This window comes from Bacillus sp. XF8 (assembly GCF_017498755.1).
In the GTDB taxonomy this organism is placed as follows: domain Bacteria; phylum Bacillota; class Bacilli; order Bacillales; family Bacillaceae_G; genus Bacillus_A; species Bacillus_A bingmayongensis.
In genome coordinates this window covers 1-55,823 of the sequence record NZ_JAGDQK010000042.1, presented here as the reverse complement: position 1 = coordinate 55,823, position 55,823 = coordinate 1, and the positions used below count along the sequence as shown (strand labels likewise).

The 55,823-nt window shown below is 39.1% G+C and carries 71 protein-coding genes and 2 other annotated features (1 of these 73 running past the window's edge); of the genes, 69 read left to right on the top strand and 2 right to left on the bottom strand.

Translation table 11 applies throughout. The features are described from left to right. From clpC to J4P91_RS23115, 67 genes are all read left to right on the top strand, one after another. On the top strand, positions 1–1,868 hold the 3' portion of the coding sequence (gene clpC / locus J4P91_RS23445; protein ID WP_017150105.1) for an ATP-dependent protease ATP-binding subunit ClpC. It extends 568 nt beyond the left edge of the window; the window shows 1,868 of its 2,436 coding nt (coding positions 569–2,436); its start codon lies off the left edge, out of view; it ends in the stop codon at positions 1,866–1,868. Positions 1,869–1,963: 95 nt separating this feature from the next. Next, positions 1,964–3,340: a DNA repair protein RadA gene (radA, locus tag J4P91_RS23440; RefSeq protein WP_017150106.1), complete on the top strand. Its 1,377-nt coding sequence runs from the start codon at positions 1,964–1,966 to the stop codon at positions 3,338–3,340. A 3-nt stretch (positions 3,341–3,343) separates the two neighbouring features. After that, positions 3,344–4,417, top strand: coding sequence for a DNA integrity scanning diadenylate cyclase DisA (gene disA / locus J4P91_RS23435; RefSeq protein ID WP_017150107.1), 1,074 nt, complete (start codon positions 3,344–3,346; stop codon positions 4,415–4,417). A gap of 160 nt (positions 4,418–4,577) precedes the next feature. Next, positions 4,578–5,696, top strand: coding sequence for a PIN/TRAM domain-containing protein (locus tag J4P91_RS23430; RefSeq protein WP_207995991.1), 1,119 nt, complete (start codon positions 4,578–4,580; stop codon positions 5,694–5,696). 16 nt (positions 5,697–5,712) lie between these two features. Next, positions 5,713–6,396: a 2-C-methyl-D-erythritol 4-phosphate cytidylyltransferase gene (gene ispD / locus J4P91_RS23425; RefSeq protein ID WP_017150109.1), complete on the top strand. Its 684-nt coding sequence runs from the start codon at positions 5,713–5,715 to the stop codon at positions 6,394–6,396. 106 nt (positions 6,397–6,502) lie between these two features. Beyond that, positions 6,503–6,979: a 2-C-methyl-D-erythritol 2,4-cyclodiphosphate synthase gene (gene ispF / locus J4P91_RS23420; RefSeq protein WP_017150110.1), complete on the top strand. Its 477-nt coding sequence runs from the start codon at positions 6,503–6,505 to the stop codon at positions 6,977–6,979. An 89-nt stretch (positions 6,980–7,068) separates the two neighbouring features. Further along, positions 7,069–8,526, top strand: a complete 1,458-nt coding sequence (gltX, locus tag J4P91_RS23415) for a glutamate--tRNA ligase (protein WP_207995990.1) — start codon at positions 7,069–7,071, stop codon at positions 8,524–8,526. Positions 8,527–8,575: 49 nt separating this feature from the next. After that, positions 8,576–8,823, top strand: a binding site (T-box leader). Between the two features lie 303 nt (positions 8,824–9,126). Further along, complete coding sequence (gene cysE, locus J4P91_RS23410) at positions 9,127–9,792, top strand: serine O-acetyltransferase (RefSeq protein WP_207995989.1); 666 nt, start codon at positions 9,127–9,129, stop codon at positions 9,790–9,792. Then, a complete protein-coding gene (gene cysS / locus J4P91_RS23405; RefSeq protein WP_207995988.1) occupies positions 9,773–11,170 on the top strand; it encodes a cysteine--tRNA ligase in 1,398 nt (465 codons plus the stop codon). The genes cysE and cysS overlap by 20 nt, the downstream gene beginning before the upstream one ends. A 2-nt stretch (positions 11,171–11,172) precedes the next feature. Then, positions 11,173–11,580, top strand: a complete 408-nt coding sequence (locus J4P91_RS23400) for a Mini-ribonuclease 3 (protein WP_207995987.1) — start codon at positions 11,173–11,175, stop codon at positions 11,578–11,580. Beyond that, positions 11,577–12,320: a 23S rRNA (guanosine(2251)-2'-O)-methyltransferase RlmB gene (gene rlmB / locus J4P91_RS23395; protein ID WP_017150115.1), complete on the top strand. Its 744-nt coding sequence runs from the start codon at positions 11,577–11,579 to the stop codon at positions 12,318–12,320. Before J4P91_RS23400 ends, rlmB begins: the two co-directional genes overlap by 4 nt. Positions 12,321–12,322: 2 nt before the next feature. Continuing rightward, positions 12,323–12,835 (top strand): NYN domain-containing protein, encoded by a 513-nt coding sequence (locus J4P91_RS23390; RefSeq protein WP_017150116.1) that lies wholly within the window; start codon positions 12,323–12,325, stop codon positions 12,833–12,835. 67 nt (positions 12,836–12,902) lie between these two features. Continuing rightward, positions 12,903–13,562 carry an RNA polymerase factor sigma-70 gene (locus J4P91_RS23385; RefSeq protein ID WP_003194323.1) on the top strand — a complete coding sequence of 220 codons (660 nt, stop codon included), beginning with the start codon at positions 12,903–12,905 and terminating at the stop codon, positions 13,560–13,562. A gap of 131 nt (positions 13,563–13,693) precedes the next feature. Further along, positions 13,694–13,840 carry a 50S ribosomal protein L33 gene (rpmG, locus tag J4P91_RS23380; protein ID WP_002055487.1) on the top strand — a complete coding sequence of 49 codons (147 nt, stop codon included), beginning with the start codon at positions 13,694–13,696 and terminating at the stop codon, positions 13,838–13,840. 32 nt (positions 13,841–13,872) lie between these two features. After that, on the top strand, positions 13,873–14,052 hold the full coding sequence (gene secE, locus J4P91_RS23375) for a preprotein translocase subunit SecE (RefSeq protein ID WP_003194325.1): 180 nt from the start codon (positions 13,873–13,875) through the stop codon (positions 14,050–14,052). Between the two features lie 131 nt (positions 14,053–14,183). Further along, positions 14,184–14,717 (top strand): transcription termination/antitermination protein NusG, encoded by a 534-nt coding sequence (nusG, locus tag J4P91_RS23370; RefSeq protein ID WP_000415795.1) that lies wholly within the window; start codon positions 14,184–14,186, stop codon positions 14,715–14,717. Positions 14,718–14,886: 169 nt separating this feature from the next. Further along, entirely contained in the window at positions 14,887–15,312 is a 426-nt protein-coding gene (gene rplK, locus J4P91_RS23365; protein ID WP_001085872.1) for a 50S ribosomal protein L11, read from the top strand. A gap of 180 nt (positions 15,313–15,492) precedes the next feature. Next, positions 15,493–16,185, top strand: coding sequence for a 50S ribosomal protein L1 (gene rplA / locus J4P91_RS23360; protein ID WP_003205496.1), 693 nt, complete (start codon positions 15,493–15,495; stop codon positions 16,183–16,185). 49 nt (positions 16,186–16,234) lie between these two features. Then, positions 16,235–16,378 (top strand) — a sequence feature (ribosomal protein L10 leader region). A 40-nt stretch (positions 16,379–16,418) separates the two neighbouring features. Continuing rightward, positions 16,419–16,919, top strand: a complete 501-nt coding sequence (gene rplJ / locus J4P91_RS23355) for a 50S ribosomal protein L10 (protein WP_017150118.1) — start codon at positions 16,419–16,421, stop codon at positions 16,917–16,919. 67 nt (positions 16,920–16,986) lie between these two features. Further along, a complete protein-coding gene (rplL, locus tag J4P91_RS23350) occupies positions 16,987–17,346 on the top strand; it encodes a 50S ribosomal protein L7/L12 (protein WP_017150119.1) in 360 nt (119 codons plus the stop codon). A gap of 75 nt (positions 17,347–17,421) precedes the next feature. Beyond that, positions 17,422–18,021, top strand: a complete 600-nt coding sequence (locus tag J4P91_RS23345) for a class I SAM-dependent methyltransferase (RefSeq protein WP_207995986.1) — start codon at positions 17,422–17,424, stop codon at positions 18,019–18,021. 290 nt (positions 18,022–18,311) lie between these two features. Further along, on the top strand, positions 18,312–21,845 hold the full coding sequence (gene rpoB, locus J4P91_RS23340) for a DNA-directed RNA polymerase subunit beta (RefSeq protein ID WP_017150121.1): 3,534 nt from the start codon (positions 18,312–18,314) through the stop codon (positions 21,843–21,845). Positions 21,846–21,882: 37 nt separating this feature from the next. Then, entirely contained in the window at positions 21,883–25,497 is a 3,615-nt protein-coding gene (rpoC, locus tag J4P91_RS23335) for a DNA-directed RNA polymerase subunit beta' (RefSeq protein WP_017150122.1), read from the top strand. 113 nt (positions 25,498–25,610) lie between these two features. After that, complete coding sequence (locus J4P91_RS23330; protein WP_207995995.1) at positions 25,611–25,859, top strand: ribosomal L7Ae/L30e/S12e/Gadd45 family protein; 249 nt, start codon at positions 25,611–25,613, stop codon at positions 25,857–25,859. A 115-nt stretch (positions 25,860–25,974) separates the two neighbouring features. Next, a complete protein-coding gene (rpsL, locus tag J4P91_RS23325) occupies positions 25,975–26,397 on the top strand; it encodes a 30S ribosomal protein S12 (RefSeq protein ID WP_011983241.1) in 423 nt (140 codons plus the stop codon). Between the two features lie 29 nt (positions 26,398–26,426). Further along, on the top strand, positions 26,427–26,897 hold the full coding sequence (gene rpsG, locus J4P91_RS23320; RefSeq protein ID WP_001137493.1) for a 30S ribosomal protein S7: 471 nt from the start codon (positions 26,427–26,429) through the stop codon (positions 26,895–26,897). 208 nt (positions 26,898–27,105) lie between these two features. After that, complete coding sequence (fusA, locus tag J4P91_RS23315) at positions 27,106–29,184, top strand: elongation factor G (protein WP_017150124.1); 2,079 nt, start codon at positions 27,106–27,108, stop codon at positions 29,182–29,184. Between the two features lie 115 nt (positions 29,185–29,299). Next, positions 29,300–30,487, top strand: coding sequence for an elongation factor Tu (gene tuf / locus J4P91_RS23310; protein WP_207995985.1), 1,188 nt, complete (start codon positions 29,300–29,302; stop codon positions 30,485–30,487). Between the two features lie 398 nt (positions 30,488–30,885). Continuing rightward, entirely contained in the window at positions 30,886–31,194 is a 309-nt protein-coding gene (gene rpsJ / locus J4P91_RS23305) for a 30S ribosomal protein S10 (RefSeq protein WP_001040596.1), read from the top strand. A gap of 34 nt (positions 31,195–31,228) precedes the next feature. Then, the gene (gene rplC / locus J4P91_RS23300; RefSeq protein WP_017150126.1) at positions 31,229–31,861 is read left to right on the top strand and encodes a 50S ribosomal protein L3; all 633 of its coding nucleotides are present in this window, start codon (positions 31,229–31,231) and stop codon (positions 31,859–31,861) included. A 25-nt stretch (positions 31,862–31,886) separates the two neighbouring features. Next, positions 31,887–32,510: a 50S ribosomal protein L4 gene (gene rplD, locus J4P91_RS23295; protein ID WP_017150127.1), complete on the top strand. Its 624-nt coding sequence runs from the start codon at positions 31,887–31,889 to the stop codon at positions 32,508–32,510. Continuing rightward, a complete protein-coding gene (rplW, locus tag J4P91_RS23290; protein ID WP_017150128.1) occupies positions 32,510–32,800 on the top strand; it encodes a 50S ribosomal protein L23 in 291 nt (96 codons plus the stop codon). The genes rplD and rplW overlap by 1 nt, the downstream gene beginning before the upstream one ends. A gap of 28 nt (positions 32,801–32,828) precedes the next feature. Then, the gene (rplB, locus tag J4P91_RS23285) at positions 32,829–33,659 is read left to right on the top strand and encodes a 50S ribosomal protein L2 (RefSeq protein ID WP_017150129.1); all 831 of its coding nucleotides are present in this window, start codon (positions 32,829–32,831) and stop codon (positions 33,657–33,659) included. Positions 33,660–33,719: 60 nt separating this feature from the next. Further along, entirely contained in the window at positions 33,720–33,998 is a 279-nt protein-coding gene (rpsS, locus tag J4P91_RS23280; protein WP_017150130.1) for a 30S ribosomal protein S19, read from the top strand. A 17-nt stretch (positions 33,999–34,015) separates the two neighbouring features. Further along, entirely contained in the window at positions 34,016–34,357 is a 342-nt protein-coding gene (gene rplV / locus J4P91_RS23275; protein ID WP_011983250.1) for a 50S ribosomal protein L22, read from the top strand. 3 nt (positions 34,358–34,360) lie between these two features. Beyond that, positions 34,361–35,020, top strand: coding sequence for a 30S ribosomal protein S3 (gene rpsC, locus J4P91_RS23270; protein ID WP_017150132.1), 660 nt, complete (start codon positions 34,361–34,363; stop codon positions 35,018–35,020). Position 35,021: 1 nt separating this feature from the next. Further along, on the top strand, positions 35,022–35,456 hold the full coding sequence (rplP, locus tag J4P91_RS23265; protein ID WP_000928968.1) for a 50S ribosomal protein L16: 435 nt from the start codon (positions 35,022–35,024) through the stop codon (positions 35,454–35,456). After that, positions 35,446–35,646 carry a 50S ribosomal protein L29 gene (gene rpmC, locus J4P91_RS23260; protein ID WP_000855718.1) on the top strand — a complete coding sequence of 67 codons (201 nt, stop codon included), beginning with the start codon at positions 35,446–35,448 and terminating at the stop codon, positions 35,644–35,646. The genes rplP and rpmC overlap by 11 nt, the downstream gene beginning before the upstream one ends. A gap of 20 nt (positions 35,647–35,666) precedes the next feature. Beyond that, complete coding sequence (gene rpsQ, locus J4P91_RS23255; RefSeq protein ID WP_011983253.1) at positions 35,667–35,930, top strand: 30S ribosomal protein S17; 264 nt, start codon at positions 35,667–35,669, stop codon at positions 35,928–35,930. 43 nt (positions 35,931–35,973) lie between these two features. Then, positions 35,974–36,342, top strand: coding sequence for a 50S ribosomal protein L14 (rplN, locus tag J4P91_RS23250; protein WP_011983254.1), 369 nt, complete (start codon positions 35,974–35,976; stop codon positions 36,340–36,342). A 38-nt stretch (positions 36,343–36,380) separates the two neighbouring features. Further along, positions 36,381–36,692: a 50S ribosomal protein L24 gene (gene rplX / locus J4P91_RS23245; protein WP_017150133.1), complete on the top strand. Its 312-nt coding sequence runs from the start codon at positions 36,381–36,383 to the stop codon at positions 36,690–36,692. A 26-nt stretch (positions 36,693–36,718) separates the two neighbouring features. Next, complete coding sequence (gene rplE / locus J4P91_RS23240) at positions 36,719–37,258, top strand: 50S ribosomal protein L5 (protein WP_017150134.1); 540 nt, start codon at positions 36,719–36,721, stop codon at positions 37,256–37,258. Positions 37,259–37,291: 33 nt separating this feature from the next. Next, positions 37,292–37,477: a 30S ribosomal protein S14 gene (gene rpsN / locus J4P91_RS23235; RefSeq protein WP_001085700.1), complete on the top strand. Its 186-nt coding sequence runs from the start codon at positions 37,292–37,294 to the stop codon at positions 37,475–37,477. 29 nt (positions 37,478–37,506) lie between these two features. Then, a complete protein-coding gene (rpsH, locus tag J4P91_RS23230) occupies positions 37,507–37,905 on the top strand; it encodes a 30S ribosomal protein S8 (protein WP_000245511.1) in 399 nt (132 codons plus the stop codon). 31 nt (positions 37,906–37,936) lie between these two features. Further along, positions 37,937–38,476, top strand: coding sequence for a 50S ribosomal protein L6 (rplF, locus tag J4P91_RS23225; protein ID WP_017150135.1), 540 nt, complete (start codon positions 37,937–37,939; stop codon positions 38,474–38,476). Between the two features lie 31 nt (positions 38,477–38,507). Further along, positions 38,508–38,870, top strand: a complete 363-nt coding sequence (gene rplR / locus J4P91_RS23220; RefSeq protein WP_017150136.1) for a 50S ribosomal protein L18 — start codon at positions 38,508–38,510, stop codon at positions 38,868–38,870. A gap of 21 nt (positions 38,871–38,891) precedes the next feature. Next, positions 38,892–39,392, top strand: coding sequence for a 30S ribosomal protein S5 (gene rpsE, locus J4P91_RS23215; protein WP_017150137.1), 501 nt, complete (start codon positions 38,892–38,894; stop codon positions 39,390–39,392). 16 nt (positions 39,393–39,408) lie between these two features. Continuing rightward, a complete protein-coding gene (gene rpmD / locus J4P91_RS23210) occupies positions 39,409–39,591 on the top strand; it encodes a 50S ribosomal protein L30 (protein WP_001085234.1) in 183 nt (60 codons plus the stop codon). Positions 39,592–39,624: 33 nt separating this feature from the next. Next, positions 39,625–40,065 carry a 50S ribosomal protein L15 gene (gene rplO / locus J4P91_RS23205; protein ID WP_017150138.1) on the top strand — a complete coding sequence of 147 codons (441 nt, stop codon included), beginning with the start codon at positions 39,625–39,627 and terminating at the stop codon, positions 40,063–40,065. Then, positions 40,065–41,366, top strand: a complete 1,302-nt coding sequence (gene secY, locus J4P91_RS23200) for a preprotein translocase subunit SecY (RefSeq protein ID WP_207995984.1) — start codon at positions 40,065–40,067, stop codon at positions 41,364–41,366. Before rplO ends, secY begins: the two co-directional genes overlap by 1 nt. Positions 41,367–41,418: 52 nt before the next feature. After that, the gene (locus J4P91_RS23195) at positions 41,419–42,069 is read left to right on the top strand and encodes an adenylate kinase (RefSeq protein WP_017150140.1); all 651 of its coding nucleotides are present in this window, start codon (positions 41,419–41,421) and stop codon (positions 42,067–42,069) included. Next, positions 42,069–42,815 (top strand): type I methionyl aminopeptidase, encoded by a 747-nt coding sequence (gene map / locus J4P91_RS23190; RefSeq protein WP_017150141.1) that lies wholly within the window; start codon positions 42,069–42,071, stop codon positions 42,813–42,815. The genes J4P91_RS23195 and map overlap by 1 nt, the downstream gene beginning before the upstream one ends. Before the next feature lie 68 nt (positions 42,816–42,883). Further along, positions 42,884–43,102 (top strand): translation initiation factor IF-1, encoded by a 219-nt coding sequence (gene infA / locus J4P91_RS23185; RefSeq protein WP_001029884.1) that lies wholly within the window; start codon positions 42,884–42,886, stop codon positions 43,100–43,102. 35 nt (positions 43,103–43,137) lie between these two features. Then, complete coding sequence (rpmJ, locus tag J4P91_RS23180) at positions 43,138–43,251, top strand: 50S ribosomal protein L36 (RefSeq protein ID WP_000868344.1); 114 nt, start codon at positions 43,138–43,140, stop codon at positions 43,249–43,251. Between the two features lie 21 nt (positions 43,252–43,272). After that, the gene (gene rpsM / locus J4P91_RS23175) at positions 43,273–43,638 is read left to right on the top strand and encodes a 30S ribosomal protein S13 (protein ID WP_000090789.1); all 366 of its coding nucleotides are present in this window, start codon (positions 43,273–43,275) and stop codon (positions 43,636–43,638) included. 24 nt (positions 43,639–43,662) lie between these two features. Then, positions 43,663–44,052, top strand: coding sequence for a 30S ribosomal protein S11 (rpsK, locus tag J4P91_RS23170; protein ID WP_000101801.1), 390 nt, complete (start codon positions 43,663–43,665; stop codon positions 44,050–44,052). Positions 44,053–44,232: 180 nt separating this feature from the next. Beyond that, positions 44,233–45,177 carry a DNA-directed RNA polymerase subunit alpha gene (locus J4P91_RS23165; protein ID WP_000569645.1) on the top strand — a complete coding sequence of 315 codons (945 nt, stop codon included), beginning with the start codon at positions 44,233–44,235 and terminating at the stop codon, positions 45,175–45,177. Positions 45,178–45,212: 35 nt separating this feature from the next. Then, positions 45,213–45,575 (top strand): 50S ribosomal protein L17, encoded by a 363-nt coding sequence (gene rplQ, locus J4P91_RS23160; protein WP_000331491.1) that lies wholly within the window; start codon positions 45,213–45,215, stop codon positions 45,573–45,575. A 111-nt stretch (positions 45,576–45,686) separates the two neighbouring features. Beyond that, complete coding sequence (locus J4P91_RS23155) at positions 45,687–46,529, top strand: energy-coupling factor ABC transporter ATP-binding protein (RefSeq protein ID WP_207995983.1); 843 nt, start codon at positions 45,687–45,689, stop codon at positions 46,527–46,529. After that, a complete protein-coding gene (locus J4P91_RS23150; protein ID WP_207995982.1) occupies positions 46,505–47,386 on the top strand; it encodes an energy-coupling factor ABC transporter ATP-binding protein in 882 nt (293 codons plus the stop codon). The genes J4P91_RS23155 and J4P91_RS23150 overlap by 25 nt, the downstream gene beginning before the upstream one ends. Further along, a complete protein-coding gene (locus J4P91_RS23145) occupies positions 47,374–48,168 on the top strand; it encodes an energy-coupling factor transporter transmembrane component T family protein (RefSeq protein WP_098338773.1) in 795 nt (264 codons plus the stop codon). Before J4P91_RS23150 ends, J4P91_RS23145 begins: the two co-directional genes overlap by 13 nt. A gap of 14 nt (positions 48,169–48,182) precedes the next feature. Then, positions 48,183–48,926 carry a tRNA pseudouridine(38-40) synthase TruA gene (gene truA, locus J4P91_RS23140; RefSeq protein ID WP_207995981.1) on the top strand — a complete coding sequence of 248 codons (744 nt, stop codon included), beginning with the start codon at positions 48,183–48,185 and terminating at the stop codon, positions 48,924–48,926. Positions 48,927–49,078: 152 nt separating this feature from the next. Then, positions 49,079–49,516 (top strand): 50S ribosomal protein L13, encoded by a 438-nt coding sequence (gene rplM, locus J4P91_RS23135; protein WP_001260793.1) that lies wholly within the window; start codon positions 49,079–49,081, stop codon positions 49,514–49,516. Positions 49,517–49,537: 21 nt separating this feature from the next. Further along, entirely contained in the window at positions 49,538–49,930 is a 393-nt protein-coding gene (rpsI, locus tag J4P91_RS23130) for a 30S ribosomal protein S9 (protein ID WP_000079986.1), read from the top strand. Positions 49,931–50,331: 401 nt separating this feature from the next. Next, complete coding sequence (locus J4P91_RS23125; RefSeq protein ID WP_017150146.1) at positions 50,332–50,760, top strand: DUF2521 family protein; 429 nt, start codon at positions 50,332–50,334, stop codon at positions 50,758–50,760. Positions 50,761–50,826: 66 nt separating this feature from the next. Next, positions 50,827–51,540, top strand: coding sequence for an N-acetylmuramoyl-L-alanine amidase CwlD (gene cwlD, locus J4P91_RS23120; protein ID WP_017150147.1), 714 nt, complete (start codon positions 50,827–50,829; stop codon positions 51,538–51,540). 147 nt (positions 51,541–51,687) lie between these two features. After that, positions 51,688–52,755, top strand: a complete 1,068-nt coding sequence (locus J4P91_RS23115) for an Mrp/NBP35 family ATP-binding protein (RefSeq protein ID WP_207995980.1) — start codon at positions 51,688–51,690, stop codon at positions 52,753–52,755. 72 nt (positions 52,756–52,827) lie between these two features. Here J4P91_RS23115 and gerD read toward each other — a convergent pair whose 3' ends face one another. Further along, positions 52,828–53,436, bottom strand: a complete 609-nt coding sequence (gerD, locus tag J4P91_RS23110) for a spore germination lipoprotein GerD (RefSeq protein ID WP_207995979.1) — start codon at positions 53,434–53,436, stop codon at positions 52,828–52,830. Between the two features lie 138 nt (positions 53,437–53,574). Between gerD and J4P91_RS23105 the strand changes: the two genes are divergently transcribed. Then, a complete protein-coding gene (locus tag J4P91_RS23105; RefSeq protein ID WP_207995978.1) occupies positions 53,575–54,192 on the top strand; it encodes a KinB-signaling pathway activation protein in 618 nt (205 codons plus the stop codon). Between the two features lie 247 nt (positions 54,193–54,439). Here the strand turns inward: J4P91_RS23105 and pdaB are convergent, their stop codons facing one another. After that, positions 54,440–55,204, bottom strand: a complete 765-nt coding sequence (gene pdaB, locus J4P91_RS23100; protein ID WP_207995977.1) for a polysaccharide deacetylase family sporulation protein PdaB — start codon at positions 55,202–55,204, stop codon at positions 54,440–54,442. A 221-nt stretch (positions 55,205–55,425) separates the two neighbouring features. Here pdaB and J4P91_RS23095 point away from each other — a divergent pair, with 221 nt between their 5' ends. Further along, positions 55,426–55,644 carry a hypothetical protein gene (locus J4P91_RS23095; RefSeq protein ID WP_017150152.1) on the top strand — a complete coding sequence of 73 codons (219 nt, stop codon included), beginning with the start codon at positions 55,426–55,428 and terminating at the stop codon, positions 55,642–55,644. Positions 55,645–55,823 lie beyond the last annotated feature (179 nt).

Here is a 55,823-nt window from a genome sequence, read left to right as displayed (position 1 = left end):
TTCAACGTGTTATTGAAGTATTGAGTCGCAGAACTAAGAATAACCCAGTATTAATTGGAGAACCTGGGGTAGGTAAAACAGCAATTGCTGAGGGCTTAGCACAGCAAATTGTAAATAATGAAGTTCCAGAAACATTACGTGATAAGCGTGTTATGACGTTAGATATGGGTACAGTTGTTGCTGGTACAAAGTATCGTGGTGAATTTGAAGATCGCTTAAAGAAAGTGATGGATGAAATTCGACAAGCGGGTAATATTATCTTGTTTATCGATGAACTTCATACATTAATTGGTGCAGGTGGTGCAGAAGGTGCGATTGACGCATCCAATATTTTAAAACCATCGTTAGCACGTGGTGAATTGCAATGTATTGGGGCGACAACATTAGATGAGTATCGTAAATACATTGAAAAAGATGCAGCGTTAGAAAGACGTTTCCAACCAATTCATGTTGACGAACCAAGCTTAGAAGAATCGATTCAAATTTTAAAAGGATTACGCGATCGTTACGAGGCACATCACCGCGTTTCCATTACAGATGATGCAATTGATGCATCTGTAAAACTTTCGGATCGTTATATTACAGATCGTTTCTTACCTGATAAAGCGATTGACCTAATCGATGAAGCAGCTTCAAAAGTACGCTTACGTTCTTATACAACACCGCCAAATTTAAAAGAACTTGAAGTGAAGCTTGAAGAAATTCGAAAAGAAAAGGATGCAGCTGTACAGAGCCAAGAGTTTGAAAAGGCAGCTTCTTTACGAGATATGGAACAACGCTTACGTGAAAAGTTAGAAGATACGAAACGTCAGTGGAAAGAGCAGCAAGGAAAAGAAAACTCAGAAGTAACAGTAGAAGATATTGCAAATGTTGTTTCTACGTGGACACGTATTCCAGTTTCTAAACTGGCACAAACAGAAACAAATAAATTATTGAATCTAGAATCTATTTTACATGACCGTGTAATTGGCCAAGATGAAGCTGTTGTCGCGGTAGCGAAAGCGGTGCGCCGTGCACGAGCGGGTTTAAAAGATCCAAAACGTCCAATTGGTTCATTTATTTTCTTAGGACCGACTGGTGTAGGTAAAACTGAGCTTGCACGCGCATTAGCAGAATCTATGTTCGGTGATGAAGATGCGATGATTCGTATTGATATGTCTGAGTACATGGAGAAACATTCTACGTCTCGCTTAGTGGGATCTCCTCCAGGATATGTTGGATATGAAGAAGGCGGTCAATTGACTGAAAAGGTTCGCCGTAAACCATATTCTGTCGTTCTATTAGATGAAGTAGAGAAGGCTCATCCAGATGTATTTAACATTTTACTGCAAGTGCTAGAAGATGGACGTTTAACAGATTCTAAAGGGCGTACAGTTGATTTCCGTAATACAATTGTTATTATGACATCTAACGTTGGTGCGGAAGCGTTAAAACGCAATAAACATCTTGGTTTTAACGTACAAGATGAGGGACGTGATTATTCAGATATGAAGGGTAAAGTAATGGATGAATTGAAAAAAGCGTTTCGTCCAGAATTCTTAAACCGCATTGATGAAATTATTGTGTTCCATATGCTTGAGAAAAAGCATATTCAAGAGATTGTAACGCTTATGGTTAATCAACTAGTGAATCGATTAAAAGAACAAGAGATTGAATTAGAGTTAACAAGCAAAGCGATTGAAGCGATTGCTGATAAAGGATTTGATCGTGAGTATGGTGCTCGTCCACTCCGTCGAGCAATTCAAAAACATGTAGAAGATCGATTATCAGAAGAGCTTCTAAAAGGAGCAATTGAGAAAGGTCAAAAAGTTGTCTTTGATGCTGAAGGAGAATCATTTGTCATTCGCAGTGCAGAAAAGGTAAAATAAGTATAGACAAACAAAGAGGGCTAAATAATAGCCCTCTTTCTTGTACAAGAAGGATACATGTTTACATATGAAAGTGAAGTGAAGTAAAAAACAAAATGGCTAAAAAGAAAACGAAATTTATATGTCAAGAATGTGGTTATCAGTCACCGAAATATATGGGGAAGTGCCCTGGATGCGGGCAATGGAATACGCTTGTTGAAGAGATGGAACAAGTTGTATCATCAAGGCGTATCAACTATGCAAATGCGATTCAAACGGAAGTAACGAAGCCAAGGCGTCTTACAGAAGTAGAAACAAAATCAGAGGCACGGATTGAAACAAAATTTCAAGAATTTAATCGTGTACTTGGTGGAGGAATTGTTGATGGTTCCCTCGTACTTATTGGAGGAGACCCTGGAATTGGAAAGTCAACTTTATTGCTACAAATATCATCGCAATTAGCGGATTCTTCGTATGATGTATTGTATATATCTGGTGAAGAATCAGCAAAACAAATTAAACTTCGTGCAGATCGTCTACATGTAAATGGAGATAACTTATTTGTTGTTTCGGAAACAGATTTACAGAGAATTGCGGCACATATCGATGAAATGAATCCTTCCTTTGTTGTTATTGATTCCATTCAAACTATTTATTTACCAGAAGTAACCTCAGCGCCAGGAAGTGTTTCACAAGTACGTGAATGTACAGCCGAACTGATGAAGCTTGCAAAAACGAAAGGAATTCCAATTTTTATCGTAGGACATGTAACGAAAGAAGGCGCAATTGCAGGGCCGCGTATGTTAGAGCATATGGTGGATGCAGTTCTTTATTTTGAAGGAGACCGTCATCATACATATCGTATTTTACGAGCAGTTAAAAATCGCTTTGGTTCTACAAATGAAATGGGTATATTTGAAATGAAGGAATTAGGTCTTGCGGAAGTATTAAATCCTTCTGAGATTTTTCTAGAAGAAAGACCCGTTGGAGTTGCTGGCTCTACAGTTGTAGCTTCTATGGAAGGGACAAGGCCGGTTTTAGTAGAAATACAAGCATTAATCTCTCCTACTAGTTTTGGAAATCCACGAAGAATGGCTACAGGGATTGATCATAATCGTGTATCGCTTATTATGGCAGTGCTAGAAAAAAGAGCAGGTTTATTATTGCAAAACCAAGATGCTTATTTAAAGGTTGCTGGAGGATTACGATTGGATGAACCAGCAATTGATTTGGCGGTTGCTTTAAGTATTGCATCGAGTTTTCGAGATAAGTCAACTGCACCAACTGATGCGGTAATAGGAGAAGTTGGGTTAACTGGAGAAGTAAGAAGGGTATCGAGAATTGAACAACGAGTACAAGAAGCGGCTAAATTAGGATTTCAGCGCGCCATCATCCCGCGAAAAAATTTAGGGGGTTGGACAATTCCTGACGGGATTGAAGTAGTTGGTGTATCTAATTTAGGAGAGGCGCTTCGTTTGACATTAGGAGGCTAGGCTATGGAAGAAAACAAGCAACGTGTCAAAAGTATGATTAATATTTTACAGCTTGTTGCACCAGGGACACCTCTGCGGGAAGGAATAGATAATGTACTTCGCGCGCAAACAGGTGGCTTAATTGTCCTTGGATATAACGATCAGATTAAAAGCATTGTTGATGGAGGGTTTCATATTAATTGTGCATTCTCTCCTGCCAGTTTATACGAACTAGCAAAAATGGATGGAGCTCTTATTTTAAATGAGACGGGAAGTAAAATTTTAATTGCAAATGCACAATTGGTTCCCGAGTCATCTATTGATTCCATTGAAACAGGAATGCGTCATCGTACAGCAGAACGTGTAGCGAAGCAAACGGGAAGTCTTGTTGTTGCTATTTCACAAAGGCGTAACGTAATTACGCTATATCAGGGAAGTCTACGTTATACACTAAAAGATATAGGTGTTATTTTAACAAAGGCAAATCAGGCGATTCAAACTTTAGAAAAATACAAGGCAGTATGGAATGATGGTATTACGAATTTGGGTATTCTAGAATTTGAGGAAGTTGTTACGATGTCTGAAGTGGTCCATGTCTTGCATAGTGTTGAGATGGTACTTCGTATTAAGAATGAAATCCTAAGTTATATTCATGAATTAGGAACAGAAGGTAGACTTATTCGTTTACAGCTTACTGAGCTATTGGCAGATTTGGAAGCAGAGGCGGCATTATTAATTAAAGACTACTATCAGGAAAAGACACAGGATCACTACCAAATTTTAAAAAAATTACAGGAGCTTGCAAATGCACAGCTTTTAGAAGATAGTGATTTAGTGAAATTGCTTGGTTACCCAGGGCAAATGAGTTTAGAGGAAAGTGTTACACCGAGAGGGTATAGGATTACAAGTAAAATTTCTAGGGTACCACCTCTTATTATTGAAAACTTAATTAATCGATTTAGAACATTGCAAGGTGTTTGTCGCGCAAGTATTAACGAATTAGATGATGTAGAAGGAATTGGAGAAGTCCGAGCGAAAAAAATACGTGAAGGTTTAAAACGAATCCAAGAGCATTTATATATGAGTAGACACAATTAAGAATATTACATTGATTTCATAATATAACGACACTAGCACATTTTTGGTATATGATATGGTATATTGGTAAATAAAACAATTTATGAAAAGACACGTCCGCTTTTGCATTCGGCGTTTTGATTAGCAAAACAATGGTTAATAATGAGTAGGAGGTGGTTGGATGTTAAAACGGATCGTACAGCTCTTCTTTTTAGTAATCGGGGGAGCATTAGGGATTTATTTAATCCCGAAAGTTATTAATGTATTGGACATTGGTGCAGTTCCTTTACTTGAAGGTTCATATGTTCGTGCAATTATTGGTGCAATTATTTTATTTTTAACAACATTTTGGCTCGTAGATTATATTGTTCAGCTTATTAAACATATTGAAGAAGCGCTTGTAAAGGCTCCTGTAACAGATGTTTTATTTGGTACGCTAGGATTAATTTCGGGCCTTATTGTTGCATATTTAATTTTGATACCAATTCGTGAATTTACAATTCCGGTCATTAGCACTGTATTACAAATCTTCTTTACACTTTTACTTGGTTACTTAGGGTTCCAAGTAGGATTTAAAAAGAGAAATGAATTGTTAGGATTATTTACACTACCACAACGCGGTGGTAAGAAGAAAAATAATAATAACGAGAATGAAGAAGTTGGAACAGAAGCAGGAGTAGAAGAATCCTCTTCTCATTGGAAAATTCTTGATACAAGTGTAATCATTGACGGACGTATTGCTGATATTTGTCAAACAAAGTTTCTAGAAGGAACAATTGTGATTCCTCAGTTTGTATTAGAAGAGTTGCAACATATTGCAGATTCTTCTGATGCATTAAAGCGTAATCGCGGGCGTAGAGGATTAGATATTTTAAACCGTATTCAAAAAGAGATGCCAATTCCAGTAGAGATTTATGAAGGCGATTTCGAAGACATTCAAGAAGTGGACAGCAAGCTTGTGAAATTAGCGAAGGTAACTGGTGGTACTGTTGTCACGAATGATTTTAATTTAAATAAAGTTTCTGAACTACAAGGAGTAACGGTTCTGAACATTAATGATTTAGCAAATGCGATTAAACCAGTTGTACTTCCTGGTGAAGAATTAAGTGTTTATGTTGTCAAAGATGGAAAAGAACAAAATCAAGGTGTTGCTTATTTAGATGATGGTACGATGATTGTAGTAGAAGACGGTAGGGAATATGTTGGTTCACAACTGGATGTACTCGTTACGAGTGTACTACAAACATCTGCTGGTCGCATGATTTTTGCGAAGCGTAAATTACTAGAAAAAGCATTATAAGTAGAGGGTTATTAGCATGTATACATTAATTATTCCGGCTGCGGGCCAAGGGAAGCGAATGGGTGCTGGTAAAAATAAATTATTTTTGCTTATTAATGAAGTGCCTATTATTGTGCATACATTACGCGCCTTTGAAAAAGATAAAGCATGTAAAAATATTATTATGGCAATTAATGAAGAGGAACGCCCTTATTTTGAAGAGTTAATGCAGAAGTATCATATTCAAAAGGATGTGCAGTTTATTCAGGGCGGAGCTGAAAGACAAGATAGCGTGTATAACGCTGTTCAACATGTGAAGCATGTTGATTACGTTCTTGTACACGATGGAGCACGTCCGTTTGTAACGAATAAAATGATTCATGCTGTATTAACTACAGCGAAGCAGAAGGGTGCTTCTATTTGTGCAGTACCTGTTAAAGATACTGTGAAAAAAGTAGAACAGAATACGGTTGTTGAAACAGTTGAACGTTCTCAGTTAAGAGCGGTACAAACACCACAAGGGTTTTCTGTTCCTCTTTTATTAGAGGCGCATAGGAGTGCGAAACAAGGATGCTTCCTTGGTACAGATGATGCAAGTCTTGTAGAACGCATAGGAAAAGAAGTAGGCGTAGTAGAGGGTAGTTATTATAATATTAAAGTAACAACACCAGAAGATTTATTAATTGCCGAAAGTTTCCTGCGTGTTCAGAAGGAACGATAGTGATGGTATAATATTAAGAAAAGCTCGGTAACTACCGGGCTTTTCTTAATAGATTCATCGACATAAGATTATGAGTTTCAGTAGTTTAGCTTAAGGAGGATGTAAAATGTTTCGAATTGGACAAGGTTTTGATGTACACGAATTTGCAGAAGGTAGACCATTAATTATCGGTGGAATTACGATTCCGCATGAAAAAGGTTTATTAGGTCACTCAGATGCAGATGTACTTTTACATACAATTGCTGATGCATGTTTAGGAGCAATTGCTGCAGGTGACATCGGAAAACATTTTCCAGATACAGATCCTGCCTTTAAGGATGCAGATTCAGCGGTGTTATTACAAAAAGTTTGGGAATTTGTGCGTGAGCAAGGGTATGAGTTAGGTAATCTAGATTGTACAATTATTGCACAAAAGCCAAAAATGGCCCCACATATTGAAAGTATGCGTAAGCGTATTAGTGAGTTGTTAGAAACCTCTATAGATAATATTAATGTAAAGGCGACAACGACTGAAAAATTAGGATTTACAGGGAGAGAAGAAGGAATTGCTTCTCAAGCAGTTGTATTATTACAGAAAAAATAGTTGTTTTTGATTCGTAAGATGGATAATCATATTTTTTTGGTGTACAATTATAGAATGTGTTGACATTAAGAATGGAAGGTGTACCAATTATGGAAAAGCAAGTGAGAGTGCGCTATGCGCCAAGTCCAACAGGACACTTACATATCGGAAATGCGCGTACGGCATTATTTAATTATTTATTTGCTCGTCATCAAGATGGTAAGTTTATTATTCGTATTGAAGATACTGATGTAAAACGTAACGTTGCTGGTGGTGAAGAAAGCCAATTAAAATACTTGAAATGGCTCGGTATGGACTGGGATGAAGGTGTTGATGTTGGTGGTGAATATGGACCATATCGCCAAACAGAACGTTTAGATATTTATAAAAAGTTATATGAAGATTTACTAGAGCGTGGTTTAGCTTATAAATGTTACATGACAGAAGAAGAATTAGAAGCAGAGCGCGAAGGACAAATCGCTCGTGGTGAAACACCTCGTTATGCAGGGAAACACCGTGATTTAACAGAAGAACAAATCAAACAATTTGAAGCAGAAGGCCGCATTCCAAGTATTCGTTTCCGTGTACCAGCTGACCGCGACTACACATTTAAGGATATCGTAAAAGATGAAGTTGCTTTCCACTCAAATGACTTTGGTGATTTCGTTATTGTGAAAAAAGATGGTATTCCAACTTATAATTTTGCGGTAGCAGTAGATGATCATTTAATGGAAATCACACACGTTCTTCGTGGGGATGATCACATTTCTAACACGCCGAAACAAATGATGATCTATGAAGCTTTCGGTTGGGATATCCCTCAGTTTGGTCATATGACTTTAATCGTAAATGAGAGTCGTAAAAAATTAAGTAAACGTGATGAATCTATTATTCAATTTATTGAGCAATATAAAGAGCTTGGATATCTTCCAGAAGCGATCTTTAACTTTATCGCATTACTAGGTTGGTCACCAGTAGGAGAAGAAGAGATTTTCTCTAAAGAAGAGTTTATCGAAATGTTTGATGCAGCTCGTTTATCAAAATCACCTGCATTATTTGATTCTCAAAAACTTAAATGGATGAACAACCAATATATGAAAAAGCAAGATCTAGATGCTGTTGTTGCATTAAGTTTACCGCATTTAGTGAAAGCTGGTCGTGTAAGTGAAAACTTAAGTGAACAAGAACAAGCTTGGGTTCGTGATGTAATTGCTTTATACCATGAACAAATGAGTTTTGGAGCTGAAATTGTAGAGCTTTCTGAAATGTTCTTTAAAGATCATGTAGATTATGAAGAAGAAGGACAAGAAGTATTGAAAGGTGAGCAAGTACCTGAAGTGCTTCGCGCATTTGCAGCAGGATTAGAGGCTTTAGAGGAAGTAGAACCGGCGGCAATTAAGAAAGCAATTAAAGCTGTTCAAAAAGAAACAGGCCATAAAGGTAAAAATTTATTTATGCCAATTCGTGTTGCAACTACTGGCCAAACACATGGTCCAGAGCTTCCAAACGCAATCGCACTTCTTGGAAAAGAAAAAGTTTTAAATCGTATTCGTAAAGTAATTGGTTAACATTTAACGAATTTAGAAATATAATAAAAATACGTTAAAAACCTAATAAAGGAAAGCGACGAGAAGGAGAAGTAGAGAATCAGGCTTTTTACAGAGAGAACCACCTTTTGGCTGGAAGTGGTTTATAAGCGGATTTTTGAAATGCCCCTTCGAGTCTTCTGCTGAACAACGAAGAGTTTCGGGAAACGTCATAAGTACGCAAAGTAAGCAGAAGCGGTATAAACCGTTATCATGATGAGTTTGAGGCTTTATTTAAGCCTAAACAGAGTGGAACCGCGCTTATAAGGCGTCTCTGTCAATTTGACAGGGGCGTCTTTTTTTATACCATGTAAATAGGCAGGGGTATAAATTTTTGTACAGATGGATAAAGACTAGGTAACAAGTAAGGGAGTTAGCGATAAAGTGAAACTGTAATCAGTGGGTGTTTTTCTTCATTTCTCACTAATTATTAGTCTTCACTAATCGGGCCTTTACGGATAGTCTATTTCCAACCTAACTTTTTGCTTTTGTTGAATGTTGAGGTGGAAGTATGATTGTCCGCCAATAGCGGGGTAAATCGGTTCACTCAGAAAAGTAGCCCATAAAGGGGAGGGGACATCGATGTTTAGGAGACTTCGAGAGGATATTGAAGTCGTTTTTGAACAAGATCCAGCGGCGCGAAGTTATTTCGAGGTCATTTTAACTTACTCTGGATTACATGCAGTTTGGGCACACCGAATTGCACATGCCTTTTATAAACGGAATTTTTTCTTTATTGCACGTTGGATTTCACAAGTTAGTCGTTTTTTTACCGGTATTGAGATTCATCCAGGAGCCACAATTGGTCGCCGTTTTTTTATTGACCATGGTATGGGAGTTGTTATTGGGGAGACATGTGAAATTGGAGACAATGTAACAATTTATCAAGGAGTTACATTAGGTGGTACAGGGAAAGAAAAAGGAAAAAGGCATCCAACAATCCAAGATAACGTACTTATTGCAACTGGTGCAAAAGTACTCGGATCCATTACAGTTGGAGAAAATTCCAAAATTGGTGCAGGATCCGTTGTATTAAAAGAAGTTCCTGCGCATTCGACAGTTGTAGGTATACCTGGTCGTGTCGTAATTCAAAATGGAGTAAAGATAGGCCAGGAATTGAATCATTCAGATCTTCCGGATCCAATTTTCGATAAATTAAAAGTGATGGAAGCTGAACTTGAAAAATTAAAAAAGCAACTTGAAGTAAAAGTGGAAAGGAAGGATGAAAATGACTATTCACATTTATAATACGTTAACGCGTCAGAAAGAGGAGTTTGTTCCTTTAGAAGAAAATAAAGTGAAGATGTATGTATGCGGACCGACGGTATACAACTATATTCATATTGGGAATGCAAGACCACCTATGGTATTTGATACAGTACGTCGCTATCTAGAGTATAAAGGGTATGAAGTGCAGTATGTTTCTAATTTTACGGATGTAGATGATAAGTTAATTAAAGCGGCAAATGAATTAGGAGAAGATGTTCCAACAATTGCGAATCGCTTTGTTGAAGCGTACTTTGAAGATGTAACTGCATTAGGTTGCAAGCATGCTACAGTTCATCCTCGTGTAACAGAAAATATGGATATCATTATTGAGTTTATTGAGGAACTTGTGAAAAAAGGATATGCATATGAATCTGAAGGTGATGTTTATTACAAAACGAAAGAATTTGAAGGCTATGGCAAATTGTCTCATCAACCAATTGCAGATCTGCGCCATGGTGCACGTATTGAAGTTGGGGAAAAGAAACAAGATCCACTTGATTTTGCCTTATGGAAGTCGGCAAAGGAAGGCGAAATTTTCTGGGAGAGCCCGTGGGGAAAAGGCCGTCCAGGATGGCACATTGAATGCTCTGCAATGGCGCGCAAATATTTAGGTGATACAATTGATATTCATGCTGGTGGGCAAGATTTAGCATTCCCTCACCATGAAAATGAAATCGCTCAATCAGAAGCATTGACTGGAAAAACATTTGCACGTTACTGGATGCATAATGGATATATTAATATTAACAATGAAAAAATGTCTAAATCATTAGGGAACTTCATTTTAGTTCATGACATTATTAAACAATATAATCCGCAGTTAATTCGTTTCTTTATGTTATCTGTACATTATCGTCATCCAATCAACTTTAGTGAAGAGTTATTACAGAGTACGAATAATGGATTAGAACGCATTAAAACAGCTTACGGTAACTTAAAGCACCGTATGGAAAGTAGCACAGATTTAACAGACCATAATGAAAAATGGTTAGCTGAAGTAGAAAAATTCCAGTTGGCATTTGAAGAAGCGATGAACGATGATTTTAATACAGCAAATGCGATAACAGAGTTATATAATTTAGCAAACCATGCAAATCAATACCTATTGGAAGAGCATACATCAAAAGCTGTAATTGGAGCGTATGTAAAACAATTTGAAACGTTATTCGGTATCTTAGGATTAGAATTAACAAAAGAAGAATTGCTTGATGAAGAGATTGAGGCATTAATTCAAAAACGTATTGAGGCTCGTAAAAATCGCGACTTTGCATTGTCTGATCAAATTCGTGATGATTTAAAAGAGCGTAATATTATTTTAGAAGATACCGCTCAAGGTACAAGATGGAAAAGAGGATAAGCATGATTGATGCAAAGCAATTAAACAGCTTAGCGTTAGCATATATGGGTGATGCGGTATACGAACAATATATCCGCTATCACCTTCTTCAAAAAGGAACGGTTCGTCCTAACCAATTACATCGTTTAGGGACAAGCTTTGTTTCGGCGAAAGCGCAAGCGAAAGTTGTTTATCATTTACTAGAAACAGCATTTTTGACAGAGGAAGAAGAAGCGGTTTTAAGAAGAGGACGTAATGCAAATTCGGGTTCTGTCCCTAAAAATACGGATGTGCAAACATATCGCTACAGTACTGCCTTCGAGGCACTACTTGGTTATCATTATTTATTGAACAATAGCGAAAGATTGGAAGAACTTGTATATAAAGCGATTAATGTTTTAGAAACGAAGGAAGGGGGCACATCAATATGAGTAGTGAATATATTATCGGACGTAACCCTGTAATTGAAGCGTTACGATCAGGACGAGATATTAATAAAATTTGGATCGCAGAAGGTGCTGCCAAAGGGCAAGTACAAATCGTATTAGCATTAGCAAAAGAGAATAAAATTATTTTGCAACATGCACCAAAGAAAAAATTAGACCAACTTGTCGAAGGAAATCATCAAGGTGTAATCGCGCAAGTAGCAGCCTATCAATATGCAGAATTAGAGGATTTATTTGAAGTGGCTGCTAAGCGTAATGAGGATCCTTTCTTCTTAATTCTTGATGAAATTGAAGACCCTCATAACTTAGGGTCTATTATGCGTACAGCAGATGCAACTGGGGCTCATGGGATTATTATTCCGAAGCGAAGAGCTGTAGGGTTAACGGCATCGGTTGCAAAAGCTTCGACAGGAGCAATTGAATATATTCCTGTTGCTCGCGTGACAAACTTATCTCGAACAATTGATGATTTAAAAGAGCGCGGTCTTTGGATTGCGGGTACAGATGCAAGAGGAAAAACAGATTACCGTAATTTAGATGGTAATATGCCAATCGGATTAGTAATTGGTAGTGAAGGAAAAGGTATGAGCCGTATTATTGGTGAAAAGTGTGATTTCTTAATCAACTTGCCGATGGTTGGTAAAGTTACATCCTTAAATGCTTCAGTAGCTGCAAGTCTGTTAATGTATGAGGTATATCGCAAACGTCACCAAATTGGTGAGTGAAAATGAACGATATCTTAATCGTTGATGGTTACAACATTATTGGGGCTTGGAGAGACTTGAAAAAATTGAGGGATGTAGATTTACAGGCATCAAGGGATGCGCTAATTGATAAGATGGCGGATTATCAAGGTTACACGGGAACAAGAGTAATGATTGTATTTGATGCTTATACAGTTCAAGGAATTGAAAAAAAGATGAAGCAATCGCGTGTTGAAGTTATTTTCACAAGGAAAAATCAAACCGCTGATGAAAAAATTGAACAACTCGCGATTGAACTTCGCAACATTAATACACAAATTTATGTTGCGACTTCTGATTATACGGAGCAGTGGGTTATTTTTGCACAAGGAGCGCTTAGGAAGTCAGCCCGTGAACTAGAAATAGAGGTACAGGCAATGGAACAACAAGTGCGCCATCAAACGCAAGAGGTAAAAGAGAAACAACCAGCTATGCGAACGATATTTAGTAAGGATATTACAGAAAAATTAGAAAAATTAAGGCGGGGAGAGCGTTGAAGCATTGACGCTCTTCAAGCGCTTACTGTATAATATTTCTAAATAAATAGCGGTCGGAGGGATCAGAGTGGAAACAGGCTTCGTAAGTACCAACAACGTTACGTTTCGCGATTTAGAGGATGAGGCGATAGTTGAGTTAGTTCGAAAAGGTAATATTGATGCTCTTGAATATTTAATTCACAAGTACAAGAACTTTGTTCGTGCAAAATCAAGATCGTATTTTTTAGTAGGTGCCGATCGAGAGGATATTGTTCAAGAAGGTATGATTGGATTATTTAAAGCCATTCGTGATTATAAAGAGGACAAGCTATCTTCTTTTAAAGCATTTGCTGAACTATGTATTACTCGTCAAATTATTACTGCTATTAAGACAGCAACGAGACAAAAACATATTCCTTTAAATTCGTATGTTTCTTTAGACAAACCGATTTACGATGAGGAATCTGATCGTACGCTATTAGATGTTATTTCAGAAGCAAAGGTGACTGATCCTGAAGAGATGATTATTAGTCAGGAAGAATATACCGACATAGAACTAAAAATATCTGAATTATTAAGCGATTTAGAAAGGAAAGTGCTTTCTTTATACTTAGATGGTCGTTCTTATCAAGAAATCTCAGAGCAGTTAAATAGGCATGTAAAGTCCATTGATAATGCTCTGCAGCGTGTGAAAAGAAAGCTTGAACGATATATGGAGATGAGAGAAAATACAACTTTAAACTCATAGTGTGTATGTCGCAGGGGGAAAATAATTCTCCTGCTTCCTTTTTGTAAGGTAGTAAGCGGCATGTCATTGACATTGTCTTTTATTGTATGATACATTTTTAGGGACATAATGTTACAAGGTTGGTGTAACAAATGAGGAAAAAAGTTGTACTCTCATGTGAAGAGTGTAAGAACCGAAACTACTCCACAATGAAAGATACGAGCTCAGTAGAGCGACTTGAGATAAAGAAATTTTGTAAAACATGCAATATGCATACAGTTCATAAGGAAACAAAATAAATAATCGAAACAATACACTGGAGGTCCCGTAAATGCGTTTGACGAACTTTTTCGGCGATGTAGGTCGCGAAATGAAAAAAGTAAGTTGGCCTAAGAAAGATGAATTACTTCGTTCGACAGCTACTGTTATTGCGACAGTTGTGTTTTTTGCAGTTTTCTTTGCAGTAGTTGACATGGGTATTTCTTCTTTAATTCGGTTAATTCTTGGTTAATTCTTGAATAAGAAGCACTTATCCATGATATAATGTTATTTATACGAACTGTGTAAAAGCCCGATGAACGGGTTTTTTCATTTGCACAAAAAAATGTACGTCAGGGAGGGAAGGACGCTCGTCCTAAATGAATGGAAAAAAGTTGGTATGTTGTCCATACTTATTCTGGATATGAAAATAAAGTAAAAGCAAACCTAGAGAAACGTGTAGAATCAATGGGAATGCAAGATAAAATTTTCCGTGTTGTTGTTCCAGAAGAAGTAGAAGTAGAAATGAAAAACGGAAAAGAAAAATTAACAAAAAGAAAAGTATTCCCAGGTTATGTATTAGTTGAACTAATTATGACTGATGATTCTTGGTATGTTGTTCGTAATACACCGGGCGTAACAGGTTTTGTTGGATCTTCTGGATCAGGTTCAAAACCATCTCCTTTATTAGAGGAGGAAGTTGTTACCATTATGAAGCATATGGGAATGGACAATGAAGTGGTTGATTTCGACTTTGAACTTCATGAAACAGTACGTGTAAATGAAGGGCCATTCGCGAACTATACAGGCGCAATCGAAGAGATTGACATGGAAAAACAAAAGGTAAGAGTGCTTGTAGATATGTTTGGTCGTGAAACACCGGTCGAGCTTGATTTCCATCAAATTGAAAAATTATAAAATGAAACTTGAAATGAATTGTAAAAAGTGATAATATCTTTTAAGTCAGTACGTCTTCGGTAACGGAGACGTTTTTTGAAAAAGATTTTATCGTTACAGATAAAATATGAAGTGGGAGGGCAAATCACTGCCCAATTGACCACATCACGGACTTAAGGAGGTGTGTCTCGTGGCTAAAAAGGTAATTAAAATGGTAAAACTTCAAATTCCTGCAGGTAAAGCTAACCCAGCTCCACCAGTTGGTCCAGCATTAGGACAAGCGGGTGTTAACATCATGGGCTTCTGTAAAGAGTTCAACGCTCGTACAGCAGATCAAGCTGGTCTTATCATTCCTGTTGAAATTACGGTATTCGAAGACCGTTCATTCACTTTCATTACTAAAACTCCTCCTGCTGCTGTTCTTCTTAAGAAAGTAGCTGGTATCGAGTCTGGTTCTGGTGAACCAAACCGTAATAAAGTGGCAACTGTTAAGCGTGATAAAGTACGCGAAATCGCTGAAACTAAAATGCCTGACCTAAACGCTGCTAGCGTAGAAGCTGCAATGCGTATGGTTGAAGGTACTGCGCGCAGTATGGGTATCGTTATCGAAGACTAATTCGATTTGTTTTTTGTAAAAAAGGTTGCGGGTCTGGAATTCCAATTCGCAACCTTTATTATCGTAAATGAGTATCGTTTTTAAATAAATGGATGGGCGCACATCCTCGGGGTTTCCCGAAATGAAGGCGTAAACGTGGGAGGTTATTCCGCTAAAACCACATTCAAGGAGGAAATAAACATGGCTAAAAGAGGTAAAAAGTACGTAGAAGCTGCAAAGCTTGTTGATCGTGCAACTGCTTACTCTGCAACAGAAGCAGTAGAATTAGTAAAGAAAACAAACACAGCTAAATTTGATGCAACTGTAGAAGCTGCATTCCGTTTAGGTGTTGACCCAAAGAAAGCTGACCAACAAATTCGTGGTGCAGTTGTTCTTCCACACGGTACTGGTAAAGTACAACGTGTATTAGTATTCGCTAAAGGCGAAAAAGCAAAAGAAGCTGAAGCTGCTGGCGCTGACTTCGTAGGTGATACTGATTACATCGGTAAAATCCAACAAGGTTGGTTCGATTTCGATGTAGTAGTAGCAACTCCTGACATGATGGGTGAAGTTGGTAAACTTGGTCGCGTATTAGGACCTAAAGGTTTAATGCCAAACCCTAAAACTGGAACAGTTACTTTCGATGTAACAAAAGCTGTTAACGAAATCAAAGCTGGTAAAGTTGAATACCGCGTTGATAAAGCTGGTAACATCCATGTTCCAATTGGTAAAGTATCTTTCGAAGATGCTAAACTAGTAGAAAACTTCAAAACAATTGCTGATACGCTATTAAAAGCTAAACCAGCTGCTGCAAAAGGTACTTACATGAAGAATGCAACTGTTGCTTCTACAATGGGACCTGGCGTACGTGTAGACGTTTCTACAATCGCGTAAAAATTGGAAGTTGACTTCATAAAGAAGTTTTAATATAATCATTTATGTTGTGAATTTAAATAGTGTACCGTAGACAGTAGGTGCCAATTCGGCTTAATTTCCTACCTAGGTGTTAATATACGAAGCGGAATTTTTTTCTGTGACTATATGCCTCCATGTCTACAACTGGGCATGGAGGTTTTTTAGTGCACTTTCGGTACATCTTCTATATAATCTACAGGAGGTGTAATAACATGAGCAAAGCAATCGAAACTAAACAACAAGTTGTAACTGAAATCGCTGATAAACTTCGCGAAAGTAAATCTACAATCGTTGTTGACTACCGTGGTTTAACAGTATCTGAAGCAACTGAATTACGTAAAAACTTACGTGAGGCTGGCGTTGAGTTCAAAGTTTACAAAAACTCTTTAACTCGTCGTGCTGCAGAATCTGTTGAAATGGCTGAGTTAAACGAATTCTTAACAGGACCAAACGCAATCGCGTTCAGTAACGAGGATGTAGTTGCTCCTGCGAAAGTATTAAACGACTTCGCTAAAGATCATGAAGCTTTAGAAATTAAAGCGGGCGTAATCGAAGGTAAACTTGTAACACTTGATGAGGTTAAAGCTATTGCTACTCTTCCATCACGTGAAGGCTTACTTTCTATGCTTCTTAGCGTTCTTCAAGCTCCAATCCGTAACCTTGCACTTGCTACTAAAGCAGTTGCAGATCAAAAGGAAGAGCAAGGCGCTTAATTTTTTAAAAGATAATTACGTGTTATCGATAAAACAATACAAACCTATCTAAGGGAGGATATTTACAATGACTAAAGAACAAATCATTGAAGCAGTTAAATCTATGACTGTATTAGAACTTAACGACTTAGTAAAAGCTATCGAGGAAGAATTCGGCGTAACTGCTGCTGCTCCTGTAGCTGTTGTTGGTGGCGCTGGTGAAGCTGCTGCTGAGAAAACTGAATTTGACGTAGTACTTGAAAGTGCTGGCGGACAAAAAATCAAAGTTATCAAAGTTGTACGTGAAATCACTGGTCTTGGCTTAAAAGAAGCTAAAGAATTAGTTGACAACACTCCAAAAGCAATCAAAGAAGGCGCTTCTAAAGAAGAAGCTGAAGAAATGAAAGCTAAACTTGAAGAAGTTGGCGCTGCTGTAGAAGTTAAGTAATTAACTTTTGAAGCTTAAAAAAAGCTCGCTCTTATGCGGGCTTTTTTTTTAACTGTAAAGAAAAGAGGTGGCCATATGGCAGACCATTATTTTTCTAACGACCCTTCGAGCAAAAGTGATCGTAAACGATGGGAATATACATTGCGAGGATCTCAATTTGCTTTTTTATCTGACCATGGGGTATTTTCGAAAAACGAGGTGGACTTTGGTTCTCGTCTTTTAATTGAAGCGTTTCAAATGCCGGATATTAAAGGTGATGTATTAGACGTCGGATGTGGATACGGTCCAATCGGTTTGTCGTTAGCAAAAGAGTTTCAAGAGCGTAGTGTTCACATGGTGGATGTGAACGAAAGGGCACTTGGGCTTGCGAAAGAAAACGCTGCTAATAACAAAGTTGAAAACGTTCGTATTTTTCAAAGTAGCGTCTATGAAAATGTAGATGGCAAGTATGCTGCTATTCTATCTAATCCTCCAATTCGTGCCGGTAAACATATCGTGCATGAGATTTTAGAAAAAGCTGTGGATCATCTAGTATCAGGTGGGGAACTTTGGATTGTTATTCAAAAGAAACAAGGTGCACCATCTGCGCTTAAAAAACTAGAGGAAACATTTTCTGAAGTTGAGGTTGTAGAAAAGAAAAAAGGATATTATATCATAAAATCAAAAAAACGTTGACGGTTATTTTTGGCTATGTTAACATTATACAATGCCAATATATGATTTTCTGCGTTGAGAAAAATGTATATTTTTGTTTCTCTTGGAAAAGATAGTAAAATCAGCAGATTATGAAACAGAATGATGGTTTTCTTATAGAAGCCATTTTTCTTTTTTGAGCAGGTAGAAAGACTCAACGTATCTATCTTTGAGAGAAAAAGCTACGCTACTGGCGTTAGCTGTATTTATTTGTGATTTTGCACAAATTTTTTTGTGCATTTATAATACTCATGATTTGAGGGGTGAAGCAGTTGACAGGTCAACTAGTTCAATACGGACGCCACCGCCAACGAAGAAGTTATGCCCGTATTAGTGAAGTATTAGAGTTACCAAATCTTATCGAAATTCAAACCTCTTCTTATCAGTGGTTTCTTGATGAGGGTTTGCGAGAAATGTTCCAAGACATTTCTCCGATTGAAGACTTTACGGGAAATCTATCGCTTGAATTTATCGACTACAGCTTAGGTGAACCTAAATACTCTGTAGAAGAATGCAAAGAGCGTGATGTGACGTATGCAGCACCACTTCGTGTGAAAGTTCGTCTAATCAATAAGGAAACTGGTGAAGTAAAAGAACAAGATGTGTTCATGGGAGATTTCCCACTCATGACAGAGACAGGAACATTCGTAATTAACGGTGCAGAACGTGTTATCGTTTCCCAGTTAGTTCGCTCTCCAAGCGTATACTATAGTGGCAAAGTGGATAAAAACGGAAAACGTGGTTTTACTGCTACTGTAATTCCAAACCGCGGAGCTTGGTTAGAGTATGAAACAGATGCTAAGGATGTTGTATATGTGCGTATCGACCGTACGCGTAAACTTCCTGTAACTGTTTTGTTACGCGCATTAGGGTTTGGCTCTGATCAAGAAATCACCGAGCTTTTAGGTGATAACGAATACTTAAGCAATACGCTAGAAAAAGACAACACAGATAGTACAGAAAAAGCATTGCTTGAAATTTATGAGCGTCTACGCCCAGGTGAACCACCAACAGTAGAAAATGCGAAAAGCTTGCTTGTTTCTCGCTTCTTTGATCCAAAGCGCTACGATTTAGCAAATGTAGGTCGCTACAAGATCAACAAAAAGCTACACATTAAAAACAGATTGTTTAACCAACGCTTAGCTGAAACATTAGTAGATCCAGAAACTGGAGAGATTTTAGCGGCAGAAGGAACAGTCTTAGACCGTCGTACACTAGATCGCATTTTACCTTACTTAGAGAAAAACATTGGATTCAAGACAGCGAAACCAATGGGTGGAGTGGTAGAAGGCGATGTTGAGCTGCAATCTATTAAGATCTATGCTCCAGAGTCAGACGGTGAACGTTCTATCAATGTAATTGGGAATGCAAATATCACTCGTGATGTAAAACACATCACACCAGGCGATATCCTTGCTTCTATTAGCTACTTCTTTAACTTACTATACAAAGTAGGGGATACAGATGATATTGACCATTTAGGAAACCGTCGTCTGCGTTCTGTAGGGGAGTTATTACAAAACCAATTCCGTATCGGTCTTTCTCGTATGGAACGTGTTGTTCGTGAGAGAATGTCGATTCAAGATACAAATGCAATTACACCGCAAGCGTTAATTAACATTCGTCCGGTTATTGCATCTATTAAAGAGTTCTTCGGAAGTTCTCAGTTATCTCAGTTCATGGACCAAACAAACCCATTAGCAGAGTTAACACACAAACGAAGACTATCTGCATTAGGACCTGGTGGTTTAACACGTGAGCGTGCAGGCTTTGAAGTACGTGACGTTCACTACTCTCACTATGGTCGTATGTGTCCAATCGAAACGCCAGAGGGACCAAACATCGGTTTGATCAACTCATTATCTTCATTCGCGAAAGTAAATGAGTTTGGTTTCATTGAAACACCATACCGTCGTGTTGACCCAGAAACTGGTCTTGTAACGGGCCATGTTGATTACTTAACAGCAGATGAAGAAGATAATTATGTTGTAGCCCAAGCGAATATGAAATTATCTGAAGAAGGGGAATTCCTTGATGAGGATATCGTAGCTCGTTTCCGTGGTGAAAACATTGTCACAAATAAAGAGCGCATCGACTACATGGATGTATCTCCAAAGCAAGTAGTGTCTGCAGCGACAGCTTGTATTCCGTTCTTAGAAAACGATGACTCCAACCGTGCACTTATGGGTGCGAACATGCAACGTCAGGCGGTTCCGTTAATGAATCCGGAATCTCCGATTGTAGGTACAGGTATGGAGTACGTATCAGCAAAAGACTCAGGTGCTGCAGTAATCTGTAAACACCCTGGTACTGTTGAACGCGTAGAAGCACGTGAAGTTTGGGTACGCCGTTATGTAGAAGTTGACGGTCAAAAAGTAAAAGGCGATTTAGATCGCTACAAAATGTTGAAATTCATTCGTTCTAACCAAGGAACTTGTTACAACCAACGTCCAATCGTAAGTGTTGGAGATGAAGTTGTAAAAGGTGAAATCCTAGCGGATGGTCCTTCTATGGAAAAAGGTGAATTAGCACTTGGACGTAACGTGCTTGTTGGCTTCATGACATGGGATGGTTATAACTACGAGGATGCGATCATTATGAGTGAGCGCCTTGTAAAAGATGATGTGTACACTTCTATCCATATTGAAGAATATGAATCAGAAGCTCGTGATACGAAACTTGGACCAGAAGAAATCACACGTGATATCCCGAACGTTGGGGAAGATGCACTTCGCAACCTTGACGAACGCGGTATTATTCGCATCGGTGCTGAAGTAAAAGACGGAGACCTACTTGTTGGTAAAGTAACGCCAAAAGGTGTAACAGAATTAACAGCAGAAGAACGTTTATTACATGCAATCTTCGGTGAGAAAGCGCGTGAAGTACGTGATACATCACTACGTGTACCACACGGTGGTGGCGGTATTATCTTAGACGTAAAAGTGTTTAACCGTGAAGATGGCGATGAATTGCCACCAGGTGTGAACCAACTTGTACGTGCGTATATCGTTCAAAAACGTAAAATCTCTGAAGGTGACAAGATGGCCGGTCGTCACGGTAACAAAGGTGTTATCTCCCGTATTTTACCGGAAGAAGATATGCCATACTTACCAGATGGGACACCAATCGATATCATGTTGAACCCATTAGGGGTACCATCTCGTATGAATATCGGTCAGGTATTAGAGCTTCATCTTGGTATGGCAGCAAGATACCTTGGTATCCATGTTGCAACACCAGTATTCGATGGTGCTCGTGAGGAAGATGTATGGGGTACAATCGAGGAAGCTGGTATGGCGAATGACGCGAAAACAATCCTGTATGATGGACGTACTGGTGAGCCGTTCGACAACCGCGTATCTGTTGGTGTCATGTATATGATCAAACTTGCGCACATGGTTGACGATAAACTTCATGCTCGTTCTACTGGACCATACTCACTTGTAACGCAACAGCCTCTTGGAGGTAAAGCACAATTCGGTGGACAACGTTTCGGTGAGATGGAGGTTTGGGCACTTGAAGCTTACGGTGCTGCTTATACTCTTCAAGAAATCTTAACAGTTAAGTCTGACGATGTTGTCGGACGCGTTAAGACGTACGAAGCGATTGTTAAAGGCGAAAATGTTCCAGAACCAGGCGTTCCAGAGTCATTCAAAGTATTGATTAAAGAGCTACAAAGCTTAGGTATGGACGTTAAAATGATGTCTAGCGACGATACAGAAATTGAAATGCGTGATACGGAAGATGATGATGATCATCAATCAGCAGACAAATTAAATATCGAAGTTGAGACAACTAAGGAATAATTGGGATAACCTGTAGACTAAAAGGGAGGTAGGCCCCTTGATAGATGTAAATAACTTTGAATATATGAAGATTGGACTTGCTTCGCCTGACAAGATTCGTTCTTGGTCATACGGTGAAGTTAAGAAACCAGAAACAATTAACTATCGTACATTAAAGCCTGAAAAAGATGGCTTGTTCTGTGAGCGTATTTTCGGACCACAAAAGGACTGGGAATGTCATTGCGGAAAATATAAACGTGTACGTTATAAAGGTGTAGTTTGTGATCGATGTGGCGTAGAAGTAACGCGTGCGAAAGTACGTCGTGAACGTATGGGTCATATCGAATTAGCTGCTCCTGTATCTCATATTTGGTATTTCAAAGGTATCCCGAGCCGCATGGGACTTGTCTTAGACATGTCCCCTCGCGCGCTTGAAGAAGTAATTTATTTCGCTTCTTATGTTGTAACAGAAAGTGGAGATACACCACTTGATAAGAAGCAATTGCTTTCTGAAAAAGAATACCGTGCATATCGTGATCGATATGGCAGCACATTCCAAGCTGCTATGGGTGCAGAAGCGATTAAGAAGTTATTACAAGACATCGATTTAGATAAAGAAGTAGACTTCTTAAAAGAAGAATTAAAAACAGCACAAGGACAACGTCGTACTCGTGCTATTAAACGTCTAGAAGTATTAGAAGCATTCCGTAACTCTGGAAACGAACCATCTTGGATGATTTTAGATGTTCTTCCAGTTATTCCACCAGAACTACGCCCGATGGTACAGTTAGATGGTGGACGTTTTGCGACTTCTGACTTAAACGACTTATATCGTCGTGTAATTAACCGTAACAACCGTTTAAAACGTCTATTGGACTTAGGTGCACCAAGCATCATCGTTCAAAACGAAAAACGTATGTTACAAGAAGCTGTAGACGCATTAATCGATAATGGTCGTCGTGGCCGTCCAGTTACTGGACCAGGTAACCGTCCATTAAAATCACTATCTCACATGCTAAAAGGTAAACAAGGACGTTTCCGTCAAAACTTATTAGGTAAACGTGTTGACTACTCTGGTCGTTCCGTTATCGTTGTAGGACCGAACTTAAAAATGTATCAATGTGGATTACCGAAAGAGATGGCACTTGAATTGTTCAAACCTTTCGTTATGAAAGATTTAGTGGAAAAAGGATTAGCACACAACATTAAGAGTGCGAAACGTAAAATCGAGCGTGTACAACCTGAAGTTTGGGATGTTTTAGAATCTGTAATTAAAGAACACCCAGTACTTCTAAACCGTGCTCCAACGCTTCACCGTCTTGGTATCCAAGCGTTCGAACCTACATTAGTAGAAGGACGCGCAATCCGTCTTCATCCACTTGTATGTACTGCATATAACGCGGACTTTGATGGTGACCAAATGGCGGTTCACGTTCCGTTATCATCAGAAGCACAAGCAGAAGCTCGTCTTCTTATGTTAGCAGCACAAAACATCTTGAACCCGAAAGATGGAAAACCAGTTGTTACACCATCTCAGGATATGGTATTAGGTAACTATTACTTAACACTTGAGCGCGAGGGTGCAATTGGTGAAGGTATGGTGTTCAAAGATGCAAATGAAGCATTGCTTGCGTATCAAAATGGATATGTACATCTTCATACTCGTGTCGCAGTTGCTGCAAGCTCTGTGAACAACAATGAAACATTTACTGAAGAGCAAAAAGGCAAGCTTCTATTAACAACAGTTGGTAAATTAATATTTAACGAAATCTTACCGAAGTCGTTCCCTTATATTAATGAACCGACAAATTCAAACCTTGAAAAAGAAACACCAGCGAAATATTTCGTTGAAAAAGGTGCGAACATTAAAGAAATTATTGCTAGTCGCGAAGAAGTGGCACCATTTAGCAAGAAAATCCTTGGTAACATCATTGCGGAAGTGTTTAAACGTTTCAAAATTACAGAAACGTCTCGTATGCTTGACCGTATGAAGAACTTAGGATTCAAATACTCTACAAAAGCTGGTATTACAGTTGGGGTAGCGGACATTCTTGTATTAGGTGAAAAAGATGAAATTCTCCACGAAGCACAAGCAAAAGTAGATAAAGTAATTAAACAATTCCGTCGCGGTTTAATCACGGAAGAAGAACGTTACGATCGCGTTATCTCTATTTGGAGTAATGCGAAAGATGTTATCCAAGGAAAACTGATGAAATCCTTGAATAAACGCAACCCAATCTTCATGATGAGTGACTCTGGTGCCCGTGGTAACGCATCGAACTTCACTCAGCTTGCTGGTATGCGTGGTCTGATGGCCAACCCATCTGGTCGTATCATTGAACTTCCAATCAAATCAAGTTTCCGTGAAGGTTTAACAGTACTTGAGTACTTCATCTCTACGCATGGTGCGCGTAAAGGTCTTGCCGATACAGCACTTAAGACTGCCGATTCTGGTTACTTAACACGTCGTCTTGTAGACGTTGCACAAGATGTAATCGTTCGTGAAGACGATTGTGGAACAGATCGTGGCTTACTAATCGGTGCGATTAAAGAGGGCAATGAAGTAATCGAGTCATTATATGATCGTCTTGTAGGACGTTTTGCAAGAAAAACTGTAAAACATCCTGAAACAGGTGAAGTATTAGTTCGTGAAAATGAATTAATTACTGAAGATATCGCTCATATCGTTGAAAACTCAGGTGTGGAAACAGTACACATCCGTTCAGCGTTCACATGTAACACTCGCCACGGCGTATGTAAGAAATGTTACGGTCGTAACTTAGCAACTGGTACAGACGTAGAAGTAGGGGAAGCGGTAGGTATTATCGCAGCTCAATCTATCGGTGAGCCAGGTACACAGTTAACGATGCGTACATTCCATACAGGTGGGGTTGCCGGAGACGATATCACACAAGGTTTACCTCGTATCCAAGAGATCTTCGAAGCTCGTAATCCGAAAGGTCAGGCAGTTATCAGTGAAATCGACGGTGTTATCGCGGCGATCAACGATGTTAAAGATCGTCAAGAGGTAGTTGTACAAGGTGAGGTTGAAACTCGCACATATGCAATCCCTTACGGTGCTCGTCTGAAAGTAGCTCCAGGACAGCCAATTGGTCACGGAAAAGAGTTAACAGAAGGTTCTATTGATCCGAAAGAATTACTAAAAGTAACGGACATTACAGCAGTTCAAGAATACTTACTACGAGAAGTTCAAAAAGTATACCGTATGCAAGGGGTAGAAATTGGTGACAAACACGTAGAGGTAATGGTTCGCCAAATGCTTCGTAAAGTTCGTGTAGTGGATGCTGGTGAAACAGATGTGTTACCAGGAACATTATTGGATATCCATCAGTTTACTGATGCGAATGCAAAAGTGTTGTTAACAGGTAAACAACCTGCAACAGCAAGACCAGTGCTTCTTGGTATTACAAAAGCTTCACTTGAAACAGATTCATTCTTATCTGCAGCGTCGTTCCAAGAAACAACTCGCGTTCTAACAGATGCAGCAATTAAAGGCAAACGCGATGAACTTCTAGGATTGAAAGAGAATGTTATTATCGGTAAACTTGTTCCAGCTGGAACAGGTATGAATCGTTATCGCAAAGTGGATCTTGTTAAATCAACACAAGATGACATGAATGTGGAAAACGATGAAGTTTATGTGGAACAGTAAAATTTTCCGTCGTAAATTTTGTATAAAAACAGATAATCCTAGTTGACATTGTATGAGTCAAAATGTTACTATAAGCAAGGTTGCTCCTGAACGATGCTTTGGAGGATATGTATATGTCTTATCAAAAAGTATCAAATGCGGAAAATGTAGTCGTTGGACATAAACGAACATTGGAAGCAATCAAAAATGGTACAGTTAAAGAAGTTGTCATTGCAGAAGATGCTGACATGCGGTTAACCCATGTGATTACTCGTGCTGCATTGCAACATAACGTACCCATAACCAAAGTTGAATCTGTTTGTAAACTTGGAAAAGTTTCGGGGATTCAAGTGGGAGCTTCAGCAATAGGAATAATAAGTTAAAACTGTTTTTGTGAGGAGAGAGCATTTGCTCTCCCTTGCAAAAACTTTGTTTTCAACTAATAATGAACCACCTGGATATGTGGTCATACAAACATGCGAAGGGAGGATAACTCAAATGCCTACTATTAACCAATTAGTGAGAAAAGGTCGTACTGATAAAGTATGGAAATCTAAATCACCTGCGTTAAACAAAGGTTTCAACTCTTTAAAGAAAAAATCAACTGATATCTCTGCACCTCAAAAACGTGGTGTATGTACTCGTGTTGGTACAATGACTCCAAAGAAACCGAACTCAGCTTTACGTAAATATGCTCGTGTACGTTTAACAAATGGTATCGAGGTAACTGCATACATCCCAGGTATCGGTCATAACTTACAAGAACACAGCGTAGTATTAATTCGCGGTGGTCGTGTAAAAGACTTACCAGGGGTACGTTACCACATCGTTCGTGGTGCGCTTGACACAGCTGGTGTTGACAAGCGTATGCAAGGCCGTTCTAAATACGGTACTAAAAAACCAAAAGCAGCTAAGAAATAATAAAACTGAACTGAAAGGAGGAACTCAATATGCCTCGTAAAGGACCTGTTGCGAAACGTGACGTGTTACCAGATCCAATGTATAATTCTAAACTAGTAACGCGCCTAATCAACAAAATGATGGTTGACGGTAAAAAAGGTAAATCTCAAACAATTCTTTATAATGCGTTCGATATCGTTAGCGAACGTACTGGTAAAGAACCAATGGAAGTATTCGAGCAAGCTCTTAAGAACATTATGCCTGTTCTTGAAGTACGCGCTCGTCGTGTTGGTGGTGCTAACTACCAAGTTCCAGTTGAGGTTCGTCCAGAACGCCGTACAACTTTAGGTCTTCGTTGGTTAGTAAACTACGCTCGTCTTCGTGGTGAAAAAACTATGGAAGAGCGTCTTGCTAACGAAATCTTAGATGCAGCTAACAACGCTGGTGCATCTGTTAAGAAACGTGAAGACACTCATAAAATGGCAGAAGCTAACAAAGCATTTGCTCATTACCGTTGGTAGGATTCAACGTAAAATAAATGTAAGCATAGACCGCTTTATTTGTCACATATGGAAGTGTGGAGAGGGAGAATGCCTCTCCCTTTCATTGGACGCTCGTTTTACATAATGAGAGTACTGGATATACTGACATGTGTAATAAAATAAAGTGGCTTTTTTGCTACTTAAAATAAAATAATCCAATCCATATATGGAAGGAGCAAGACACCAAATGGGAAGAGAGTTCTCTTTAGAAAACACTCGTAATATTGGTATCATGGCTCACATCGATGCTGGTAAAACAACAGCAACTGAGCGTATCTTGTACTACACAGGACGTATTCATAAAATCGGTGAAACTCACGAAGGTGCATCTCAGATGGACTGGATGGAGCAAGAGCAAGAGCGTGGTATCACAATTACTTCTGCTGCAACTACAGCTCAATGGAAAGGTCATCGTGTAAACATCATTGACACTCCAGGACACGTAGACTTTACAGTAGAAGTAGAACGTTCTCTACGCGTACTTGATGGCGCAGTAGCAGTACTTGATGCACAATCTGGTGTAGAACCACAAACAGAAACTGTTTGGCGTCAGGCTACTACTTACGGCGTACCTCGTATCGTATTCGTTAACAAAATGGATAAAATCGGTGCAGACTTCTTATACTCTGTAGGAACAATCCACGATCGTTTACAAGCAAACGCACATCCAATTCAGTTACCAATCGGTGCTGAAGACGAGTTCAATGGTATCATTGACCTTGTTGAAGAGTGTGCTTACATGTACGGTAACGATTTAGGAACAGATATTCAACGTATCGAAATTCCTGAAGAGCATAAAGAGCTAGCTGAAGAATACCGTGGAAAACTTATTGAAGCGGTAGCTGAGCTTGATGAAGAAATGATGATGAAGTACCTAGAGGGTGAAGAAATCACTGTAGAAGAGCTTAAAGCTGGTATCCGTAAGGCTACAACTTCTGTAGAATTCTTCCCAGTAATCTGTGGTTCTGCATTCAAAAATAAAGGTGTTCAAATTCTGTTAGACGCAGTTATTGACTACTTACCATCTCCATTAGACGTACCTGCTATTAAAGGTATCGTTCCTGATACAGATGAAGAAGTAGAACGTAAGTCTAGCGATGAAGAGCCATTCTCAGCTCTAGCATTCAAAATCATGACTGACCCTTATGTTGGTAAATTAACGTTCTTCCGTGTGTACTCTGGTGTGTTAAACTCTGGATCATACGTGAAAAACTCAACTAAAGGTAAGCGTGAGCGTGTAGGTCGTATCCTACAAATGCACGCTAACAGCCGTGAAGAGATTTCAACAGTTTACGCTGGTGACATCGCTGCTGCTGTAGGTTTAAAAGATACTACTACTGGTGATACTCTTTGTGACGAGAAGAGCCTTGTTATCCTTGAGTCTATGGAATTCCCAGAGCCAGTTATCTCTGTAGCTATCGAACCAAAATCTAAAGCTGACCAAGATAAAATGGGTACAGCATTATCTAAGCTTTCTGAAGAAGATCCAACATTCCGTGCTCACACTGACCAAGAAACTGGCCAAACAATCATCGCTGGTATGGGTGAACTTCACCTTGACATCATCGTTGACCGTATGCGCCGTGAATTCAAAGTAGAAGCAAATGTTGGTGCACCTCAGGTAGCATACCGTGAAACTTTCCGCGCTGCTGCGAAAGTTGAAGGTAAGTTCGCACGTCAATCTGGTGGTCGTGGACAATTCGGTCACGTTTGGATTGAGTTTGAACCTAACGAAGAAGGTAAAGGATTCGAATTCGAAAACAAGATCGTCGGTGGTGTAGTTCCACGTGAATACATCCCAGCTGTAGGAGCAGGTCTTGAAGATGCACTTAAAAATGGTGTACTTGCAGGATATCCTGTAGTAGACATTAAAGCTGCATTAGTTGACGGATCTTACCATGATGTTGACTCCTCTGAGATGGCGTTCAAAATCGCTGCATCTATGGCACTTAAAGCTGCGGTTTCTAAATGTAACCCAGTAATTCTTGAGCCAATGATGAAAGTTGAAGTTGTAATTCCTGAAGAGTACATGGGTGACATTATGGGTGACGTAACATCTCGTCGTGGACGTGTAGAAGGTATGGAAGCTCGCGGTAACGCACAAGTTGTTCGCGCTATGGTTCCACTTTCTGAAATGTTCGGTTATGCAACGTCATTACGTTCTAACACTCAAGGTCGTGGAACATTCTCTATGGTATTTGACCATTATGAAGAAGTACCAAAGTCTGTTTCAGAAGAAATTATCAAAAAAAATAAAGGTGAATAATTGATTTTTATCGATTGTTCAAGTATAACTACTTATGTAAGCTTAGAAAGTGAGACTTAAGTTTCACTTTCTAGTAAATATAAAATAACCTATATAAACTAAGGAGGAATTTAGAATGGCTAAAGCTAAATTCGAACGTTCTAAACCCCATGTTAACATCGGTACAATTGGCCACGTTGACCATGGTAAAACTACATTAACTGCTGCGATCACTACAGTTCTTGCAAAAGCTGGTGGTGCTGAAGCACGCGGATACGATCAAATCGATGCTGCTCCAGAAGAAAGAGAGCGCGGTATCACAATCTCAACTGCACACGTTGAGTACGAAACTGAAACTCGTCACTATGCACACGTTGACTGCCCAGGACACGCTGACTATGTTAAAAACATGATCACTGGTGCTGCTCAAATGGACGGCGGTATCTTAGTAGTATCTGCTGCTGATGGTCCAATGCCTCAAACTCGTGAGCACATCCTTCTTTCTCGTCAAGTAGGTGTACCTTACATCGTTGTATTCTTAAACAAATGCGACATGGTAGATGACGAAGAATTATTAGAATTAGTAGAAATGGAAGTTCGCGATCTATTATCTGAATACGACTTCCCAGGCGATGATATCCCTGTAGTTAAAGGTTCTGCTCTTAAAGCTCTTGAAGGAGATGCTGAGTGGGAAGCTAAAATCATCGAATTAATGGCTGAAGTTGATGCTTACATCCCAACTCCAGAGCGTGACACTGACAAACCATTCTTAATGCCTATCGAGGACGTATTCTCTATCACAGGTCGTGGTACAGTTGCTACTGGTCGTGTAGAGCGTGGAGTAGTTAAAGTTGGTGACGTAGTAGAAATCATCGGTCTTGCTGAAGAAAATGCTACTACAACTGTAACTGGTGTAGAAATGTTCCGTAAGCTTCTTGACCAAGCTCAAGCTGGTGACAACATCGGTGCTTTACTTCGTGGGGTTGCTCGTGAAGAAATCCAACGTGGACAAGTTCTTGCTAAAACTGGCTCTGTAAAAGCTCACGCTAAATTCAAAGCTGAAGTTTACGTTTTATCTAAAGAAGAAGGTGGACGTCACACTCCATTCTTCGCTAACTACCGCCCACAATTCTACTTCCGTACAACTGACGTAACTGGAATCATCCAATTACCAGAAGGTACTGAAATGGTAATGCCTGGCGACAACATCGAAATGACTGTTGAACTTATCGCTCCAATCGCAGTTGAAGAGGGAACTAAGTTCTCTATCCGTGAAGGCGGACGTACTGTAGGTGCTGGTGTAGTTGCAACTATCGTTGAGTAATCTCAACTGATATATAAAACCCAAGGGATTTTCCCTTGGGTTTTTTTATTTATATTTATAATAGAAGAAAGAGCATTTTTTTCGTTTTGACGAGTTTCTTCTATAATATATAAATCTGGAAAACAAAACATCCAAAAACTGTAAAATGAATTACCGAAGATGAAAACTTGAAATTCTTTAAAGTGCCATGTATAATAGCAAAAGTAGAGAAAAGCAGATGCAAACAAAAAGATGCTTGCATCTAGACGAATAACATTGTATAATAGACAATGTTGGTCTTTGACTGCGATGAAGTGGAAGGTTGCTGACACACCCGGCCGCTTTGCCATGGCATGGTGTGAGGAAATTTCCATGGAGAAGGTCTATTTTAGAAATAGGCGAACGAAGGAGGGAAAATAATGGCAAAAGAAAAAATTCGTATCCGTTTAAAAGCTTACGATCACCGTATTCTTGATCAGTCAGCTGAGAAAATTGTAGAAACAGCTAAGCGTTCTGGGGCAACAGTTTCTGGTCCGATCCCATTACCAACTGAAAAAACTGTTTACACAATTCTTCGTGCTGTTCATAAGTACAAAGATTCTCGTGAGCAATTCGAAATGCGCACGCACAAACGTCTAATCGACATCGTGAGCCCTACTCCACAAACAGTAGACTCATTAATGCGTTTAGATTTACCATCTGGTGTAGATATCGAAATCAAACTATAATTTATATAACTTAAAAATGTAGGAGGTGTAACTCATGACCAAAGGAATCTTAGGAAGAAAGATCGGTATGACTCAAGTATTTGCTGAAAACGGTGAGCTAATTCCTGTAACAGTAATCGCAGCGACTCCAAACGTTGTTCTTCAAAAGAAAACAACTGAAACTGATGGCTACAATGCAATTCAGTTAGGATTCGACGATAAACGTGAAAAATTAGCTAACAAACCTGAACAAGGTCACGTTGCTAAAGCAACTACTGCTCCTAAGCGCTTCATTCGCGAAATCCGCGATGCAGACGTGGACGGATTAGAGGTTGGTCAAGAGGTAAAAGTTGAAGTTTTCACTGCAGGTGAAATCGTAGACGTAACAGGAATTTCTAAAGGTAAAGGTTTCCAAGGTGCTATTAAACGCCACGGACAATCTCGCGGACCTATGTCTCACGGTTCTCGTTATCACCGTCGTCCTGGTTCAATGGGCCCAGTTGCTCCGAACCGTGTATTCAAAGGCAAAAAACTTGCTGGACGTATGGGTGGAGACCAAGTTACGGTTCAAAACTTAGAAATCGTTCAAGTTGACACTGAGCGCAACTTATTATTAGTAAAAGGTAACGTTCCAGGTGCTAAGAAATCTCTTGTAGTTGTTCAAGGCGCTGTGAAGGCTAGCAAATAATTCACAATAGGAAGGAGGAATTCCAATGCCAAAAGTTACTGTATATAACCAAACTGGTTCACAGGTTGGTGAAATCGAATTAGCTGAAGCTATTTTCGGTATCGAACCAAATGAAGCTGTACTTTTTGAAGCTGTAATGATGCAACGTGCGTCTTTACGTCAAGGTACACACAAAGTAAAAAATCGCTCTGAAGTGCGCGGTGGTGGTCGTAAACCATGGCGTCAAAAAGGAACTGGACGTGCTCGTCAAGGTTCTATCCGCTCTCCTCAATGGCGTGGTGGTGGTACGGTATTCGGACCTACACCAAGAAGCTATGCTTACAAACTTCCTAAGAAAGTTCGTCGCTTAGCTATTAAATCTGCATTAGCTACTAAAGTAGTTGAGAACAACATTGTAGTTCTTGAAGACTTAGTGTTAAATGCACCAAAAACAAAAGACATGGTAGCAGTACTTAAAGGATTAACTGTAGAAAAGAAAGCTCTTATCGTAACTGCTGATGCAAACGAAACTGTAGAGTTATCTGCTCGCAATATTCCTGGAGTAACAGTAATCACTGCTGATGGCGTAAACGTTTTAGACGTGCTTCATCATGATAAGCTAATCATGACAAAAGCGGCAGTGGAAAAAGTAGAGGAGGTGCTTGCATAATGAGAGATCCTCGTGATATCATTAAGCGCCCAGTTATCACTGAACGTTCTATGGAAATGATGGCTGAAAAAAAATACACGTTCGATGTGGACGTTAAATCTAATAAAACAGAAGTTAAAGATGCTATAGAAGCGATCTTTGGTGTTAAAGTAGAAAAAGTGAACATCATGAACTACAAGCCGAAAGCAAAACGCGTTGGTCGTCACGCTGGTTTTACTAACCGTCGTCGTAAAGCAATCGTTAAGCTAACTGCTGACAGCAAAGAAATCGAAATCTTCCAAGGTGTTTAATTCTTACTAAAGAAGGAGGGAAATTGAGATGGCAATTAAAAAGTATAATCCAACTACTAACGGTCGTCGTAACATGACTACGAATGATTTCGCTGAAATTACGACTGACAGACCGGAAAAGTCTTTACTTGCACCTTTAAGCAAAAAGGCTGGACGTAATAACCAAGGTAAAATTACTGTACGTCACCAAGGTGGCGGACATAAGCGTCAATACCGTATCATCGACTTTAAACGTAACAAAGATGGAATTCCAGGACGCGTTGCTACGATCGAATACGATCCAAACCGCTCTGCGAATATCGCATTAATTAACTACGTTGACGGTGAAAAACGTTACATTCTTGCTCCTAAAAACTTAGAAGTAGGCATGGAAGTTATGTCTGGCGCTGATGCTGACATTAAAATCGGTAACGCATTACCATTAATCAACATTCCAGTAGGTACTGTTGTTCATAACATCGAACTTAAACCAGGTCGTGGTGGACAATTAGTTCGTTCTGCTGGTACATCTGCTCAAGTACTTGGTAAAGAAGGTAAATACGTACTTGTACGTTTAACTTCTGGTGAAGTTCGCTTAGTATTATCTGCTTGCCGTGCAACTGTAGGTCAAGTAGGTAACGAATCACACGAACTTATCAAAATTGGTAAAGCAGGTCGTTCTCGTTGGTTAGGTAAGCGCCCAACTGTTCGTGGTTCTGTAATGAACCCAGTTGATCACCCACACGGTGGTGGTGAAGGTCGTTCACCAATCGGACGTAAGTCTCCAATGTCTCCATGGGGTAAACCAACTCTTGGATTCAAGACTCGTAAGAAAAACAAAGCGTCTGATAAATTCATCGTTCGTCGTCGTAAAAAATAATGGGGTTGTAGTACGGTTCACTTCTGGAACCGTACGGCAATCACGAAGGGAGGCACCAAAATGGCTCGTAGCTTAAAAAAAGGACCATTTGTCGATGATCACTTAATGAATAAAGTTGCAAAGTTAAACGAAACTGAGCAAAAACAAGTTGTTAAAACTTGGTCTCGTCGTTCAACAATCTTCCCTCAGTTCATTGGTCACACAATTGCTGTATATGACGGTCGTAAACACGTACCTGTATACATCACTGAGGACATGGTTGGCCACAAGTTAGGTGAATTCGCACCAACTCGTACGTATAAAGGTCATGATGCTGACGATAAGAAAACTAGAAGATAATGAGAGGAGGCACTTCAATGCAAGCTAAAGCAGTAGCGAGAACAGTTCGTATTGCTCCTCGTAAAGTTCGTTTAGTAGTAGACTTAATCCGAGGCAAGCAAGTGGGTGAAGCGATCGCTATCCTTAACCACACACCAAAAACTGCTTCTCCAGTTGTAGAGAAAGTTTTAAAATCTGCAATCGCAAACGCAGAGCATAACTACGAAATGGATGTAAACAACTTAGTTGTTGAAAAAGTTTTCGTTGACGAAGGTCCAACGTTAAAACGTTTCCGTCCACGTGCAATGGGTCGTGCAAGCCAAATTAACAAACGCACAAGCCACATCACAGTTGTGGTATCAGAAAAGAAGGAGGGATAATCGATGGGTCAAAAGGTTAATCCAGTCGGTCTTCGTGTCGGTGTTATTCGTGATTGGGAATCTCGCTGGTTCGCTGAGAAAGATTACGCTACACTTCTTCATGAAGACATCAAAATTCGTGAATACATCGCAGCTCGCTTAAAAGATTCTTCTGTTTCTAAAGTAGAAATCGAGCGTGCAGCAAATCGTGTAAATGTTACAATTCACACTGCAAAACCTGGTATGGTAATTGGTAAAGGTGGTACAGAAGTTGAAGCACTTCGTAAAGCTCTTAACCAATTAACAGGCAAGCGTGTACACATCAACATCTTAGAAGTTAAGAGAGCTGATCTTGACGCTAAATTAGTAGCGGAAAATATCGCTCGTCAATTAGAAAACCGTGTATCTTTCCGTCGTGCACAAAAGCAAGTTATTCAACGTGCTATGCGCGCAGGTGCTAAAGGTATTAAAACACAGGTTTCTGGTCGTCTTGGCGGAGCAGATATCGCTCGTGCAGAATCTTACAGTGAAGGAACTGTTCCACTTCATACACTTCGCGCTGATATTGACTATGCAACAGCTGAAGCTGATACAACATACGGTAAATTAGGCGTAAAAGTATGGATCTACCGTGGAGAAGTCCTTCCTACAAAAAAGAAAGCTTCTGAGGAAGGAGGAAAATAATATGTTAATGCCTAAACGCGTAAAATATCGTAGAGAGCATCGTGGTAAAATGCGTGGTCGTGCAAAAGGTGGCGCTGAAGTAGCATTTGGTGAATTTGGTCTTCAAGCTCAAGCAGCTTCATGGATCACTAACCGTCAAATCGAAGCAGCTCGTCGTGCAATGACTCGTTACATGAAACGTGGCGGTAAAGTTTGGATTAAAATTTTCCCTTCTAAACCTTACACTGCAAAACCTCTAGAAGTACGTATGGGTTCCGGTAAAGGGGCACCAGAAGGCTGGGTAGCAGTAGTAAAACCTGGGAAAGTTATGTTTGAAATCGCGGGTGTATCTGAAGAGGTAGCACGCGAAGCATTACGTCTTGCAGCTCACAAGTTACCTGTGAAATGTAAATTCGTAAAACGTGAAGAAAATGGTGGTGAATCTAATGAAAACTAATGATATTCGTGAATTAACCACTGCCGAAATCGAAACAAAAGTTAAAGCGTTAAAGGAAGAGTTGTTCAACCTTCGCTTCCAACTTGCTACAGGACAATTAGAGAATCCAACACGCATCCGTGAAGTGCGTAAAGCGATCGCTCGTATGAAAACTGTAGTTCGTGAAAGAGAGATCGGAATTAATCGATAAATTGAGGGGAGGTTTGCAAAGTGAGCGAACGTAACCAACGCAAAGTTTATACTGGTCGTGTTGTATCTGACAAAATGGACAAAACGATTACAGTTTTAGTTGAAACTTACAAAACTCATTCCTTGTACGGAAAGCGCGTTAAATATTCTAAGAAATATAAAGCGCATGATGAGCAAAACCAAGCAAAAGTTGGCGATATCGTAAAAATCATGGAAACTCGCCCGCTTTCTGCTACTAAGCGTTTCCGTTTAGTTGAAATCGTTGAAGAAGCGGTTATTATCTAAATAGACGAATCGGAATTTTAAGTCCGAAGGGAGGTTTCATAACATGATCCAACAAGAATCTCGTTTGAAAGTTGCTGACAACTCTGGTGCACGTGAACTTTTAACAATTAAGGTATTAGGCGGCTCTGGTCGTAAATATGCTAACATCGGTGATATTATCGTTGCTACGGTAAAACAAGCAACACCAGGTGGCGTTGTTAAAAAAGGTGACGTTGTTAAAGCAGTAGTAGTACGTACGAAGAGCGGTGCTCGTCGTCCAGATGGTTCTTACATTCGTTTTGATGAAAACGCAGCGGTTATCATTAAAGACGACAAGAGCCCACGCGGTACTCGTATCTTCGGACCAGTAGCTCGTGAACTACGTGATAGCAACTTCATGAAGATCGTTTCTTTAGCTCCAGAAGTTCTATAATTTAAGGTATTGCCTTGCTAAGGAGGTGCAGAATTAAGATGCATGTAAAAAAAGGTGATAAAGTACAGGTAATCACTGGTAAAGACAAAGGAAAACAAGGCGTTATCCTTGTGGCTTTCCCAAAGGAAAACCGTGTTATCGTTGAGGGTGTTAACATCGTTAAGAAGCACTCTAAGCCATCTCAATTAAATCCACAAGGTGGAATTATCACGAAAGAAGCACCTATCCACGTTTCTAATGTTATGCCATTAGATCCGAAAACTGGTGAACCTACTCGCGTAGGCTTCAAAGTGGAAGATGGTAAAAAAGTTCGTATTGCAAAAAAATCTGGTGAATTATTAGATAAATAATTTTCTTAAGAAAGGAGGTCACTTCATTGAATCGCCTTAAAGAGAAGTTCCAAAAGGAAATTACTCCTGCTCTAATGAGCAAGTTTAACTATAAATCTGTAATGCAAGTACCGAAGATCGAAAAGATCGTTATCAACACTGGTGTTGGTGATGCGGTAGCAAACTCTAAAGCATTAGACAATGCTGTAGAAGAATTAACTCAAATCGCAGGTCAAAAACCTGTTATCACTCGCGCGAAAAAATCTATCGCAGGTTTCCGTCTTCGTGAAGGAATGCCTATTGGTGCGAAAGTTACTTTACGCGGCGAGCAAATGTATGAGTTCTTCGACAAATTAGTATCTGTTTCTTTACCACGTGTACGTGATTTCCGTGGTGTATCTAAGAAATCTTTCGATGGTCGTGGTAACTATACATTAGGTGTTAAAGAGCAACTTATTTTCCCTGAGATCGATTATGATAAAGTAAGCAAAGTCCGCGGTATGGACATCGTAATCGTTACTACAGCGAACACTGACGAAGAAGCTCGTGAACTTTTAACACAATTCGGTATGCCATTCCAAAAATAATGGAAGCCAACGCTAAGTAGAGGAGGCGAAAACGTGGCTAAAAAATCTATGATTGCGAAACAAAAGCGTACTCCTAAGTTTAAAGTACAAGAGTATACACGTTGCGAGCGCTGCGGTCGTCCGCATTCTGTATACCGCAAATTTAAACTTTGCCGTATTTGTTTCCGTGAACTTGCATATAAAGGTCAAATTCCTGGTGTTAAAAAAGCTAGTTGGTAAAACCCACAAATGGGAAGGAGGTAAAACACATGGTGATGACAGATCCAATTGCAGATATGCTTACTCGCATCCGTAATGCGAACATGGTACGTCATGAGAAATTAGAGGTTCCTGCTTCTAAAATCAAAAAAGAGATCGCTGAACTTTTAAAACGTGAAGGTTTCATTCGTGATGTAGAATACATCGAGGATAACAAACAAGGTATCCTTCGTATTTTCCTGAAATATGGTGCAAACAACGAACGTGTAATCACTGGATTAAAACGTATCAGTAAACCTGGCTTACGCGTTTACGCTAAAGCTGATGAAGTACCACGCGTACTTAACGGATTAGGTATCGCTCTTGTTTCTACATCTAAGGGAGTAATGACGGACAAAGACGCTCGTCAATTACAAACTGGTGGAGAAGTAGTAGCATACGTTTGGTAATTAATATTGAAACGAACGGAGGTGTGACAACATGTCTCGTATTGGTAAAAAGATTCTTGAAATCCCTGCAGGTGTTACTATCACAGTAGCAGAAAACAATACTGTAACAGTAAAAGGACCTAAAGGTGAATTAACTCGTACATTCAATGCTGATATGGCTATCAAAATTGAAGAAAACATCTTAACAGTTGAGCGTCCATCTGAACAGAAGGAACACCGTGCATTACACGGTACAACTCGTGCTTTACTAGGAAACATGGTTGAAGGTGTAACTACAGGTTTCGCTCGCGGACTTGAATTAATCGGGGTTGGTTACCGTGCTCAAAAACAAGGTAACAAACTTGTATTAAACGTAGGTTACTCTCACCCAGTTGAAATGACTCCTGAAGCGGGTCTTGAAGTTGAAGTTCCTGCTCCAACTAAGATCGTGATTAAAGGTATCGACAAACAACGTGTCGGCGAATTCGCTGCTAACGTTCGTGCTGTACGTGCTCCAGAACCTTACAAAGGTAAAGGAATTCGTTACGAAGGTGAAGTTGTACGTCGTAAAGAAGGTAAAACTGCTAAGTAAGCCCGTTAGGTGAAAGAAAGGAGTGACAAGAATGATCACTAAAGCTGATAAAAATGCGACTCGTAAGAAAAGACATGCACGTGTACGTGCTAAACTTACTGGTACTGCAGAGCGTCCACGTTTAAACGTGTTCCGTTCTAATCAACACATTTACGCTCAAGTTATTGATGATGTGAATGGTGTAACATTAGTAAGTGCATCTACTCTTGATAAAGACCTTGCTCTTAACGGTACAGGCAACACTGAAGCTGCTACGAAAGTTGGCGAATTAGTTGCTAAGCGTGCTGTAGAGAAGGGTGTTAAAGAAGTAGTATTTGATCGCGGTGGTTACTTATACCATGGCCGTGTTAAAGCTCTAGCTGAAGCTGCTCGTGAGGCTGGATTACAATTTTAATGGTCAAAGGAGGGAAAATTGATGCGTCGCATTGACCCAAGTAAATTAGAACTTGAAGAACGTGTAGTTACGATAAACCGTGTTGCGAAAGTTGTTAAGGGTGGTCGTCGTTTCCGCTTTGCTGCACTAGTTGTAGTTGGTGATAAAAACGGTCATGTTGGATTCGGTACTGGTAAAGCTCAAGAGGTACCAGATGCTATTCGCAAAGCTATCGAAGATGCTAAGAAAAACTTAATCGAAGTACCATTAGTTGGTACATCAATTCCACACGAAATCATCGGACATTTCGGTGCTGGTGAAGTATTCTTAAAACCTGCTGCTGAAGGTACTGGAGTAATCGCTGGTGGACCAGTTCGTGCGGTTCTTGAATTAGCTGGTGTACAAGATATTCTTTCGAAATCTCTTGGTTCTAACACACCAATTAACATGATTCGCGCTACTGTGAACGGATTAAGCGAACTTAAGCGTGCTGAAGATGTTGCAAAATTACGCGGTAAATCTGTAGAAGAGCTACTAGGTTAAGAAGGAGGGAAAACAAATGGCGAAAAAGTTAGAAATTACCCTCACTCGTAGTGTAATTGGTCGTCCACAAGATCAACGTGCGACTGTAGAAGCTTTAGGTCTTAAAAAGTTGAATTCAACTGTAGTTAAGGAAGAAACTCCTGCTATTCTTGGTATGATCAACAAAGTTTCTCACCTTGTAACTGTAAAAGAAGCTTAAGGATAACTCATTAATATAAGGAGGTGCCTGGGAATGAAACTTCATGAATTAAAACCTGCAGAAGGTTCTCGTAAAGTACGTAACCGTGTCGGTCGCGGTATCGGTTCTGGTAACGGTAAAACTGCTGGTAAAGGTCATAAAGGACAAAACGCTCGTTCTGGCGGTGGTGTTCGTCTTGGCTTCGAAGGTGGTCAAACTCCATTATTCCGTCGTTTACCAAAACGCGGCTTCACAAACATTAACCGCAAAGAGTTTGCTATTGTAAACTTAGCGACGTTAAATCGTTTTGAAGATGGTACAGAAGTAACACCTGAATTATTGCTGGAAACTGGCGTTATCAGCAAGTTAAATGACGGTGTTAAAGTTCTTGCAAGCGGAGCAGTTGAGAAAAAACTAACTGTTAAAGCGCACAAGTTCTCTTCAAGTGCTAAAGAAGCAATTGAAGCAGCTGGCGGAACAGTTGAGGTGATCTAATGTTTCGTACAATCTCCAACTTTATGCGCGTTGCTGAGATAAGACGTAAAATATTATTCACTTTAGCGATGTTAATCGTATTCAGGATTGGCACGTTTATCCCAGTGCCATTTACAAATGGAGACGTACTGAAGGCACAAGATCAGTTAAATGCATTAGGAATCCTAAATACATTTGGCGGTGGCGCTTTGAAAAACTTCTCCATCTTTGCGATGGGAATCATGCCGTATATTACAGCATCCATCATCGTGCAATTATTGCAGATGGATGTTGTTCCTAAATTTTCGGAATGGTCGAAGCAAGGCGAAATGGGCCGTCGTAAATTAACACAATTCACGCGTTACTTTACGATTGTTCTTGCGTTTATTCAGGGGTTTGGTATGTCAATCGGTTTTAACGGTATGGTAGGTGGGCAGTTAATTTTGAATCCAGGTTGGAGCACTTATTTATACATTGCTACGGTACTGACTGCTGGTACTGCATTTTTAATGTGGTTAGGTGAACAGATTACAGCTAAAGGTGTAGGTAATGGTATTTCCATCCTTATCTTTGGTGGTATTGCCGCGGCGATCCCAAGTGTAATATCTCAAGTGTATCAACAACAGTTTCAAAATGTCGGAGATCAACTGTTCATGAGTATCGTTAAAGTTGTATTGATTTTACTAGCTGTGCTAGCAGTTGTTGTTGGAGTTATCTTCATTCAACAAGCTGTTAGAAAGATCCCAATTCAATATGCGAAGCGTGTAACAGGAGGAAATGGTAGTTATACTGGAGCACAAAACACACATTTACCGCTTAAGGTAAATAGTGCGGGTGTTATTCCAGTAATTTTTGCTGTTTCATTCTTAATTACACCTCCAACTATTGCACAGTTCTTCCCGAAACACGATGTGTCGCAGTGGATCATTGCAAACTTTAACTATTCTCACCCAGTGGGGATGATAATATATGTTGCGCTCATTGTAGCCTTCACATATTTCTATGCATTTGTTCAGGTTAATCCAGAACAAATGTCAGAGAACTTAAACAAGCAAGGTGGATATGTTCCAGGTATTCGTCCGGGTAAGAATACAGAACAATATCTAACAAAAATCTTGTATCGTTTGACCTTTGTAGGATCTATTTTCCTAGCAGCGATTGCTATTCTACCAGTTATATTTACTAAACTTGGGAACCTTCCTCCATCTGCACAGATTGGTGGAACGAGTATGTTAATTGTTGTCGGCGTTGCTTTAGAAACAATGAAGCAGCTAGAAAGCCAACTGGTAAAACGCCATTACAAAGGGTTTATCAAGCAGTGAGTAAGTGGGAAGATGAATCTTCCCTACATGCTCATTACGAGGGGGAACAAAGATGAACTTAATTTTAATGGGGCTTCCTGGTGCTGGTAAAGGTACACAAGCCGAACAGATTGTTGCCAAGTATAACATCCCTCACATCTCAACAGGAGATATGTTCCGTGCAGCTATGAAGGCTGAAACTGAACTTGGTTTACAAGCAAAATCTTTTATTGATAAAGGTGCCCTTGTTCCAGATGAAGTTACAATCGGAATCGTTCGTGAACGTTTAAGCCAAGAAGACTGTGTTAAAGGCTTCTTGTTAGACGGTTTCCCACGAACAGTTGCACAAGCATCTGCTCTTGAAGAGATAATGAAAGATCTTGGCAAAAAAATCGACTATGTTTTAAACATTAATGTGGATTCAGGATTGCTATTAAAACGTCTTACAGGCCGTCGCATTTGTAAAGAGTGCGGTGCGACTTATCACTTAGAATTCAATCCACCAGCAAAAGCTGATGTGTGCGATAAATGTGGTGGCGAATTATATCAACGCTCTGATGACAATGAAGAAACTGTAGCGAATCGTTTAGATGTAAATATTAAGCAAACAAAACCTTTGCTTGATTTCTATGAAGAGCTTGGTTACTTACAAAGCATTAATGGTGAGCAAGATATCAATAAAGTATTTGCTGATATCGATGTTCTCATCGGAGGCTTAGCGTAATGATCATTTGCAAAACTCCTCGCGAGATAGAAATCATGCGAGAAGCGGGCAAGATCGTTGCTTTAACTCATCAAGAGTTGAAAAAGCATATTGCTCCAGGAATTACAACGAAAGAGCTCGATCAAATAGCGGAAAAGACGATTCGAAAATATGGTGCTACGCCATCTTTTAAAGGATACAACGGATTTCCGGGAAGCATCTGTGCTTCTGTAAATGAAGAGCTTGTACATGGGATTCCAGGAAAGCGCAAGCTCCAAGCAGGCGATATCATCAGTATCGATATTGGTGCGAAATACAATGGGTACCATGGAGATTCTGCATGGACGTATCCAGTAGGAAACATTTCTGAATCTGTTCAAAAGCTACTTGATGTCACAGAAAAATCGTTGTATCTTGGTCTAGAACAAATAAAACCAGGCGAAAGATTATCGAATATCTCACATGCGGTTCAAACGTATGCTGAAGATAATGGATTCTCGATCGTTAGGGAGTATGTTGGTCACGGAATCGGGCAAGACTTACATGAAGACCCTCAAATCCCGCACTATGGTCCACCAAATAAAGGTCCTAGATTAAAGCCGGGAATGGTTATCTGTGTTGAGCCGATGGTGAACCAAGGAAGACGATATGTAAAAACACTATCTGATGACTGGACAGTGGTAACGGTAGATGGTAAATGGTGTGCCCACTTCGAGCACACGATTGCTCTTACAGAAGCAGGATACGAAATCCTTACCACTTTATAAGTAGCTGGCTCTCCGGGATTTCAGAGCAGTGTAAAATGTTACTGATTTGAAGAAGGGAGAACTATTGAATGGCTAAAGATGATGTAATTGAAGTCGAAGGTACCGTTCTTGAAACGTTGCCAAATGCTATGTTCAAAGTAGAATTAGAGAATGGGCATGTCGTATTGGCTCACGTTTCTGGTAAAATCCGTATGAACTTCATTCGTATTTTACCAGGAGACAAAGTTACGGTAGAATTATCTCCGTACGATTTAAATCGTGGTCGTATTACGTACCGTTTTAAATAATATAGCACTCCGTAATCTTTAAGGAGGTTCGAGACATGAAAGTAAGACCGTCAGTTAAACCAATCTGCGAAAAATGTAAAGTTATTCGTAGACGTGGAAAAGTAATGGTTATTTGTGAAAACCCTAAACATAAACAAAAACAAGGTTAATCAGAAGGAGGTGCATTCGGAATGGCACGTATCGCAGGTGTAGATATTCCTCGTGACAAACGCGTTGTTATTTCTTTAACTTACGTATTCGGCATTGGTCGCACAACTGCTGAAAAAATTCTTGCTGAAGCTGGTGTTTCTGAAGAAACACGAGTTCGTGATTTAACGGAAGACGAATTAGGACGTATCCGTGATATCATCGATCGTATTAAAGTTGAGGGAGACCTTCGTCGTGAAGTATCTCTTAACATTAAACGTCTAATGGAGATCGGTTCTTACCGTGGTCTTCGTCACCGTCGTGGTTTACCAGTTCGTGGTCAAAACTCTAAAAACAATGCTCGTACACGTAAAGGTCCACGTCGTACAGTAGCAAATAAAAAGAAATAATAAGTAAAGGAGGTTGAACTAACAATGGCACGTAAAACAAACACTCGTAAAAAACGTGTGAAAAAGAATATTGAAGCTGGTGTAGCTCATATTCGTTCTACTTTCAACAACACAATCGTAACACTTACAGACACTCACGGTAACGCGCTTTCTTGGTCTAGTGCTGGTGCACTTGGTTTCCGTGGATCTCGTAAATCTACTCCATTCGCTGCGCAAATGGCTGCTGAAACTGCTGCTAAAGTTGCAATGGAGCACGGTTTAAAAACTTTAGAGGTTACTGTAAAAGGTCCTGGTGCTGGTCGTGAAGCTGCAATTCGTGCTCTTCAAGCTGCAGGTCTAGAAGTAACAGCAATTAGAGATGTTACTCCAGTTCCTCATAATGGATGTCGTCCGCCAAAACGTCGTCGTGTTTAATTTTTCTGTATAGAATTTTCCCTTTTGTCTATAATGGATATGATGCATTATCGAGAAATTTCGTACAGAAACATCGCTTGTTGTGCACAATCGGGAACTGCCTAAGGGGGACTTTCGGTTAGACAGAGGTTTTTCCTTTGTTTAGCCGGGGTTTCGACGTTTTGAAGGAGGGTTTAGTTAATGATTGAAATTGAAAAACCGAAAATCGAAACGGTTGAACTTAACGAAGATGCTAAGTATGGTAAATTCGTGATTGAACCGCTTGAGCGTGGATATGGTACTACTTTGGGTAACTCCTTACGTCGTATTCTTTTATCCTCACTCCCTGGTGCCGCTGTAACTGCTATCCAAATCGATGGCGTATTACACGAATTTTCAACAGTTGAGGGCGTAGTAGAAGACGTTACAACGATCATCTTAAACTTGAAAAAGTTAGCTCTTAAAATCTACTCTGAAGAAGAGAAGACGTTGGAAATCGATGTACAGGGCGAAGGTATTGTCACAGCTGCTGATATTACTCACGATAGTGATGTTGAAATCTTAAATCCAGATTTATACATTGCGACGTTAGCAAAAGATGCGCATTTCCGCGTGCGTTTAACTGCAAAGCGTGGCCGTGGGTATACGCCAGCTGATGCAAATAAAAGCGAAGATCAACCAATAGGAGTTATTCCTATTGATTCTATTTATACTCCAGTATCACGTGTGACTTACCAAGTGGAAAAGACACGTGTCGGACAAGTGGCAAATTATGATAAGCTTACGCTTGATGTATGGACGGATGGAAGCATCGGGCCAAAAGAAGCTATCTCTTTAGGTGCCAAAATCTTAACTGAGCATTTAAACATCTTCGTTGGTTTAACTGATGAAGCACAAAATGCTGAGATTATGGTCGAGAAGGAAGAAGATCAAAAAGAAAAAGTTCTAGAGATGACTATCGAAGAACTTGATCTTTCTGTTCGTTCTTATAATTGCTTAAAACGTGCAGGAATTAATACTGTACAAGAGCTTGCGAACAAAACAGAAGAAGATATGATGAAAGTTCGTAACTTAGGACGTAAATCCTTAGAAGAAGTTAAGCACAAGCTTGAGGAATTAGGTTTAGGCTTACGTAAAGACGACTGAGGATTTAATCTCATCAACAAAGGAGGGAACTACGAATGGCATACAGAAAATTAGGCCGTACAAGTGCGCAACGTAAAGCTATGTTACGTGACTTAGCTACTGATTTAATTATCAACGAGCGCATCCAAACGACAGAAACTCGTGCAAAAGAACTTCGTTCTGTAGTGGAAAAAATGATCACTTTAGGTAAACGCGGAGATCTTCATGCTCGCCGTCAAGCTGCATCTTTCATCCGCAATGAAGTTGCTAACGCTGAGACTGGTCAAGATGCACTTCAAAAATTATTCGCTGATGTAGCTCCACGCTATGCTGAGCGTCAAGGCGGATACACTCGTATTGCAAAAATTGGTCCACGTCGCGGAGACGCAGCACCAATGGTAATTATCGAGTTAGTATAATGATAATTAAAAGGGCAGGACAGTTCTTTTCAAGTAACTGGTCGTGGCCCTTTTTTTTTAAATATAGAAAATAGGCTAACTTGGTGGAGTAATGAGAGAGGGTGCCTTGCATTGAAAAACGAGAAACTTCGCACGCAAAATATATCATTTCAATATCCCGGGGCAACTTCTTATGCGTTAAAAGACGTATCATTCTCTTTATATGAGGGAGAATGGGTTTCTGTAATTGGACAAAATGGTTCAGGAAAGTCTACACTTGCAAAATTATTAAATGGTTTATTTTTACCGGAATCAGGAACGATTGTTGTAAATGATGCAATGATTTTATCTGAAGAGACGGTATGGGATATTCGAAAACAAATAGGTATGGTATTTCAAAACCCAGATAATCAATTTGTTGGGACAACAGTGCAAGATGATGTTGCATTTGGTCTTGAAAATATCGGAATGCCTCGGAAACAGATGGTAGAACGGATGAATCAAGCGCTGCAGATGGTTCGAATGGAAGGGTTTCTGAACGAAGAGCCTCATTCGTTATCTGGTGGACAAAAGCAACGTGTTGCGATTGCAGGTGTGCTAGCATTGCAACCATCTATTTTAATATTGGATGAAGCAACATCGATGTTAGATCCACAAGGACGACGTGAAGTAATTGAAACAGTTAGGAAGCTTGTGGATACAAAAGGTATTACCGTTTTATCGATTACCCACGATTTGGAAGAAGCTGCACAGTCAGACCGTGTTATCATTTTGAATCGGGGAGAAATATTAGAGGAAGGTACACCAGAGCAAATTTTTAAGTCCTCTTATATGCTTAGGGAAATTGGGTTAGATGTACCATTCTCGGTAAAAATAGCAGAATTATTAAAAAGAAATGAAATTCCACTGCAGAATACGCATCTTACAATGGAAAGTTTGGTGAACGAACTTTGGAGATTACATTCCAAACAGTAGAGCATCGTTATCAATATAAAACTCCATTTGAAAGACGCGCGCTTTATGATGTAAACGTGTCGTTTCCAAGTGGAGGGTATTATGCCATTATCGGTCATACTGGTTCGGGCAAATCAACGATGATTCAACATTTAAATGGTTTATTGCAGCCGACAAACGGTACGGTCCAAATTGGGAAGCATTTGATTTCCTCGCAAAAGAAAGAAAAGAAATTAAAGCCACTACGAAAAAAAGTAGGGGTTGTCTTTCAATTTCCAGAGCATCAGTTATTTGAAGAAACAGTTGAGAAAGATATTTGTTTTGGACCCTCAAATTTCGGAGTATCGGAAGAAGAGGCAAGACAAAAGGCAAGGGATGCAATTGAGCTTGTAGGATTGGATCCAGAGCTATTAGCGCGTTCTCCATTTGAGTTAAGTGGTGGACAGATGAGACGTGTTGCAATAGCGGGTGTACTTGCAATGGAACCTGAAGTTCTCGTATTAGACGAACCGACAGCAGGGCTTGACCCTAAGGGACAGCAAGAGCTTATGGAGATGTTTTATAAGCTTCATAAGGAGCAGGGTTTGACAGTAATCCTAGTTACTCATAATATGGAGGATGCTGCCAAGTATGCAGATCAAATTGTGGTTATGCATAAAGGAACGGTCTTTTTGCAAGGAACAGCAGAGGAAGTATTCTTACATGCAGATGAGTTAGAACAAATCGGTGTGGGCCTTCCAATGTCTTTAAAGTATAAACGTGCAATTGAAGAGAAGTTTGGTATTACGATTCCAAAGGCTACCTTATCTTTAGAGGATCTTACTCATGAAGTTGTACAGGTGTTACGAAAAGGTGGTCATGAATCATGCAGCAGTTGATTATTGGGAGATATATTCCAGGCAGGTCGCTCATTCATCAACTTGATCCACGTACGAAGCTGTTGATTGTCTTTTTATATGTATTTGTTGTCTTTTTAGCAAATAATGCGATTTCATATGGATTTTTATTTTTATATGCACTCATTGCTTTATTTTTTGCAAAAGTGCCGATTCGTTATGTACTTTCGGGCTTAAAACCAATCTTATGGATTTTTCTTTTTACATTTTTTCTGCATATTTTTACAAATAAAGAAGGAGATGTACTGTTCCAGCTTGGTTGGTTTTCGATACATGAAAAGGGATTAGAGCAAGGAATATATATTTCTATACGCTTCTTTGTCATTATTTTAATGACTACATTATTAACATTAACAACAACACCAATTGAAATTACCGATGGTATGGAAACGTTGTTAAAGCCATTAAAGCGTATAAAGGTTCCTGTTCATGAAATCGCATTAATGATGTCTATTTCTCTTCGTTTTATCCCAACATTAATGGATGAGACGAGTAAAATTATGAAAGCACAAGCATCCCGTGGTATTGATTTTGCTGGTGGACCGATAAAAGATCGATTAAAGGCGGTTATTTCTTTACTTGTGCCGCTTTTTATTAGTGCTTTTAAACGTGCTGAGGACTTAGCAATTGCAATGGAAGCACGTGGGTATCAAAGTGGTGAAGGACGTACTAAATTTAGGCAGCTACGCTGGAAAACAAGTGATACGTTGACGATAGTGAGTTTACTTTGTTTAGCGTGTATTCTAGCATGGGTGCGATCGTAATGGAGAATAGAGAAATGGAAAGAATAAAATGTACAGTTGCATATGATGGCATCAATTTTTGCGGTTATCAAATTCAACCGCAGCATCGTACTGTGCAACAAGAAATAGAGAAAGCACTGCAAAAATTGCATAAAGGAGAGCCTGTTCGTGTTCAAGCATCAGGGCGGACAGATTCTACTGTTCATGCAAGAGGACAGGTGATTCATTTTGATACATCATTATCTCTTGAAGAATGGCAATGGATGAATGCTTTAAACACGATGCTGCCAGACGATATTGTTGTCCTGCAAGTAGAGAAAAAAACAGAGGATTTCCATGCGCGCTACGGTGTTGAGAAAAAAGAATATCGTTATCGTGTATTATTATCAAAAACGGCGGATGTATTCCGTAGAAATTACGTATATCAGTATCCATACCCATTGGAAATAGAATCTATTCGGAAGGCAATTCCTTATTTTATTGGAACGCATGATTTTACTTCATTTTGTTCGGCAAAAACTGATAAAAAAGATAAAGTGCGCACAATTTATGAAATAGATTTAATTGAACAAGATGATGAATTAATTTTTCGTTTTGTAGGCAATGGATTTTTATATAATATGGTTCGAATTATTGTTGGTACGTTGCTTAGCGTAGGACAAGGCAAGATTGATCCAGGCGGCATTCCGGAGATTTTAGAAAAACAAGATCGTCGTTTTGCAGGGAAGATGGTGCCGGGGCATGGGCTTTATTTATGGCAGGTAAACTATAACAACTAATCCTGGTGTAACATTTGCTTGACATTAGAAACTCAAAAGGATATCATAACATATGGTATTGTTTCTAAAACCACGATTAGCCCCGGAAGGAAATCGTGTTTAAGATAAACAATAGATTTTTTCTATGGAAAAGATAACGAGGAGGGAAACACATGCGTACGACTTTTATGGCAAAAGCTAACGAAGTTGAGCGTAAATGGTATGTGGTTGACGCTGAAGGTCAAACTTTAGGTCGCCTAGCTAGTGAAGTAGCATCCATTTTACGTGGTAAAAACAAACCAACATTTACACCACACGTTGACACGGGTGATCATGTAATTATTATTAACGCTGAGAAAATTCATTTAACAGGTAATAAATTAAACGATAAAATTTACTACCGTCACACTAACCACCCAGGTGGACTTAAACAAAGAACAGCTCTAGAAATGCGTACAAACTACCCTGTACAAATGTTAGAGCTTGCAATTAAAGGCATGCTTCCAAAAGGACGTTTAGGACGTCAAGTGTCTAAAAAATTAAATGTGTATGCTGGAGCAGAGCATCCACACCAAGCACAAAAACCAGAAGTTTACGAACTTCGCGGATAATTAATTAAAGGAGGGCTTACTTTGGCACAGGTTCAATACTATGGTACTGGACGTCGTAAGAGTTCAGTAGCGCGCGTACGCCTAGTTCCAGGCGAAGGACGCGTTATCATTAACGGTCGTGATTTTGAAAACTATATCCCATTTGCTGCATTACGTGAAGTAGTGAAACAACCTCTAGTTGCAACAGAAACTTTAGGTAACTACGATGTACTTGTAAACGTAAATGGTGGTGGATACACTGGTCAAGCTGGTGCTATTCGTCACGGTATTTCTCGCGCTTTATTAAAAGCTGACCCAGAATACCGTCTAACATTAAAACGTGCAGGTCTATTAACTCGTGACGCACGTATGAAAGAGCGTAAAAAATACGGTCTTAAAGGCGCACGTCGTGCACCTCAGTTCTCAAAACGTTAATTTTTGCGAACTTCAAACCCCAGCTATTTGGCTGGGGTTTTTTATTATGCTTAATGGAACTATATAAAGTGAAACTCCTATCATCCATTGTGAGTTTGCGGGATAAATACATTTTGATTTTTAGCATATAAGTCGCTGCTACGAAGAGTAAAAGGTAACCTGCACTCGTATGGTTCTTTGGCATGAGGTAGAAAAAGGATCTGAACGTTTCTATGCAATCATGGCTGGATGCTCTCTCCCAACTAAAAAGAAAGGTTTTATGTTGTTTATTATTTATGTAATCACCCTCAATTATTTTTAGTCCTCTTATTATAGCTTGGAATATTTTAGTGCTACCTTCTCACGTATGCTTCTTCTTTAGAAGCTTAGACTAATACGTATTAGGGAGGTTTATAAATACTATGAATGTCATTGTTAGCTTACAAGAAAAACAAAAAGAAAAGCAGTTGAAATATGAACGAAAGATGCTGCGTGAATTATCACTAAAAACATTACGATCAAATATCCGTGATGCTTTTGATATGAAGGAACTTCATCGTCAGTACGAAGATTATTGTATCGAATTAGGAATTGAATCGTACTTATTAGGAGCAAGATATAGCAAATTTGGTTATTATGGAGAATCGTTTTTTGATGTAAAATATAGAGCTTTAGAAGAAGAGCAGCAATTAACGGAAATGTTATTTCACTTTTTAACGAGTATGGCGGTAAGAGAGATAGAATTAAAAGACGAGGAATTACTTTATGAATCCTGTGCGCAATTTATTAGTTCATGGTGGCGTGAGGGATACGAAAAGGGTGAAAGAAGATATCGCTTAAAGCTGCATTAAGAAAAGCATAAACTTTCCTCTTGTCCCATATAAGTAATTAGAGGGACTAGCTAGAGGAGGAAAGGTATGAAGAGAATTCGAATTATCTCTTTTATGCTTGCTGCAGTTGTGCTGTTTTTCTTGGTAAAACAAGAATTTCAAATTACAAAGTCGTGGCGAGCGTGGAACTTACCCTTATCTGGGAAAGTAATTGTACTAGATGCTGGACATGGTGGACCAGATGGAGGAGCGGTTGGTGGGAAAGACATTGTAGAAAAAGATATTACGCTTGAAATTACAAAAATGGTACAAGATTATTTGCAGGAGCAAGGAGCTTTAGTTATTTTGACGAGAGAGGGAGATTATGATTTAGCTGATAAAAGCACAAAATCATATAGTAGACGTAAAGCGGAGGATTTAAAAAAGCGTGTAGAAATTATTAATAAGCCCGATGTGGACTTTTTTGCGAGCATTCATTTAAATGCCTTGCCGAGTAGTGGGTCCAAAGGGGCACAAACGTTTTACTATCGCTCTTTAATTGAAAATGAACGAGCAGCGAAGTTTATACAGGCTGAATTACGAACGAGTTTAGAAAATACAAATCGTTCGGCTAAAACAATCTCTCATGTTTATTTGCTTAAGTATGCGAAAACACCGGGAGCTTTAATTGAAGCTGGATTTTTATCGAATGTAAATGAACGATATATGTTAAATTCAGAGAAATATCAGCAAAAGGTGGCAGCTGCAATATACCGTGGAATACTACGTTATTTTACGGAAAAGGGAAATCCTCCTGAATAAGGGGGATTTTTGAATTCCTCTCGTTAACGAAGTTTTCGGAAAATATGTTATACTGGAAATGAAAACGCATTTATTCTTGGAATGCAAATATACAAACCCAATTCATTTAACATTACTTTATTTTTCATACAGGGGGCTGGGCTAATTATGGTAACGAAAGAGCAAGTAGTGAAAGCGCTTGAAGGGATTACCGATCCATTTCTACATAAAACATTAAAAGAAACAAATGCAATTAAAGAGGTAACTGTAAAGCCTGAGAAAGAGCATGTCAGTGTTAAAATTGCAATTGTAAAAACAGGGACTGCTGAACAAATGCAATTGCAGTCGGCTATTGTGAAACTTGTAAAAGAACTTGGAGCAGCAACGGTTGGCTTGCGTTTTGCTGAATTTACAGAGGACGAGTTAGCGCAGTTTGCACCACCTGTGGAAGAGCAAGCAAGTCAATCTTTATTATCACCGCATTCTAAAACAACATTTTTAGCAGTTGCAAGTGGAAAAGGTGGGGTTGGTAAATCGACTGTTTCTGTTAACCTTGCGATTTCATTAGCTCGTTTAGGAAAGAAAGTTGGTATTATTGACGCTGATATATATGGCTTTAGTGTGCCTGATATGATGGGAATCGAAAAACGTCCAATCGTAAGGGGCGATAAAATTATTCCTGTAGAGCGTTTAGGGGTAAAAGTAATTTCGATGGGCTTCTTTGTAGAAGACAATGCTCCTGTTATTTGGAGAGGCCCAATGCTTGGTAAAATGTTAAATCACTTTTTCACAGAGGTAGAATGGGGCGATTTAGACTACTTAGTATTAGACTTGCCACCAGGTACAGGGGATGTGGCCTTAGATGTTCACTCGATGCTACCATCTTGTAAAGAAATTATTGTAACAACGCCTCATCCAACAGCGGCATTTGTAGCAGCTCGTGCAGGTGCAATGGCTTTGCGTACTGAACATAGTATTCTTGGAGTTGTTGAAAATATGGCTTACTTCGAAAGTAAAGTAACCGGTGAGAAAGAGTATGTGTTTGGAAAAGGCGGGGGAGATAAATTAGCCGCAGAATTACAAACAGATGTATTAGGACGAATTCCACTTCAGCAACCAGATTGGAATAAAGAGGATTTTGCACCATCAGTATACGAGGATACACATAAAACAGGTGTCATCTATCGGACGATAGCTGAGCAAGTTATTGATAGAACATCAGTTAAACAAAAATAAACATCTCAAGTAGAGAATTTCCCCGCCCTATATATGTAGAGGTGGGGAAATTATTATGTGTAGAGATTCGCTTTATTTTTGTTCTTGCTTTTCGTCTTGTGCTCCGCCTTCTTTTTTCTCAGCTCCGCCACCTTTTTCAGCCTTTTCGATGGCCTTGCTAATAATGTCAATCATCTTAACTTGGAAGAGTGGACTTTCAGCAGATTCTGTTAATACTTGTTGTAAATATTGACGGTATTCTTTGCTTTTCATTGTTTGTTGCATTATTTTTTGCACTTCGGGATTTTTCATAATTTCTATAACGCCTGCTTGGTATTCAGGGTCTTTTAACAGAGTTTTCATTAAGGTAGTTTGTTCTTTTCCCATACTTTTTGCGAATTTCGCTGAAAACTCGGGATCTTTAAATAACTTTTCCCAAAATTGTTGCCCTTTTTCGGATACCATGGCATCTTCGATTGTTTTTTTTACTACAGTTTCATCTAATATAAGTGCTTGTTTCATTTTTTCGTCAGTTAATACATCTTGGATTGCTTTCTTTCCTTGATCGGTTTTTAAAATATCGACAATCATCTTCTTTGTTTGATCGTAATCTAATTCGGATTTCTCTTCTTTTCCTTGTGCACAGGCAACAAGTGTGATAAAAAGAATCGAAGAAACCAAAATGAGCAGCATCCGTTTCATTAGCTGGAGCTCCTTTCAACACAGTTCTCTTTTTTAATATAAATATCTTCGAGGAATTTATACATGTTCATGGCTAGCTTTTTGAAATTGTCATTGTTACAATTTAAGTAGAAATATATAAATAATGGGGGATGGGTTGTGAATAGCCGAAAATGGGTACGACTATTTTTAACGACGCTGCTGCTTGGGGGGATTAGTACAATCCTTATTGGTTTTATTTTAGGTTGGGACAAGTACGTTAAATTTTTTCAAAATTTTGACGGTAAAGAAATTTTAATGATTTCTTTTTGGTTACTGGGTGTTGGTTTTATTTTTAGTGTAATTAGTCAAATGGGCTTTTTCGCGTATTTAACAGTTCATCGTTTTGGACTAGGAATGTTTCGGTCGTCTTCTCTTTGGAACGCAGTTCAGCTCTTTTTTATTGCATTTGTACTGTTTGATTTTGTTTATTTAAGATCGGTACTCGTTGCAAATGGTGATGTTTCGTTTGGGAATAATATTCTTGTGGCTGGAATATTGTTTTTATTTGGAGCGATTGTAGCCTATATAAAGAGTAAAGAGACGAATAAAAAAGCATTTATACCCGCTTTATTTTTTATGGTTGTCGTAACAATCCTTGAATGGGTACCGGCGCTCCGGATTAATGATACCGATTGGTTATATTTAATGGTTATACCACTTCTGTTGTGTAATGCATATCAGTTACTTATATTACATCGTTTAATAGGACAACAAAGAAGTAAGTCAGTTAGTTAAGGAGATAAGGGTGAAAAAAGGGTACAACACCTTTCGTATGAAGTGTTGTACCCTTTTTAGTATGGAGTGACTTTTATTTCGCTATTTGTAAGCGATAAGACTCCGGCTTAAAATTTAGAGAAACGAAGGAACGTAGAAGATGGGAGATTTTACTTTAGCCTGCTATTTGCGGGCAGTAATACTCCCACCTCAAAATTCGGCGAAAACAAAGAAGTTAGGTGAGAGATAAACCCCACTGATTAAAGTTTCACTTTACGTCATTACTTTTTGTATTTGTGTTAGAAATAAGTTGTGATACAGATACTTGCTCATAACCATCACTTTTTAATTTCTGCAGGAGCAGCGGTAGAGATTTATTTGTTTGAAGTGCTGAATCAGAAGCGTGTAATAAAACGATGTCTCCACCTCTTAAATTGTTAGCAACTGTTGATACAATTTTATTTACACCAGGATTTTTCCAGTCGTTTGAATTATTACTCCAGTGTACAACGGTATATCCAAGAGACTCTGCTACTTTGAGAACAGTTTTATTAAATTCCCCGCTAGGAGGTCGCAAGAGTTTGACTTGTTTTATGCCAAGCTTTGTAAACACATCTTGCGAACGTAAAAGATCCCTTCGCATCTCGTTCGCTTCCAAAGAAGTATAAGATGTATAGTTATATCCCATACTGCCAATTTCGTGACCGTCCTGTATAATCCGTTCCACAATATCTGGGTGTCTTTCTGCCCATGCTGCAGAGAGGAAGAAAGTTGCATTTTTAATTTCTCTTTCTTTTAAAGTATCAAGAATCGGAAGCGCCTTTTTATCTCCCCAGCTAATATCGAATGTTAACGCAACTTGTTTTTTTGCGGTATCGCCTTTGTAAATGACTTTTGGACCAGTTGCAGTTGAAAAAGCAGATTGATGAGAATATGTCTTTAAAAAGAGAAGCCATGCTGTAAATAAGGACAGTACAATAATTAAACTAATGTGCTTAAATTTACGTTTACTTGTTATAAAAAAGAAAAACATAATACTCCGCCCCTTTGTCCAATCCTTTTCAGTTACTTATATGCTCAAAAAGTTGAAAAGAGAACTGAACGATTAATATCGTAGGAAATGGATATAATGGACGTTATAGTTTGATTTTTGATTTTAGTGGTGATGCGTAGAATGACAATGTTGTTAGAGTTGATGAACGGATTGCGTTATTGTGTATACATAGACATATGAGTAATTGTTGAGGTGATAGTTTGCTTGGGATTATGATTACAAAAGAAGAACAGAAAGAAATAGAATATTTATTGAAGAGAGAGTTAGATGAGCTTTTATTTGATTTTGCAGATGAGCGAATACATGATGTCGTAAAAAAGACAATGGAAGAACGATATAAAATTATTTTTTGTTTGTTTCGAAGAGTAACAAATGCAGAAGAGTGCATCCGTTATGTAAGAAAAAGAATTTTTTATTAAAAGGTATTGACGATATGGTTTAATGTATGGTAAATTAATAACCGTCGCTGATGCGAAACAGCAGAAAGCGAAAAAAGAAATTTAAAAAACTTAGTTGACATTGAAAAATGAAGATGTTAACATAAGGAAGTCGCAAATGAGCGGCAAACGAGTTCTTTGAAAACTGAACGAAACAAACA

What these genes read in the sequence shown, in the direction of transcription:
- cysS (WP_207995988.1), top strand. Translation starts at nt 9,773, where the DNA reads ATGACTATTCACATTTATAATACGTTAACGCGTCAGAAAGAGGAGTTT.
- rplW (WP_017150128.1), top strand. Translation starts at nt 32,510, where the DNA reads ATGAGAGATCCTCGTGATATCATTAAGCGCCCAGTTATCACTGAACGT.
- rplN (WP_011983254.1), top strand. Translation starts at nt 35,974, where the DNA reads ATGATCCAACAAGAATCTCGTTTGAAAGTTGCTGACAACTCTGGTGCA.
- ispD (WP_017150109.1), top strand. Translation starts at nt 5,713, where the DNA reads ATGTATACATTAATTATTCCGGCTGCGGGCCAAGGGAAGCGAATGGGT.
- truA (WP_207995981.1), top strand. Translation starts at nt 48,183, where the DNA reads ATGGAAAGAATAAAATGTACAGTTGCATATGATGGCATCAATTTTTGC.
- rplM (WP_001260793.1), top strand. Translation starts at nt 49,079, where the DNA reads ATGCGTACGACTTTTATGGCAAAAGCTAACGAAGTTGAGCGTAAATGG.
- rpmC (WP_000855718.1), top strand. Translation starts at nt 35,446, where the DNA reads ATGAAAACTAATGATATTCGTGAATTAACCACTGCCGAAATCGAAACA.
- J4P91_RS23165 (WP_000569645.1), top strand. Translation starts at nt 44,233, where the DNA reads ATGATTGAAATTGAAAAACCGAAAATCGAAACGGTTGAACTTAACGAA.
- rpsS (WP_017150130.1), top strand. Translation starts at nt 33,720, where the DNA reads ATGGCTCGTAGCTTAAAAAAAGGACCATTTGTCGATGATCACTTAATG.
- rplQ (WP_000331491.1), top strand. Translation starts at nt 45,213, where the DNA reads ATGGCATACAGAAAATTAGGCCGTACAAGTGCGCAACGTAAAGCTATG.
- disA (WP_017150107.1), top strand. Translation starts at nt 3,344, where the DNA reads ATGGAAGAAAACAAGCAACGTGTCAAAAGTATGATTAATATTTTACAG.
- rplD (WP_017150127.1), top strand. Translation starts at nt 31,887, where the DNA reads ATGCCAAAAGTTACTGTATATAACCAAACTGGTTCACAGGTTGGTGAA.
- J4P91_RS23390 (WP_017150116.1), top strand. Translation starts at nt 12,323, where the DNA reads ATGAACGATATCTTAATCGTTGATGGTTACAACATTATTGGGGCTTGG.
- gltX (WP_207995990.1), top strand. Translation starts at nt 7,069, where the DNA reads ATGGAAAAGCAAGTGAGAGTGCGCTATGCGCCAAGTCCAACAGGACAC.
- fusA (WP_017150124.1), top strand. Translation starts at nt 27,106, where the DNA reads ATGGGAAGAGAGTTCTCTTTAGAAAACACTCGTAATATTGGTATCATG.
- gerD (WP_207995979.1), bottom strand. Translation starts at nt 53,436, where the DNA reads ATGAAACGGATGCTGCTCATTTTGGTTTCTTCGATTCTTTTTATCACA.
- rpsM (WP_000090789.1), top strand. Translation starts at nt 43,273, where the DNA reads ATGGCACGTATCGCAGGTGTAGATATTCCTCGTGACAAACGCGTTGTT.
- map (WP_017150141.1), top strand. Translation starts at nt 42,069, where the DNA reads ATGATCATTTGCAAAACTCCTCGCGAGATAGAAATCATGCGAGAAGCG.
- rplP (WP_000928968.1), top strand. Translation starts at nt 35,022, where the DNA reads ATGTTAATGCCTAAACGCGTAAAATATCGTAGAGAGCATCGTGGTAAA.
- rpsK (WP_000101801.1), top strand. Translation starts at nt 43,663, where the DNA reads ATGGCACGTAAAACAAACACTCGTAAAAAACGTGTGAAAAAGAATATT.
- rpsC (WP_017150132.1), top strand. Translation starts at nt 34,361, where the DNA reads ATGGGTCAAAAGGTTAATCCAGTCGGTCTTCGTGTCGGTGTTATTCGT.
- infA (WP_001029884.1), top strand. Translation starts at nt 42,884, where the DNA reads ATGGCTAAAGATGATGTAATTGAAGTCGAAGGTACCGTTCTTGAAACG.
- rpsJ (WP_001040596.1), top strand. Translation starts at nt 30,886, where the DNA reads ATGGCAAAAGAAAAAATTCGTATCCGTTTAAAAGCTTACGATCACCGT.
- J4P91_RS23400 (WP_207995987.1), top strand. Translation starts at nt 11,173, where the DNA reads ATGATTGATGCAAAGCAATTAAACAGCTTAGCGTTAGCATATATGGGT.
- J4P91_RS23145 (WP_098338773.1), top strand. Translation starts at nt 47,374, where the DNA reads ATGCAGCAGTTGATTATTGGGAGATATATTCCAGGCAGGTCGCTCATT.
- rlmB (WP_017150115.1), top strand. Translation starts at nt 11,577, where the DNA reads ATGAGTAGTGAATATATTATCGGACGTAACCCTGTAATTGAAGCGTTA.
- rpmD (WP_001085234.1), top strand. Translation starts at nt 39,409, where the DNA reads ATGGCGAAAAAGTTAGAAATTACCCTCACTCGTAGTGTAATTGGTCGT.
- rplC (WP_017150126.1), top strand. Translation starts at nt 31,229, where the DNA reads ATGACCAAAGGAATCTTAGGAAGAAAGATCGGTATGACTCAAGTATTT.
- rplA (WP_003205496.1), top strand. Translation starts at nt 15,493, where the DNA reads ATGGCTAAAAGAGGTAAAAAGTACGTAGAAGCTGCAAAGCTTGTTGAT.
- tuf (WP_207995985.1), top strand. Translation starts at nt 29,300, where the DNA reads ATGGCTAAAGCTAAATTCGAACGTTCTAAACCCCATGTTAACATCGGT.
- rpsH (WP_000245511.1), top strand. Translation starts at nt 37,507, where the DNA reads ATGGTGATGACAGATCCAATTGCAGATATGCTTACTCGCATCCGTAAT.
- cysE (WP_207995989.1), top strand. Translation starts at nt 9,127, where the DNA reads ATGTTTAGGAGACTTCGAGAGGATATTGAAGTCGTTTTTGAACAAGAT.
- secY (WP_207995984.1), top strand. Translation starts at nt 40,065, where the DNA reads ATGTTTCGTACAATCTCCAACTTTATGCGCGTTGCTGAGATAAGACGT.
- rpsE (WP_017150137.1), top strand. Translation starts at nt 38,892, where the DNA reads ATGCGTCGCATTGACCCAAGTAAATTAGAACTTGAAGAACGTGTAGTT.
- rpsG (WP_001137493.1), top strand. Translation starts at nt 26,427, where the DNA reads ATGCCTCGTAAAGGACCTGTTGCGAAACGTGACGTGTTACCAGATCCA.
- rpmJ (WP_000868344.1), top strand. Translation starts at nt 43,138, where the DNA reads ATGAAAGTAAGACCGTCAGTTAAACCAATCTGCGAAAAATGTAAAGTT.
- J4P91_RS23115 (WP_207995980.1), top strand. Translation starts at nt 51,688, where the DNA reads ATGGTAACGAAAGAGCAAGTAGTGAAAGCGCTTGAAGGGATTACCGAT.
- rplB (WP_017150129.1), top strand. Translation starts at nt 32,829, where the DNA reads ATGGCAATTAAAAAGTATAATCCAACTACTAACGGTCGTCGTAACATG.
- rplR (WP_017150136.1), top strand. Translation starts at nt 38,508, where the DNA reads ATGATCACTAAAGCTGATAAAAATGCGACTCGTAAGAAAAGACATGCA.
- rplX (WP_017150133.1), top strand. Translation starts at nt 36,381, where the DNA reads ATGCATGTAAAAAAAGGTGATAAAGTACAGGTAATCACTGGTAAAGAC.
- cwlD (WP_017150147.1), top strand. Translation starts at nt 50,827, where the DNA reads ATGAAGAGAATTCGAATTATCTCTTTTATGCTTGCTGCAGTTGTGCTG.
- rplL (WP_017150119.1), top strand. Translation starts at nt 16,987, where the DNA reads ATGACTAAAGAACAAATCATTGAAGCAGTTAAATCTATGACTGTATTA.
- J4P91_RS23345 (WP_207995986.1), top strand. Translation starts at nt 17,422, where the DNA reads ATGGCAGACCATTATTTTTCTAACGACCCTTCGAGCAAAAGTGATCGT.
- rplV (WP_011983250.1), top strand. Translation starts at nt 34,016, where the DNA reads ATGCAAGCTAAAGCAGTAGCGAGAACAGTTCGTATTGCTCCTCGTAAA.
- rplJ (WP_017150118.1), top strand. Translation starts at nt 16,419, where the DNA reads ATGAGCAAAGCAATCGAAACTAAACAACAAGTTGTAACTGAAATCGCT.
- rplF (WP_017150135.1), top strand. Translation starts at nt 37,937, where the DNA reads ATGTCTCGTATTGGTAAAAAGATTCTTGAAATCCCTGCAGGTGTTACT.
- nusG (WP_000415795.1), top strand. Translation starts at nt 14,184, where the DNA reads ATGGAAAAAAGTTGGTATGTTGTCCATACTTATTCTGGATATGAAAAT.
- rpmG (WP_002055487.1), top strand. Translation starts at nt 13,694, where the DNA reads ATGAGGAAAAAAGTTGTACTCTCATGTGAAGAGTGTAAGAACCGAAAC.
- J4P91_RS23195 (WP_017150140.1), top strand. Translation starts at nt 41,419, where the DNA reads ATGAACTTAATTTTAATGGGGCTTCCTGGTGCTGGTAAAGGTACACAA.
- ispF (WP_017150110.1), top strand. Translation starts at nt 6,503, where the DNA reads ATGTTTCGAATTGGACAAGGTTTTGATGTACACGAATTTGCAGAAGGT.
- rplO (WP_017150138.1), top strand. Translation starts at nt 39,625, where the DNA reads ATGAAACTTCATGAATTAAAACCTGCAGAAGGTTCTCGTAAAGTACGT.
- pdaB (WP_207995977.1), bottom strand. Translation starts at nt 55,204, where the DNA reads ATGTTTTTCTTTTTTATAACAAGTAAACGTAAATTTAAGCACATTAGT.
- radA (WP_017150106.1), top strand. Translation starts at nt 1,964, where the DNA reads ATGGCTAAAAAGAAAACGAAATTTATATGTCAAGAATGTGGTTATCAG.
- J4P91_RS23125 (WP_017150146.1), top strand. Translation starts at nt 50,332, where the DNA reads ATGAATGTCATTGTTAGCTTACAAGAAAAACAAAAAGAAAAGCAGTTG.
- rpsL (WP_011983241.1), top strand. Translation starts at nt 25,975, where the DNA reads ATGCCTACTATTAACCAATTAGTGAGAAAAGGTCGTACTGATAAAGTA.
- J4P91_RS23430 (WP_207995991.1), top strand. Translation starts at nt 4,578, where the DNA reads ATGTTAAAACGGATCGTACAGCTCTTCTTTTTAGTAATCGGGGGAGCA.
- secE (WP_003194325.1), top strand. Translation starts at nt 13,873, where the DNA reads ATGCGTTTGACGAACTTTTTCGGCGATGTAGGTCGCGAAATGAAAAAA.
- J4P91_RS23330 (WP_207995995.1), top strand. Translation starts at nt 25,611, where the DNA reads ATGTCTTATCAAAAAGTATCAAATGCGGAAAATGTAGTCGTTGGACAT.